This is a genomic window from Geodermatophilus sp. SYSU D00696 (assembly GCF_054050235.1).
The window spans coordinates 57,062-114,027 of record NZ_JBJGYY010000015.1 but is presented as its reverse complement, the minus strand read 5'-3'; the positions used below and the strand labels follow the sequence as shown (position 1 = coordinate 114,027).

General features: G+C 73.2%; 54 protein-coding genes and 1 tRNA gene (2 of these 55 running past the window's edge). 37 read left to right on the top strand and 18 right to left on the bottom strand.

Annotated features, from left to right (window positions below):
• The 4 genes from ACI79O_RS11840 to ACI79O_RS11825 all read left to right on the top strand — a co-directional run.
• Positions 1-436, top strand: partial view of a PGPGW domain-containing protein gene (locus ACI79O_RS11840; RefSeq protein ID WP_456888101.1) — the 3' portion only. 38 nt of this gene lie to the left of the window's left edge; only the last 436 of its 474 coding nucleotides appear in the window; the start codon falls outside the window, past its left edge; the stop codon is at positions 434-436.
• 26 nt (positions 437-462) lie between these two features.
• A tRNA-Val gene (locus ACI79O_RS11835) sits at positions 463-537 on the top strand.
• A gap of 477 nt (positions 538-1,014) precedes the next feature.
• Positions 1,015-1,761 carry a GIY-YIG nuclease family protein gene (locus ACI79O_RS11830; protein ID WP_456888103.1) on the top strand — a complete coding sequence of 249 codons (747 nt, stop codon included), beginning with the start codon at positions 1,015-1,017 and terminating at the stop codon, positions 1,759-1,761.
• Between the two features lie 363 nt (positions 1,762-2,124).
• Positions 2,125-3,879: an AIPR family protein gene (locus tag ACI79O_RS11825; protein ID WP_456914219.1), complete on the top strand. Its 1,755-nt coding sequence runs from the start codon at positions 2,125-2,127 to the stop codon at positions 3,877-3,879.
• A gap of 199 nt (positions 3,880-4,078) precedes the next feature.
• Here ACI79O_RS11825 and ACI79O_RS11820 read toward each other — a convergent pair whose 3' ends face one another.
• Complete coding sequence (locus ACI79O_RS11820; RefSeq protein WP_456888107.1) at positions 4,079-4,741, bottom strand: recombinase family protein; 663 nt, start codon at positions 4,739-4,741, stop codon at positions 4,079-4,081.
• Between the two features lie 162 nt (positions 4,742-4,903).
• Between ACI79O_RS11820 and ACI79O_RS11815 the strand changes: the two genes are divergently transcribed.
• On the top strand, positions 4,904-5,341 hold the full coding sequence (locus ACI79O_RS11815; RefSeq protein WP_456888109.1) for a hypothetical protein: 438 nt from the start codon (positions 4,904-4,906) through the stop codon (positions 5,339-5,341).
• Between the two features lie 930 nt (positions 5,342-6,271).
• On the opposite strand, the gene ACI79O_RS11810 is transcribed toward ACI79O_RS11815, so the two are convergent.
• The 4 genes from ACI79O_RS11810 to ACI79O_RS11795 all read right to left on the bottom strand — a co-directional run bounded on the left by ACI79O_RS11810 (position 6,272) and on the right by ACI79O_RS11795 (position 8,851).
• Entirely contained in the window at positions 6,272-6,751 is a 480-nt protein-coding gene (locus ACI79O_RS11810; RefSeq protein WP_456888111.1) for a site-specific integrase, read from the bottom strand.
• Complete coding sequence (locus ACI79O_RS11805; RefSeq protein WP_456914218.1) at positions 6,709-7,293, bottom strand: hypothetical protein; 585 nt, start codon at positions 7,291-7,293, stop codon at positions 6,709-6,711. Before ACI79O_RS11805 ends, ACI79O_RS11810 begins: the two co-directional genes overlap by 43 nt.
• Positions 7,294-7,656: 363 nt before the next feature.
• The gene (locus tag ACI79O_RS11800; protein WP_456888115.1) at positions 7,657-8,214 is read right to left on the bottom strand and encodes a dihydrofolate reductase family protein; all 558 of its coding nucleotides are present in this window, start codon (positions 8,212-8,214) and stop codon (positions 7,657-7,659) included.
• Positions 8,215-8,308: 94 nt separating this feature from the next.
• On the bottom strand, positions 8,309-8,851 hold the full coding sequence (locus tag ACI79O_RS11795) for a dihydrofolate reductase family protein (RefSeq protein WP_456877116.1): 543 nt from the start codon (positions 8,849-8,851) through the stop codon (positions 8,309-8,311).
• 165 nt (positions 8,852-9,016) lie between these two features.
• Between ACI79O_RS11795 and ACI79O_RS11790 the strand changes: the two genes are divergently transcribed.
• The 18 genes from ACI79O_RS11790 to ACI79O_RS11705 all read left to right on the top strand — a co-directional run bounded on the left by ACI79O_RS11790 (position 9,017) and on the right by ACI79O_RS11705 (position 27,290).
• On the top strand, positions 9,017-9,397 hold the full coding sequence (locus ACI79O_RS11790) for an HNH endonuclease (protein ID WP_456877117.1): 381 nt from the start codon (positions 9,017-9,019) through the stop codon (positions 9,395-9,397).
• A 19-nt stretch (positions 9,398-9,416) separates the two neighbouring features.
• Complete coding sequence (locus ACI79O_RS11785; protein WP_456888117.1) at positions 9,417-9,980, top strand: MOSC N-terminal beta barrel domain-containing protein; 564 nt, start codon at positions 9,417-9,419, stop codon at positions 9,978-9,980.
• A gap of 87 nt (positions 9,981-10,067) precedes the next feature.
• Positions 10,068-12,086, top strand: a complete 2,019-nt coding sequence (thrS, locus tag ACI79O_RS11780) for a threonine--tRNA ligase (RefSeq protein WP_456914217.1) — start codon at positions 10,068-10,070, stop codon at positions 12,084-12,086.
• Positions 12,083-12,661: an HIT family protein gene (locus tag ACI79O_RS11775; RefSeq protein ID WP_456877120.1), complete on the top strand. Its 579-nt coding sequence runs from the start codon at positions 12,083-12,085 to the stop codon at positions 12,659-12,661. Before thrS ends, ACI79O_RS11775 begins: the two co-directional genes overlap by 4 nt.
• 1 nt (position 12,662) lies before the next feature.
• On the top strand, positions 12,663-13,295 hold the full coding sequence (gene pgsA / locus ACI79O_RS11770; protein WP_456914216.1) for a phosphatidylinositol phosphate synthase: 633 nt from the start codon (positions 12,663-12,665) through the stop codon (positions 13,293-13,295).
• Positions 13,292-14,227, top strand: a complete 936-nt coding sequence (locus tag ACI79O_RS11765) for a phosphatidylinositol mannoside acyltransferase (protein ID WP_456914215.1) — start codon at positions 13,292-13,294, stop codon at positions 14,225-14,227. Before pgsA ends, ACI79O_RS11765 begins: the two co-directional genes overlap by 4 nt.
• A complete protein-coding gene (locus ACI79O_RS11760; protein WP_456914214.1) occupies positions 14,227-15,447 on the top strand; it encodes a glycosyltransferase family 4 protein in 1,221 nt (406 codons plus the stop codon). Before ACI79O_RS11765 ends, ACI79O_RS11760 begins: the two co-directional genes overlap by 1 nt.
• A gap of 11 nt (positions 15,448-15,458) precedes the next feature.
• Positions 15,459-16,001, top strand: coding sequence for a hypothetical protein (locus ACI79O_RS11755; RefSeq protein ID WP_456914213.1), 543 nt, complete (start codon positions 15,459-15,461; stop codon positions 15,999-16,001).
• A gap of 22 nt (positions 16,002-16,023) precedes the next feature.
• Positions 16,024-17,139, top strand: coding sequence for a heparan-alpha-glucosaminide N-acetyltransferase domain-containing protein (locus ACI79O_RS11750; RefSeq protein WP_456914212.1), 1,116 nt, complete (start codon positions 16,024-16,026; stop codon positions 17,137-17,139).
• Between the two features lie 118 nt (positions 17,140-17,257).
• A complete protein-coding gene (locus ACI79O_RS11745; RefSeq protein ID WP_456877126.1) occupies positions 17,258-18,010 on the top strand; it encodes a YebC/PmpR family DNA-binding transcriptional regulator in 753 nt (250 codons plus the stop codon).
• 82 nt (positions 18,011-18,092) lie between these two features.
• Complete coding sequence (gene ruvC, locus ACI79O_RS11740) at positions 18,093-18,659, top strand: crossover junction endodeoxyribonuclease RuvC (protein WP_456877127.1); 567 nt, start codon at positions 18,093-18,095, stop codon at positions 18,657-18,659.
• On the top strand, positions 18,656-19,297 hold the full coding sequence (gene ruvA / locus ACI79O_RS11735; protein ID WP_456888138.1) for a Holliday junction branch migration protein RuvA: 642 nt from the start codon (positions 18,656-18,658) through the stop codon (positions 19,295-19,297). The genes ruvC and ruvA overlap by 4 nt, the downstream gene beginning before the upstream one ends.
• Positions 19,294-20,418: a Holliday junction branch migration DNA helicase RuvB gene (ruvB, locus tag ACI79O_RS11730; protein WP_456877129.1), complete on the top strand. Its 1,125-nt coding sequence runs from the start codon at positions 19,294-19,296 to the stop codon at positions 20,416-20,418. The genes ruvA and ruvB overlap by 4 nt, the downstream gene beginning before the upstream one ends.
• Before the next feature lie 172 nt (positions 20,419-20,590).
• Positions 20,591-20,968, top strand: coding sequence for a preprotein translocase subunit YajC (locus ACI79O_RS11725; RefSeq protein WP_456914210.1), 378 nt, complete (start codon positions 20,591-20,593; stop codon positions 20,966-20,968).
• 11 nt (positions 20,969-20,979) lie between these two features.
• Positions 20,980-22,650 (top strand): protein translocase subunit SecD, encoded by a 1,671-nt coding sequence (gene secD / locus ACI79O_RS11720; protein ID WP_456888146.1) that lies wholly within the window; start codon positions 20,980-20,982, stop codon positions 22,648-22,650.
• On the top strand, positions 22,647-24,074 hold the full coding sequence (gene secF / locus ACI79O_RS11715; RefSeq protein ID WP_456914209.1) for a protein translocase subunit SecF: 1,428 nt from the start codon (positions 22,647-22,649) through the stop codon (positions 24,072-24,074). Before secD ends, secF begins: the two co-directional genes overlap by 4 nt.
• Before the next feature lie 19 nt (positions 24,075-24,093).
• On the top strand, positions 24,094-24,681 hold the full coding sequence (locus tag ACI79O_RS11710; RefSeq protein WP_456877133.1) for an adenine phosphoribosyltransferase: 588 nt from the start codon (positions 24,094-24,096) through the stop codon (positions 24,679-24,681).
• An 89-nt stretch (positions 24,682-24,770) separates the two neighbouring features.
• Positions 24,771-27,290, top strand: a complete 2,520-nt coding sequence (locus tag ACI79O_RS11705; RefSeq protein WP_456914208.1) for a RelA/SpoT family protein — start codon at positions 24,771-24,773, stop codon at positions 27,288-27,290.
• A 3-nt stretch (positions 27,291-27,293) separates the two neighbouring features.
• On the opposite strand, the gene ACI79O_RS11700 is transcribed toward ACI79O_RS11705, so the two are convergent.
• From ACI79O_RS11700 to ACI79O_RS11690, 3 genes are read right to left on the bottom strand one after another with little or no spacing between them, the layout of a single operon-like run.
• Positions 27,294-27,944: a class I SAM-dependent methyltransferase gene (locus ACI79O_RS11700; RefSeq protein ID WP_456888153.1), complete on the bottom strand. Its 651-nt coding sequence runs from the start codon at positions 27,942-27,944 to the stop codon at positions 27,294-27,296.
• Positions 27,941-28,669 carry a peptidylprolyl isomerase gene (locus ACI79O_RS11695; RefSeq protein ID WP_456888155.1) on the bottom strand — a complete coding sequence of 243 codons (729 nt, stop codon included), beginning with the start codon at positions 28,667-28,669 and terminating at the stop codon, positions 27,941-27,943. Before ACI79O_RS11695 ends, ACI79O_RS11700 begins: the two co-directional genes overlap by 4 nt.
• Complete coding sequence (locus tag ACI79O_RS11690) at positions 28,666-29,496, bottom strand: peptidylprolyl isomerase (protein WP_456888157.1); 831 nt, start codon at positions 29,494-29,496, stop codon at positions 28,666-28,668. Before ACI79O_RS11690 ends, ACI79O_RS11695 begins: the two co-directional genes overlap by 4 nt.
• Positions 29,497-29,666: 170 nt before the next feature.
• Here ACI79O_RS11690 and ACI79O_RS11685 point away from each other — a divergent pair, with 170 nt between their 5' ends.
• The 4 genes from ACI79O_RS11685 (at position 29,667) to aspS (ending at position 34,484) form a co-directional block, all read left to right on the top strand.
• A complete protein-coding gene (locus tag ACI79O_RS11685) occupies positions 29,667-30,362 on the top strand; it encodes an MBL fold metallo-hydrolase (RefSeq protein ID WP_456888159.1) in 696 nt (231 codons plus the stop codon).
• An 82-nt stretch (positions 30,363-30,444) separates the two neighbouring features.
• Complete coding sequence (gene hisS, locus ACI79O_RS11680; RefSeq protein ID WP_456888280.1) at positions 30,445-31,698, top strand: histidine--tRNA ligase; 1,254 nt, start codon at positions 30,445-30,447, stop codon at positions 31,696-31,698.
• A complete protein-coding gene (locus tag ACI79O_RS11675) occupies positions 31,698-32,678 on the top strand; it encodes an aldo/keto reductase (protein WP_456888161.1) in 981 nt (326 codons plus the stop codon). Before hisS ends, ACI79O_RS11675 begins: the two co-directional genes overlap by 1 nt.
• 30 nt (positions 32,679-32,708) lie before the next feature.
• Positions 32,709-34,484 carry an aspartate--tRNA ligase gene (gene aspS, locus ACI79O_RS11670; RefSeq protein WP_456888162.1) on the top strand — a complete coding sequence of 592 codons (1,776 nt, stop codon included), beginning with the start codon at positions 32,709-32,711 and terminating at the stop codon, positions 34,482-34,484.
• Between the two features lie 24 nt (positions 34,485-34,508).
• On the opposite strand, the gene ACI79O_RS11665 is transcribed toward aspS, so the two are convergent.
• Positions 34,509-35,024, bottom strand: coding sequence for an ASCH domain-containing protein (locus tag ACI79O_RS11665; RefSeq protein WP_456888164.1), 516 nt, complete (start codon positions 35,022-35,024; stop codon positions 34,509-34,511).
• 34 nt (positions 35,025-35,058) lie between these two features.
• On the opposite strand from ACI79O_RS11665, the gene ACI79O_RS11660 reads away from it, so the two are divergent.
• Positions 35,059-36,150 (top strand): pyridoxal-phosphate-dependent aminotransferase family protein, encoded by a 1,092-nt coding sequence (locus tag ACI79O_RS11660; protein ID WP_456888166.1) that lies wholly within the window; start codon positions 35,059-35,061, stop codon positions 36,148-36,150.
• A 107-nt stretch (positions 36,151-36,257) separates the two neighbouring features.
• On the opposite strand, the gene ACI79O_RS11655 is transcribed toward ACI79O_RS11660, so the two are convergent.
• The 5 genes from ACI79O_RS11655 to ACI79O_RS11635 all read right to left on the bottom strand — a co-directional run bounded on the left by ACI79O_RS11655 (position 36,258) and on the right by ACI79O_RS11635 (position 42,205).
• Positions 36,258-37,127: an endonuclease domain-containing protein gene (locus ACI79O_RS11655; RefSeq protein ID WP_456888168.1), complete on the bottom strand. Its 870-nt coding sequence runs from the start codon at positions 37,125-37,127 to the stop codon at positions 36,258-36,260.
• Between the two features lie 211 nt (positions 37,128-37,338).
• A complete protein-coding gene (locus ACI79O_RS11650) occupies positions 37,339-38,784 on the bottom strand; it encodes a gamma-aminobutyraldehyde dehydrogenase (RefSeq protein ID WP_456888170.1) in 1,446 nt (481 codons plus the stop codon).
• 40 nt (positions 38,785-38,824) lie between these two features.
• On the bottom strand, positions 38,825-39,184 hold the full coding sequence (locus tag ACI79O_RS11645; protein WP_456888172.1) for a hypothetical protein: 360 nt from the start codon (positions 39,182-39,184) through the stop codon (positions 38,825-38,827).
• On the bottom strand, positions 39,171-40,718 hold the full coding sequence (locus tag ACI79O_RS11640; RefSeq protein WP_456914206.1) for an FAD-binding oxidoreductase: 1,548 nt from the start codon (positions 40,716-40,718) through the stop codon (positions 39,171-39,173). Before ACI79O_RS11640 ends, ACI79O_RS11645 begins: the two co-directional genes overlap by 14 nt.
• A gap of 8 nt (positions 40,719-40,726) precedes the next feature.
• Positions 40,727-42,205 carry a (Fe-S)-binding protein gene (locus tag ACI79O_RS11635; protein WP_456914204.1) on the bottom strand — a complete coding sequence of 493 codons (1,479 nt, stop codon included), beginning with the start codon at positions 42,203-42,205 and terminating at the stop codon, positions 40,727-40,729.
• A 127-nt stretch (positions 42,206-42,332) separates the two neighbouring features.
• Here ACI79O_RS11635 and ACI79O_RS11630 point away from each other — a divergent pair, with 127 nt between their 5' ends.
• The 4 genes from ACI79O_RS11630 to ACI79O_RS11615 all read left to right on the top strand — a co-directional run bounded on the left by ACI79O_RS11630 (position 42,333) and on the right by ACI79O_RS11615 (position 46,526).
• The gene (locus tag ACI79O_RS11630; protein ID WP_456888177.1) at positions 42,333-43,109 is read left to right on the top strand and encodes a FadR/GntR family transcriptional regulator; all 777 of its coding nucleotides are present in this window, start codon (positions 42,333-42,335) and stop codon (positions 43,107-43,109) included.
• Entirely contained in the window at positions 43,106-43,798 is a 693-nt protein-coding gene (locus ACI79O_RS11625) for a cache domain-containing protein (protein WP_456888178.1), read from the top strand. Before ACI79O_RS11630 ends, ACI79O_RS11625 begins: the two co-directional genes overlap by 4 nt.
• Positions 43,799-43,941: 143 nt before the next feature.
• Positions 43,942-45,483, top strand: a complete 1,542-nt coding sequence (locus ACI79O_RS11620; protein ID WP_456888180.1) for an APC family permease — start codon at positions 43,942-43,944, stop codon at positions 45,481-45,483.
• A complete protein-coding gene (locus tag ACI79O_RS11615; protein WP_456888182.1) occupies positions 45,480-46,526 on the top strand; it encodes an LLM class flavin-dependent oxidoreductase in 1,047 nt (348 codons plus the stop codon). Before ACI79O_RS11620 ends, ACI79O_RS11615 begins: the two co-directional genes overlap by 4 nt.
• 72 nt (positions 46,527-46,598) lie before the next feature.
• On the opposite strand, the gene ACI79O_RS11610 is transcribed toward ACI79O_RS11615, so the two are convergent.
• Positions 46,599-47,807, bottom strand: a complete 1,209-nt coding sequence (locus ACI79O_RS11610) for a saccharopine dehydrogenase family protein (protein ID WP_456888184.1) — start codon at positions 47,805-47,807, stop codon at positions 46,599-46,601.
• A gap of 108 nt (positions 47,808-47,915) precedes the next feature.
• On the opposite strand from ACI79O_RS11610, the gene ACI79O_RS11605 reads away from it, so the two are divergent.
• Positions 47,916-49,424, top strand: coding sequence for an APC family permease (locus ACI79O_RS11605; protein WP_456914203.1), 1,509 nt, complete (start codon positions 47,916-47,918; stop codon positions 49,422-49,424).
• Positions 49,421-49,846, top strand: a complete 426-nt coding sequence (locus ACI79O_RS11600) for a universal stress protein (protein WP_456914202.1) — start codon at positions 49,421-49,423, stop codon at positions 49,844-49,846. The genes ACI79O_RS11605 and ACI79O_RS11600 overlap by 4 nt, the downstream gene beginning before the upstream one ends.
• 59 nt (positions 49,847-49,905) lie before the next feature.
• Here the strand turns inward: ACI79O_RS11600 and ACI79O_RS11595 are convergent, their stop codons facing one another.
• Positions 49,906-51,297, bottom strand: coding sequence for an aspartate aminotransferase family protein (locus ACI79O_RS11595; protein ID WP_456914201.1), 1,392 nt, complete (start codon positions 51,295-51,297; stop codon positions 49,906-49,908).
• A 220-nt stretch (positions 51,298-51,517) separates the two neighbouring features.
• Here ACI79O_RS11595 and ACI79O_RS11590 point away from each other — a divergent pair, with 220 nt between their 5' ends.
• A complete protein-coding gene (locus ACI79O_RS11590; RefSeq protein WP_456914200.1) occupies positions 51,518-52,957 on the top strand; it encodes an aldehyde dehydrogenase family protein in 1,440 nt (479 codons plus the stop codon).
• 60 nt (positions 52,958-53,017) lie between these two features.
• Here the strand turns inward: ACI79O_RS11590 and gabT are convergent, their stop codons facing one another.
• Positions 53,018-54,370, bottom strand: a complete 1,353-nt coding sequence (gabT, locus tag ACI79O_RS11585; protein ID WP_456914199.1) for a 4-aminobutyrate--2-oxoglutarate transaminase — start codon at positions 54,368-54,370, stop codon at positions 53,018-53,020.
• A gap of 158 nt (positions 54,371-54,528) precedes the next feature.
• On the opposite strand from gabT, the gene ACI79O_RS11580 reads away from it, so the two are divergent.
• Together ACI79O_RS11580 and ACI79O_RS11575 are read left to right on the top strand one after the other, a co-directional pair.
• Positions 54,529-56,034 (top strand): PucR family transcriptional regulator ligand-binding domain-containing protein, encoded by a 1,506-nt coding sequence (locus ACI79O_RS11580; protein ID WP_456914198.1) that lies wholly within the window; start codon positions 54,529-54,531, stop codon positions 56,032-56,034.
• Positions 56,035-56,136: 102 nt separating this feature from the next.
• Positions 56,137-56,628 carry an Lrp/AsnC family transcriptional regulator gene (locus ACI79O_RS11575; RefSeq protein ID WP_456888202.1) on the top strand — a complete coding sequence of 164 codons (492 nt, stop codon included), beginning with the start codon at positions 56,137-56,139 and terminating at the stop codon, positions 56,626-56,628.
• Positions 56,629-56,677: 49 nt separating this feature from the next.
• Here the strand turns inward: ACI79O_RS11575 and ACI79O_RS11570 are convergent, their stop codons facing one another.
• Positions 56,678-56,966: the end of a primary-amine oxidase gene (locus ACI79O_RS11570; protein ID WP_456914197.1), read on the bottom strand. Its footprint extends 1,607 nt past the window's final position; the window shows 289 of its 1,896 coding nt (coding positions 1,608-1,896); its start codon lies off the right edge, out of view; its stop codon occupies positions 56,678-56,680.

Below are 56,966 nucleotides of genomic sequence, written 5' to 3'. Positions count from 1 at the left end.
CGCGCGGGAGCGGCGGGAGCACGCGGCGCAGGACGGGCACCGCAGCCTGCGCGAGCGGGTCGCCGAGGCCCGCTGGCGCCGGGGCATCGCCGCGCGGCGCTCGGTCGACCACGCCTACCGGGTCGTGGTCGGGATCGTCGGCGGCCTCGTCGTCGCCCTGGGGCTGGCCACCATCCCGCTGCCGGGTCCGGGCTGGCTCACGGTCATCGCCGGCCTGTTCGTGCTCGCCAGCGAGTTCACCTGGGCCGAGCGGCTGCTGGAGTTCACCAAGCGCCACGTCCGGGCCTGGACCGAGTGGCTGGGCCGGCAGCCGCTGTGGGTGCGGCTGGGCATCGGCGCGCTGACGGCGGCCTTCGTCTACGGCGTCATGGTCGTCGTCCTGCACCTGACCGGCGTGCCGGACTGGGTGCCGGGGTGGGTGCCGCTCTGGCGCTGAGCATCTGGCATCATGGAGCGCGCAGCGGGCGATTGGCTCAGTGGTAGAGCGCTTCGTTCACACCGAAGAGGTCACTGGTTCGAACCCAGTATCGCCCACCAGCACGAAGGGCCAGGTGAACCCAAAGATGGGGGAGCCTGGCCCTTCGTCGTCTCGGGGGCCAGCCAGCTGGCGGGGACACAACTAGGACACACCGCTCGGCTTGCAGCGTCCGCCCCCGCTTGAGAAAGCAGCTGCGGACCCCTGCGCACAGGGCCTCGACGCCCCCTCAGAGCCGCCGACTGCCTCCAGGCCAGCCACGGAGGTTCCGGGAGCCTCGTTCGTTAGGCAGAGCGCCGTTCAGCCGCTCGGTGCTAGTCCTACGGATGGAAGGCAGGGCGCACTGGCTCGGTCGGCGGACCTACCTGACAGCGCGGTGTCCGGGAGGCCTGAAGTCAGGCTGAGACGATGTGGGGGTGACCGGTGCGTGGGAACCTCTTCATCAGCAGGGCCCTCTTGGCGACCCCTCAGCGGGCGCGGGGGAGATGGGTCCGCCTCCAGCGGGAGATGTGATCGGGCCGGCCTGTCCCAGCTCGGAGGTGCGCGAGGAGCTCTCGACGCTGCTCGAACGTGACGAGTCGCGCGTGGGCGAGGTGTACAGGGGACTCGAGAGGAATCTCACCGCAGACCAGATAGCAGCGGAGTTGGGCGTCTCGACGTCCAACTTCGTGTGGAATTACACGCAAACCATCAGGGCGCTCCTTGAGGGTGACTTGCCTACAGGACCGACTGTTGCCTTGGGGGTCGCGCGCAAGTTCCGGGCCTTGCTCAGAGCTGGAGGATTGTCCCCGGACGCGCGCGCGTACCTCGAGGCGAATCTCGTGGAGCTGGAAAGGCGCGCGAACGATCAGACCGCCCGCGTGGTTGAGGTTCGAGAGGCGCAGCGTCATACCGAACAGGCTGAAGCTCGGAACGACGTAGGCATCTATGCCTATGCGCTTCCTCACTACCTGCGGTACCCCTTCGATCCGGCTAGCGGGCGAACTCTCATGAAGGTCGGACGAAGCGACAGTGATGTCATCGAGCGATTCCGCAACCAAACACGCACCACCGCGCTGCCGGAAGAGCCCATCCTCCTGCGCATTTATCCAACGGGGGACCGATCGACGTCGGACGCCGAATCGGACTTTCATCGGTTGCTCGAAGCAGCGGATCACTATCGAAGCGTGGCTCGCTCCGCCGGTAGGGAGTGGTTCGTGACGAGCACTCGGTTCCTGGATCAAGTCGCCCGCGTCATGCGGTTGCCAATCATCTCGGTGAACGAATCTACGGTTGAGGAGGACTAGGCACGCCGCTGCCTACGTACACCAGTCGTTCCGCCATACCCTGTGCAATTCCGTTCCCTCTCAGTCCGTCCGAGGTCCCGGTGCTAAGCATGCGGGTGCTGGTACCGCACGGCGGCCTGAGCCGTCGGCTAATCCACAGGTGCGGCGGCCCGGACTCCCGCCAGCTCGGGAGTCGGCCAACACTCTCTGTCATGCACCACTCAACTGATCGTTAGCGGACCTGTACAGTTCCGTACTGCTACGAAAGGTCAGCGGAGGCGGCGCCAGGAGGCGGTGGACCTCTCAGGGACGGGCGACAGCTGTCAGGCCCTGTGGGGCTCTTGAGGTACCGCGGCAACGCGGGCGACGATGGGGGAGCGACGAGTGTCGGAGGCTCTGGAGGCTGCTCTCGCGGAGCGGGACGACCTGGACCCGTTTGGTGCAGCTAAGCGGACGCTGTTCGCCCTGCAGTTGAGCCGGGACCTCGAGGACGTGGCATCCGTGGCGGCGTCCGCTGTCACCGACGGCCCTGACGACAAGTCCTGCGACGTTGTATACGTCGATCGAGACGCAGGGTCGATCCTGCTTGCTCAAGGTTATGAGGCAACGGTCCCAAGGCCTCAGGCGCCGAACAATAAGGCCGGCAGTCTTCACCAGGCGGTGAACTGGCTCTTCGGCGCTCAGTCCGCGAGCGACGTCCCCGAACGACTGCGTGAGGCATGGCGGGAGGTGCACGAGGCTCTTGCAGACGGCGCCATCAAGGACATTGAGATCTGGCTAGTTCACAACCTCCCGGAGTCGTCCTCCATCGCCAGCGAGTTGAAGGCAGTCGAGCGAGCTGCCTACCTTCTGACGCAGCAGCGGTACAGCATCGAGGACTTGTCGGTGGCCGCTCGGGAGGTGGGAGTTGAGACGCTGACCGACCGCTATGAGGGATCCCGCACTCCCATCTTGGTTACGGACACCTTCAGTATTCCGGTGTCAGGTTCATTCCTAGAGCAGGGTGAGAACTGGTCGGCTGTCTGCACCAGCATTCCAGCTTCCTGGCTGCACGAGCAGTTTGCGACACACGGGCAGAGGCTCTTCTCGGCCAATATCCGTGGATATCTTGGGAGTCAGCGAGCGCAGGGCAACATCAACAACGGGATCCAGCGGTCCGCCAGGGAGTCGCCTCGTCAGTTCTGGGCCTATAACAACGGCATCACGGCACTCGTCCACTCTGTGGAGCCGGCCGACGACGGGTCGAGTCTTGAGGTCCGCGGCCTCGCGATCGTCAACGGTGCGCAGACCACTGGGGCTATCGGCTCGGTCCCTGCAGACGCCGTCGCAGAAGGAAGACTCCTGGCTCGCTTCATCAAGTGCGATGATCCAGCAACCGTTCAGGAGATTATCCGCTATAACAATCGTCAGAATCCTACGCAGGCCTCGGACTTCCGTAGCAACGACCGTGTCCAGGCGCGCCTCGTGCATGAGTTCTCGACGCTGGGGGTCGTAGGTTACAACGGCGGGCGACGCGGTGGAGCTGAGGACGTGATTAGACGTCCTGGGGAGAACCAGATTTCAGCCAGTGTGGCCGCGCAAGCCCTGGCTGCATTTCATGGCCGCCCAGACATCGCCTACCACGCCAAAGGTCAGATTTGGGAAGCCGACGCTATTTATAGCGAAGTATTTCCCGAACGCACGACGGCGAGGCATATCCTCTTTGCCTACAGTCTGCTGCGTGCCATCGAGCAGTTGCGTCTCGACTTGGGGAATCGCGATGAGGGCGACTTGACGCAGCTCGATCAGGACTTGGCCGGCTGGTTCGGTCTTCGCGGTGCGACCATGCTCGCGGTCGGTGCGGTTGGCGCCGTCAGCGAGACGCTGTTGTGCGACACGGCGATCCCCGATCGGTATGCCTTGAAGTTCAAGGGACGACCCACAGTCCCCGCCGCCGTCGCCATGTGGCGACCGGTATTAGATGCGGTGTTGGCTCTTGCTCCTACCCAGTTGGCACAGCCGTTGACGGTCGCTGGCGCGCTGCGCAACCGGTCTGCGGTGGACACGGCAGTCAATACCTTCCGTGGCATCGTCGCAGCCACGAGGGCGAGCAACGCGAGCCTCTACGCCGACTTCGCGCGGAAGGTCACGCAGGATTAGTGCTACTTGAGACTTCTGGTGAGCGCGTAGTTGGCCAGCTCGTGACGACGGACCGTGGCATTGCCATTGAGACGGTCGATCCGGACTGGCATGACGCAACAGCGACCATCCCTTGTGAGCCGAACACGCACATCGTCTGGTTAGGGCGACCCGACTGAGCCGCGCGTCGCAACTGCATTCGACAAGCCCAGCCGATCGATCAGTCGGCTGTGTTGGTCCTAAGGACGGCGCGAACGGTGGAGGGGTACCACTGGCGCCCACCCTGGGCAGTTGGAACGCCGTCTGAGTTCAGCGCGCGTGCAATGGCGGCGAGGGACATTCCGCGAGCGCTGGCCTGGGCGATGCGCTCGACAATATCTGCGGGCAGAGTGCGCGGACGCCCGAGACGCACGCCAGCCGCCTTGCGAGCGGCTAGGGCGTCCTTGGTGCGCTGACCGATAAGCCTGCGCTCGTACTGGCTGGCTGACACGACGACGTTGGCCGTGAACTCGCCGACGGGCGTCGTCGTGTCTACGCCGAGGTCAAGGCACAGGACGGACCAGCTGCGCTTGCTAGCCCGCTCGAGGAGGCCCCCAAAGTCCTTGACGGAGCGGGACAGGCGGTCAAGCTTGCTAACGATCAAGACGTCCGCCTCGCCAGCATCCAAGCGAATGAGAGCTGCTCTGAGGGCCGGCCGATTGAGGTCCTTGGCGCTTGCGCCCTCCTCGATGACCAACTCGAGGTCCCAACCGCGTCGGGCAGCTTCGCCCTCGAGAGCGGCCCGTTGGGCATCCAGGCCGGCGCCGCTGTTCACCTGCTCGCCCGTGGACACCCGGCAGTAGCCCAGCGCACGGGGCGGGCGGTGGAGGAGTGCGGGAGCCATGGTGTGACCATACAGCAACCAACCGTTTGATGTACGCGCGCAGTGGTAGGCGCTAAGCGCATAACCGCCCCAGCGAGTGAGGTCAGGGACCTCAAGCTTGACCTCGCCGTTAGCAGAGAGGGAACGTGGTCGTCCCGTTGCCAATCTCCGGAGGAGCCTCAAGTGAAGAAGGCAGCCCTGTACCCGACCCTTGCTGTCTTGGCGGTTGCGCTGACCGCTTGTGGTGGTGGGGCGGAGGCTGCCGCGCCGGCCACGCCGATTGAGTCGGCCACGCATGACGTCACACTCGAGTTCGCGTGGTACGTGGACGGCACCATCTATGCGGCGTGTCAGCATCGCGGTGGACCGTATGCCGACATCAATCACGGAACTCCTGTGACGCTGAAGACGGGAGCCGGTGAAACGGTTGGCGCCAGCGCCCTCTCGGAGGCCAATTGCGAGTCGGGGGGCGGAGCCTTCACTTGGACCGTTATCTTCCCTGACGTCCCGATGGACGCTGACTTCTACTCGGTGGAGGTCGGTCAGCGCGGTGAGGTGACTAAGAGCCGGCAGGACCTCGAGGCGAACGACTACACGTTTCAGACGTCCTTGGGCGGCTGAACTGCAGGCTATGGGCGCACTATCCCTCGGAGCCAACGAACCGAGATCCCTGCATCGGTCATGTTGACAGACAGTTCAATCTGCGCGTGTCAGAAAAGTGTTGCCGTGGGCGTAAAGACCAGCGACGTGGCTGTTCGGTGCAATCCGACGTCCTGTGACGTGCGCCACCTGGGCGGTCAGAGGGTAGAACTCCTCCTTGAAGTAGAGGGGGCATCGTTGGCAGGGAGGACCCTGCACCCCGTCTCAGGCTAGTCAAAGCTGATTGTCAGACACTGGAAAACAATGCAATAGATGAAAACAATGCAATAGATATAATCCCCCCAGGCGTTCCCCGGAAATCCTAGCCGTTGAAGGACCCCGGCGGCGGGGTCTGGCTCGGACGTCCGGCGAAAACAGACCACGAGAATCCCGGGCTAGGGGTGTGGCCGCATTTCCTCCTCTGAGTGTTTCGTCGATGTCGTGTGACGGGCCTCGAGAAAACACGCAACCGTCACCTCCTGGTCTAGCTTGCGAGGCTGCGCGTCACTGAGCGTCTCTGCGCTACTGGCTGACCGTTCCGCGCCTACTGGCTAGGTTCTAATTTCTTTGCACTGCTGCTGCTCGGACACCGGCGGGAGAACGGGGTAAAAGAAACCGCCTTCAATCGCCAGGACAACGACACTGACGAAGGTTGGTGTCCGCCCCGTTGACCTTTGCATCAGCCGCCAACTTCTGCCTCTCTCACGCGCCGCCTTTTCCCCTGGGGTAGATTCCGTATTGTTTCAACGGCAGGCAGGACGCGGGCGAAAAAAACGCCCGACCTGACAGGACTCGGATGCCGTCAGGCCGGGCGGTCAGGAAACCTCGTGCGTAAACATTCCCGAGTCGTTCAAGCTGTACCTTAAGGGTAGCGCATGTCGCGTTATAAAGCAAATCCGCCGGCGGTCCTGGCTATACGATATCTGCGTCCAGTGCAGCCATGAGAGTGCTGTTCCCTGTGTGCATCAGGTGTCCGTAGCGATCGATGGTGAAGTTTGATGAGGTGTGCCCTGCCCGTGTCTTCAGCTCGAGGAGGTTGGCGCCATGCCCAATCCAATAGCTGATTGCGGTGTGTCGCAGGTCGTGGATGCGGACCTTGAGGCCAGAGGCTTGAGCTGCCGGAAGCCAATAGCGACGTCTGAATGCATTGACGCGCAAGGGTCCGCCAGCCTTCCCTGTGAAAATCACGCTTGCGGAGGTGTTCAGCATGGCCAAGACTTTGGGTGGCACCGGGACGGTCCGGTTGCCAGCTCGGGTCTTTGCGGGCTGAAGCAGCAGGACGCCGCCCACCTCGACGCTCGTCCTGCTGACGCGAACCTGACCGCGCTCCCTGTCTACGTCCGCTTGTGTCAGTGCGGTTGCTTCGCCGATGCGCAGGCCCGAGTACGCCAAAAAAACACAAGGCTACGGAAGTGTGGGTCGATTGATTCCGCGAGCTTCGCGACTTCGGTAGGCGACAAGAACGTCATGGGCTCGCGCTGCTTGGCTGGCAGGTTGACCCCGATGCACGGGTTCGTCCGCAGGCGTCGGGCCTGCACGGCGGCGTCGAGGCACTTCTTGAGCTCGCTGTGCAGCTCGTGCGCTGTGGACGGCTTCACGTCCAGCCGTGCTACCCATGCCTGGATGTCTGCCGTTGTGAGGTCACCGAGGGGGAGCCGGCCGAACTCAGCCAGGTACCTATTAGCAAGGTGACGATTCTTCTCATTGGTGCTTGCGCGCAGGTGGAGGCGAGTTGCCTGCCAGTCCCTCGTCCAGGCGCTCAGGGTGATGCGGGCGTCCCTAGGGTCGATGGCTGCCCCGCTAGCGAGGTCTGCCTCGACCTGGGTCCTGAACTCCCGTGCAGCCTTCCATGTGGAGAAGGTCTTGCTTCGGCTAGCGCCGTGCACTCGGTAGCGCACACGGAAGCCGCCGTTGCGCGGCTCGATCGAGGCCATGCCCATCACTCTCTGTAGCTCTGTGTCCCAACCCCCTGTGAGCGGGAGAGGCTACAACACGAGGAGGACGACCTGCCGTCTGACCTGCTAATTCAGGGACACAGCTAGGACACGCGAGCATTCTTCGGGCCTCTGTGCTGGTCAGACGGGCGCAACGGTCCAAGAATGCAAGTCAGCGCTCTGACCTGCGGAAATCAATTCGACCGCCAGGCTTGCGGGCGTGACCACATAGCGTGATTCGAACCTTCACACCGAAGAGGTCACTGGTTCGAACCCAGTATCGCCCACCGGCACGAGGGGCCGCGCGAACCCGGGAACGGGGGAGCCCGGCCCCTCGTCGTGTCCGGGGCTCGGTGTCCGGGCTCAGCGGGTCCGGTAGCGCGCGTAGATGAGCCCGCTGGCGAAGGTCCGCTGGTCGACCAGGTCGAGGTCGAGGCGGACCCCGTCGGGGAAGAACCGCTTGCCGCCGCCGACCGCGCTCGACGTGATGAACAGGTGGTACTCGTCCACCAGGCCGGCCGCGATCGCCTGCGCGGCGAGGGTGGGGCCGTCGACGGAGAGGTCGTGGTCGGACCCGGCCTTGAGTCGGCGGACCGCGTCGGGGTCGAAGCTCCGCTCGATCCTGGTCCGCTCGCTCGACACCGACTCCAGCGTCGTCGAGTAGACGATCTTCTCGGCGGCCTGCCAGTCGCGCGCGTACTCCACGATGTGCGGCGGCGCGTCGGGCTCCTCGTGCGCCGTCTCCCAGAAGACCATCGTCTCGTACATCCGCCGGCCGTAGAGGAACGTGCGGACGGGCCGGAACAGGTCGCCGATGAAGGTGTGCACCTCCTCGACCTCGGCCCCCGTGCCGAGGTCGCCCTCGGCCGCCTCGGCGTAGCCGTCGAGCGAGGTGATCATCGAGTAGACGAGCTTGGCCATGTGACTCCCTCTCGGACGCGTGGGCCGGTCCTGCGGTGGTCCCGGCGGCCGTGACCGGGAGCCCCGGACCACGCGGTCCGGGGCTCCCGCCGGCTCAGGCCGGGCCGTAGGTCAGGTGCGCCACCCCGTTGCTCAGCGCCTCGACGCCGATGAGCGAGAGCTTCTGCGAGGTGCCCTCGGGGAACAGGTGGACGCCCTGTCCGACGGCGAGCGGGTAGACGTAGAGGTGCAGCTCGTCGACCAGGCCGTCGGCGACCAGCGCCCGCACCAGCGTCACGCTGCCGCTGACGTAGAGGTCGCGGTCGGCCTTCAGCTCGCGGATGCGGTCGGGGTCGTAGCCGCCGACGGCGGTGGAGTTGCGCCACACCGACTCGGCGTCGGTCAGCGTGGAGGAGACGACGTACTTCGTCGTGTCGTTGAAGAACGGCGCGCCCTCGTCCTCCTCGGCGGTCCGCGTGGACCAGGCCGGGGCGAACATCTCGAAGGTGTTCCGGCCGAGCAGGATGCCCGTGGCCGGTGCGGTGATGTTGCCGATCGAGGCGGCCAGGTCGTCGGGGAAGCCGTAGTCCACCGTCCACATCGGCGCGTCGGCGACCCCGTCGACGGTCGTGAACTCGTGCACCCTGATGACGCCCATGTCGTGCTCCTCACTGCTGGTCCGGCGGTCGGCCCGTCCGGGTCGGTCGGTGTCGTCGGGGAGACCCTGGCCCACGACGGAACTCATCGGTACCGGGCACGCCGTGTCGCCGGTCTCACCGGCGCGGGGGTCCGCGGCGCCGCGGCCGGGCGCACCATGGAGGGGATGGCACTGGACAGGGCCGCCCGCCTGGACGCGGCCGTGGAGCGCGACGGACCCACCTGCATCTGGTGCGGCCGCGCGCTGACCGGGCAGGTCACCGCCACGACCGAGCACGTCGTGCCGCGGGTCAAGGGCGGCCCGTCGTGGCTGGAGAACGAGGTCGCCGCGTGCCGCCGCTGCAACGGCGAGCGGGGGCACACCGCGCCGGTCGAGTGGCTGGAGGAGTGCCTGCGCCGCGGCTGGCCCGCCGACGAGGCGCGGCTGGCCCGCGTGCTGGCCGACCTGGCGGCCGCGATCGCCGTCCGCGGCGGCCAGCGCCGGGCCCGGCCCTACCTGGAGTCCCAGCTGCGCCGGCTGCGCCGCCGGGGTCCCGCCGCCGCCTGACCGCACTAGCGTGGCCGCCGTGACGTCGGGCACGGTGGTCGGGATCGCGGTCTACCCGGTGCGCGGGTGCGCCGCGACGCCGCTGCCGCGCGCCGACGTGGGCCCGGGCGGGCTGGCCGGCGACCGCGCGTTCGCCGTCGTCGACGCCACCGGGCGGGTGCTGCGCGGCCGCGACGCGCCGGCGCTGGCCGGCGTCGCCGCCACCGGGGACCCCGCGGCCGACACCGCCGCCGTCGCCGCCGCGGTGGGCGGTCCGGTGCGGCTCGAGCCGCTGACCGGCCGGCCCGAGGGCGCCGCGGCGGTGCACCTGGTCTCCCGCCAGGCGCTGGACCGGGCGGCCGCCGGCGTCGTCCCGGCCGGCTGCGGCGCCGAGGACCCGCGGGCCAACCTGGTGCTCGACCTGCCCGGCGACGACGAGCGCACCTGGGTGGGCCGGCGGCTGCGGCTGGGCACGGCGGTGCTCGAGGTCACCCGGCTGCCGAAGCACTGCCTGGGGGTCTACGCCGAGGTGGACCGGCCGGGGACGGTCGGTGTCGGCGACCCGGTGGTGACCCTCGCGGGAGGGGCCGAGTCGGCCGGGTGAGCGCCGCGGCGGTCGATACGCTGGCCTGCGCGACGCCCGTCCCGTGCCGGCGCCGCCCGAACCGCCCAGCGACCCCCAGGAGATCCCGTGTCCGCCGCGCCAGCCCCCGCCGTCACCACCCCGATCCGGGTGCCGGCCGGGACCACGGCCGAGCAGGCGCTCAAGGACGCCGGGGTCGCGCTCAAGGGTCCCGACGGCGCCGTCGTCGTCCGCGACCTCGCCTCCGGCGACCTGCGCGACCTGTCCTGGGTCCCGGACGCCGACGCCGAGGTCGAGCCGGTCGTGGCCGCCAGCCCCGAGGGCCGCGCGGTCATCCGGCACTCGACCGCGCACGTGCTCGCCCAGGCCGTGCAGGACCTCTTCCCCGGCACCCGCCTGGGCATCGGCCCGCCGGTGGAGAACGGCTTCTACTACGACTTCGACCCCGAGCGGCCCTTCACCCCGGAGGACCTGCAGGCGCTGGAGAAGCGCATGCAGCAGATCGTGAAGGCCGGCCAGCGCTTCTCGCGCCGGGAGGTCACCGAGGACGACGCCCGCGCCGAGCTGGCGCACGAGCCGTACAAGCTCGAGCTCATCGGCCTCAAGGGCGCCGGGGCCGACGGCGCCGACGTCGAGGTCGGTGGCGGGCAGCTGACCGTGTACGACAACCTCGACGCGCGCACCGGCGAGCGGGTGTGGACCGACCTGTGCCGCGGCCCGCACGTGCCGCGCACCAGCAGCATCCCGGCGTTCAGCCTCACCCGGTCGGCGGCGGCCTACTGGCGCGGCGACGAGAAGAACCCGCAGCTGCAGCGGGTGTACGGCACCGCGTGGGAGAGCCGCGAGGCGCACAAGGGGTACCTGGAGCACCTCGCCGAGGCCGAGCGCCGCGACCACCGCCGCCTGGGCGCCGAGCTGGACCTGTTCAGCTTCCCCGACGAGATCGGCTCGGGGCTGGCGGTGTTCCACCCGAAGGGCGGGATCGTCCGGCGCGAGCTGGAGGACTACAGCCGGCAGCGGCACGAGGAGGCCGGCTACTCCTTCGTGAACACCCCGCACATCACCAAGGAGGACCTGTTCCTCACCAGCGGGCACCTGCCGTACTACGCGGAGACGATGTTCCCGCCCATGGAGTTCGAGGGCGCGAACTACTACCTCAAGCCGATGAACTGCCCGATGCACATCCTCGTGTACCGGAGCCGCGGGCGCAGCTACCGCGAGCTGCCGCTGCGGCTGTTCGAGTTCGGCACCGTCTACCGCTACGAGAAGTCCGGGGTGGTGCACGGGCTGACCCGGGTGCGCGGCCTGACCATGGACGACTCGCACATCTTCACCACCCGCGAGGACATGGCCGCCGAGATCCGCGGCGTCCTCGAGTTCGTTCTCGGCCTGCTGCGCGACTACGGCCTCGACGACTTCTACCTGGAGCTGTCCACCCGCGACGACTCGCCGAAGTTCATCGGCGAGGACGCGCAGTGGGAGCGGGCCACCGCGGCGCTGCAGGCGGCCGCCGACGCGTCCGGGCTCGAGCTCGTGCCCGACCCGGGCGGCGCGGCGTTCTACGGGCCGAAGATCTCGGTGCAGGCCCGCGACGCCATCGGCCGGTCGTGGCAGATGTCGACCCTGCAGGTGGACTTCAACTTCCCCGAGCGGTTCGCCCTCGAGTACACCGCCGCCGACGGCTCCCGGCAGCGGCCGGTGATGCTGCACCGCGCGCTGTTCGGCTCCATCGAGCGCTTCTTCGGCATCCTCACCGAGCACTACGCCGGCGCGTTCCCGGCCTGGCTGGCCCCGGTGCAGGTGGTCGGCATCCCGGTCACCGACGACCAGGTCGGTTACCTGCGCGACGTCGCCCTGCGGCTGCGGGAACGGGGCATCCGGGTCGAGGTCGACGACTCCGACGACCGCATGCAGAAGAAGATCCGCAACGCGAGCAAGCAGAAGGTGCCCTTCGTGCTCATCGCGGGCGCCATCGACGCCGAGGCGGGTGCGGTCTCCTTCCGCTACCGCGACGGCAGCCAGCGCAACGGGGTGCCGATCGACGACGCCGTCGACGCCGTGGTCGCCTGGGTGGCCGCCCGGCACAACGCCGACCCGTCGGCCGACGTGCCGCTGGAGCGGCCGTGACCGTCGGCCCGGACGGGTTCTCCGTCCCGGTCTCCAGCGACGACGGCGGCCCGGCGACCGTCTTCGAGCACCTGTGGACGCCCTACCGGATGGCCTACATCCGCGGCTCGGGCAAGCCCACCGGGGAGCACGACTGCCCGTTCTGCCTCATCCCGGCGATGTCGGACGAGGAGGGCCTGGTGGTCGCCCGCGGCGAGACGGTCTTCGCCGTGCTCAACCTCTACCCGTACAACGCCGGACACCTGATGCTGGTCCCGTACCGGCACGTGCCCGACTACACCGACCTCACCGACGCCGAGGTCGCCGAGCTGGGCGCGTTCACGCAGACGGCGATGCGGGTGGTGCGGCAGGTGAGCGGTGCGCACGGGTTCAACATCGGCATGAACCAGGGGTCGGTGGCCGGCGCCGGGATCGCCGACCACCTGCACCAGCACGCGGTGCCGCGCTGGGGCGGCGACACCAACTTCATGCCGGTGATCGGCCTGACCAGGGTGCTGCCGCAGGTGCTGGCCGACACCCGCGCGCTGCTCGCCCGGAACTGGCCGGGTGCCGCGGCGCCGGTCCCGGGGAGCTGACGTGCTCGGGCAGGGGGCGCGCGCGGCCGTCGGCCGGTTCTGGGCGCCGGTGGTGACCCGGCTGGCCGGCGCCGGCGTGACCCCGGACGCGGTGACCGTGACCGGGACGCTGGGCGCCATCGCCGCCGCGGTGCTGCTCATCGCCCGCGGCGAGCTGTTCTGGGGCGCGTTCACCGTCACGCTGTTCGTGCTGCTCGACATGCTCGACGGCGCCCTGGCCCGCGCCCGGGGCGGCGGGTCGGCGTTCGGCGCGGTGCTCGACTCCACCTGCGACCGCGCCGTCGACGCCGCCGTCTTCGGGGCGCTGGTCTGGTGGTTCACCGGCGCCGGGGACAACCGGCTGCTCGCGCTGCTGGCCCTCGTCGGCCTCACCCTGGGCGTGCTGACCAGCTACATCAAGGCGCGCGCCGAGGGTGTGGGCATCCCGTGCGACGTCGGGCTGGTCGAGCGCACCGAGCGGCTGATCCTGGTGCTCACCGGCACCGGCCTGACCGGGCTGGGCATCCCCTACGCCGTCGACGTCGGGCTGTGGCTGCTGGTCGCCGGCGGCGCCGTCACGGTGGGGCAGCGGGTGGCCGCCGTCCACCGCGGTGCGCGCGGCCGGACCCTGTCGCCGTCGGCACCGGCTCCGTGAGCCGGCGCCGTGCCCGTCTGGCGTCCCGCGCCACCGACCTCGGCTTCGCCGCGGGCTGGCGGGCCGTGCAGTGGCTGCCCGAGCCGGTCGCCCGTGGCGGCTTCGACGCGGTCGCCCGGGTCGCCGCCCGCCGCCAGGGCCGGGGCACCCGCCAGCTGCGGGCCAACCTGCGGGTCGCCACCGGCGGGGAGCTCGACGAGGAGGCGCTCGACGAGCTCACCACCCGGGCGCTGCGCTCCTACGCGCGCTACTGGCAGGAGGCCTTCCGCCTGCCGCGGCTGGACACGCAGCGGGTGCTGCGGGACACCGTCCTCGTCGGGCGGGACCACCTGGCGCGGGCGCGGGAGCAGGGCCGGCCGGTGGTGCTCGCCCTCCCGCACAGCGGCAACTGGGACGCGGCCGGGGTGTGGTTCGTCGACTGGCTCGGCGGGCCGTTCATGACCGTCGCCGAGCGGCTGCGCCCCGAGTCGCTCTACGAGCGCTTCCTCGCCTACCGGGAGACCCTCGGCTTCCGGGTGGTGCCCCTGACCGGCGGCGCCCGGTCCAGCTCCGAGGTGCTCCGCGAGTGGCTCGACGGCGGCCGCTCGGTGTGCCTGCTGGTCGACCGCGACCTGGGCCCCGCCGGGGTGCCGGTCGACTTCTTCGGCCGGCCCACCACCATGCCCGGCGGTCCGGCGCTGCTCGCTGCCCGCACCGGGGCCGCGCTGCACCCGGTCGTGTCCCGGTTCAGCGAGCGCGGCTGGGTGCACGAGGTGTGCCCGGAGGTGCGGCTCGACGGCGCCCCGCGGCTGCGCGACCGGGTGGCGGGGGCGATGCAGGGCGTGGCCGACGCCTTCACCGCGGGCATCGCCCGGCAGCCCGAGGACTGGCACGTCCTCGGCCGGATCTGGGCCGACGTGCCGCCCGACCCGCCGGCGGGGGAGCGCGGCTGATGCGGATCGGCCTGGTCTGCCCCTACCAGTGGGACGTGCCCGGCGGGGTGCAGTACCACGTGCGCGACCTCGCCGAGACGCTGCGCGGGCTCGGCCACCACGTCGAGGTGCTCACCCCCGCCGAGCGCGAGGAGTCGCTGACCGACCCCTGGCTGACCTTCGCCGGGCGCACCGTGCCGATCCCGTACAACGGCTCGATGGCCAGCGTGCAGTTCGGGCCGGTGTCGGCGTCCCGCGTGCGGCGCTGGCTGCGCGAGGGGCGCTTCGACGTCGTCCACGTGCACGACCCCGCCCCGCCCTCGATCGGCCTGCTCGTCTGCATGATCGCCAAGGGGCCCATCGTGGCCACCTTCCACGCCGCGACGGTCCGGTCCAAGTGGCTGGTCGCGTGGGGCCCGGTCGTGCGCCCGTGGCTGGAGCGGATCAGCGGCCGGATCGCCGTCTCCGACTTCGCCCGCCGGGTCCAGGTCGAGCACCTCGGCGGCGACGCCGTGATCATCCCCAACGGCGTGCACGTGCCCGCCTTCGCCGACGGCCCGACGCTGCCCGGTGCCGCGCGCGGCGTCGACGGCCCCACGATCGGCTTCCTCGGCCGCTACGACGAGCCGCGCAAGGGCCTGCCGGTGCTGCTCGAGGCGATGCGGACCGTCGTCCGCGACCACCCCGGCGCGCGCCTCCTCGTCGCCGGCCGCGGCGACCCCGACGCGCTGTACGAGGCGGTGGGGGAGGACCTGCGCCCGTCGGTGGCGCTGCTGGGCGAGCTGTCGGAGCCCGACAAGGGCGCGTTCCTGCGCTCGGTCGACGTGTACTGCGCGCCCAACCTGCTCGGCGAGAGCTTCGGCGTGGTGCTCATCGAGGCCATGGCGGCCGGTGCGCCGATCGTCGCCAGCGACCTCGACGCCTTCGCGCGGGTGCTGGAGGACGGCGCGGCCGGGGTGCTGGTCCGCCGCGGGGACGGCGCGGCCCTGGCCCGGGCGCTGTCGGGGCTGCTCGACGACCCCGCGCGCCGGGCGGCGCTGTCGGCGGCCGGGCGGGAGGCCGCGGCGGGGTACGACTGGCAGGTGGTGGCGCGCAAGGTGCTCGCTGTCTACGAGACCGTCGCCGTGCCCGGCGCCGGCGGGGTCACCGCCGCCGACGACGACGAGCTGGCCGCCGCCACCGGTACCCCGGGCGCAGAGGACGGGGTGTTGCCGTCCCTGCGCAGGCGCGTCCGCCGCTAGCGTGGTCAGGCGTGACGCCCGATGCCTGGATGCTGCTCGCCGCGGGCGTCGTCGTGCTCCTGCTCGCCTGCTGGACGGCCTGGACGCTCACCCGGCTGCGGCGGCTGGAGGTCCGGGTGGCCCGCGCGTGGACGGTGCTCGACGACCGGCTGCAGCAGCGCGCCGCGCTCGCCGCCGACCTGGCCTCCGACTGCTCGGCCGCGCTCGGCGAGGACCGCACCGTCCGGCTCAAGGCCGCCGCGCACGACGCCCACCACCCGCGGAGCGGGGACCGCGAGCTGGCCGAGAACGCCCTCGGCCGCGAGCTGCGCGCACTGCCCCGCGAGGTGCCCGGCATCCCGACGGCGCGGCTGACCGCGCTGGCCGAGGCCGACGCCCGCATGGCGCTGGCGCGGCGGTTCTACAACGACGCCGTCCGCGACACGCACCTGCTGCGGCTGCGCCGGCTGCCCCGGCTGCTGCGGCTGCACGCCGACCGGCCGCTGCCGCGGTTCTTCGACGTCGAGGACGGCCTGGACGCCGTCCTGACCGGGGCCGGGACGGCCCGCGGCTGAGCGCTCCCGAGGTGTCGACCCCGTGACCGCGCAGCAGGACGAGGTCGGGAGTGCCCGCCGGTCTCCCGGGCCCGAGCGGGCAGCCCCCCGGCGGCTCGGCGGCGTCGACCTCGCCCGCGGGCTCGCCGTACTGGGCATGTTCGGCGCCCACCTCGGCGCCACCGGGGAGCTCGGCTGGGACCCGGCCACCTGGCGGGCGGTCGTCGACGGCCGCTCGTCGATCCTGTTCGCCACGCTGGCCGGGGTGTCCATCGCCCTGCTGTCCGGCGGGCGCACCCCGCCGGCCGGCCACGAGCTGGCCCGGGCGCGGACCCGGATCCTGGTCCGCGCCGCCTGGGTGTTCGCCATCGGCGGCGTGCTGGAGCTGCTCGACACCTTCGTCGCGATCATCCTCGGCGTCTACGCGGCGCTGTTCGTCCTGGCGCTGCCGTTCCTGCGCTGGTCCCCGGCCCGGCTGCTGCTGGCCGCCGGCGTCGTCGCCCTGGCCGGCCCGCCGCTGGCGCTCGCGGTCGGCCGGTACGCGACCGAGCACGGCGAGGAGGGCAACGCCTTCGCCTTCCTGCTGTTCACCGGCTACTACCCGGCGGCGGTGTGGCTGGCCTTCGTGCTGGCCGGGCTGGCGGTCGGCCGGATGGACCTCGCCGCCGCCCGGGTGCGCGCGGGCCTGGTGGCCGGCGGCGCGGCCGCCGCGGTGCTCGGCTACGTCGGGGGCCGGCTGAGCACCCTGGAGTTCGCGCCCGGGGAGCGGCTGGCCGGCATCGAGGCCGGGTTCGGCGCCGAGGGGGAGTGGGACCCGGCCTGGTTCGCCGGCGCCGAGCCGCACAGCAGCACGCCGTTCGAGGTGCTCGGGTCCGGCGGGGTGGCGGTCGCCGTCATCGGCCTGTGCCTGGTCCTCGCCGACCTGCTGCCGCGGCTGACCTGGCCGCTGGCGTCGGTGGGCGCGCTGGCGCTGTCGGTCTACACCGCCCAGATCGTGGCCATCGAGGTGTTCGACGTCGACTACGGCGAGTCCTGGGGGCAGTGGGTGCGCTTCAGCCTCACCGCCGTGCTGCTGGCGTCGGTGTGGCGGTGGCAGCTGGGCCGCGGACCGCTGGAGCGGCTGCTGACCTGGAGCTCGCGGCGCGCGGCCGGGCCCTGACCGTGCCCGCCTGCCCGGCCGGGCCCGTCCGGCCGGGTCGGGGGCCGGCGGGCCGCCGGTAGGATCGACCGGTGCGCCCGGGTGCCGGTGCCGGGCGCCCGGGACGAGGAGGACAGCCGTGAGCGGCCATTCCAAGTGGGCGACCACCAAGCACAAGAAGGCCGCGATCGACGCCAAGCGCGGCAAGCTGTTCGCCAAGCTGATCAAGAACGTCGAGGTCGCGGCACGCACCGGCGGCGGTGACCCGGCGGGCAACCCGACGCTCTACGACGCCATCCAGAAGGCGAAGAAGTCCTCGGTCCCCAACGACAACATCGACCGCGCGGTCAAGCGCGGGTCGGGCGCCGAGGCCGGGGGCACCGACTACCAGAACATCACCTACGAGGGCTATGCCGCCGGCGGTGTCGCGGTGCTCGTCGAGTGCCTCACCGACAACCGCAACCGCGCCGCCTCCGAGGTGCGCACCGCGATGACCCGCAACGGCGGCTCCATGGCCGACCCGGGCTCGGTGTCCTACCTGTTCACCCGCAAGGGCGTCGTCGTCGTGCCCAAGTCCGACGGCGTCGACGAGGACAGCGTGCTCCTGGCCGTCCTCGACGCCGGCGCCGAGGAGGTCCGCGACCTCGGCGACACCCTCGAGGTCGTCTGCGAGCCCACCGACCTGGTCGCGGTGCGCACCGCCCTGCAGGACGCCGGCATCGACTACGACTCGGCCGAGGCCGGCTTCGTCCCCAGCGTCACCGTCGAGCTCGACGAGGAGGGCGCCGGCAAGGTGTTCCGCCTCATCGACGCCCTCGAGGACTGCGACGACGTGCAGAACGTCTACGCCAACTACGACGTCTCCGACGAGGTGCTCGAGAAGGTGGGCTGACGACGGCCCGCGTGTCGCGCCCTCTCGTCGCACGGGCCGGTTAGCCTCGGTCGAACACCAGTTCGGTCATCGGGAGGCGTCCATGCGGGTCCTCGGCATCGACCCGGGGCTCACCCGGTGCGGGTGGGGCGTCGTCGACGGCCGTCCCGGCGCCCGGCCGGAGGCCGTCGGGGTGGGCGTCATCCGCAGCTCCGCCGACCTCGACCTGGAGCTGCGGCTGCTGGAGCTGCACACCCAGGTGACGGCGCTGCTGCGCGAGCACCGGCCCGACGTCGTGGCCATCGAGCGGGTCTTCACCCAGAACAACAAGGGCACCGCCACCGGCACCGCCCAGGCGGCGGGCGTGGCGGCGCTGGCCGCCGCGCAGGCCGACCGGCCGGTCGCCTGGCACACGCCCAGCGAGGTCAAGGCGGCCATCTCCGGCAGCGGCCGCGCGGACAAGGAGCAGGTCACCCTCATGGTCACCCGGGTGCTGGGCCTCGCGGCCGCCCCCAAGCCGGCCGACGCCGCCGACGCGCTCGCCCTGGCGGTCTGCCACGTGTGGCGCGGCCCGGCGCAGCAGCGGCTGCGCAGCGCGGCGATCGCCGGCGGCATCGGCGCACCGGTGGTGCAGCGGACGCTGCCGCGCTGGCAGGGGGTGTCCCGGTGATCGCGAGCGTCAACGGCCGGGTGGCGGCGGTCGGGCCCGACGGCGCGGTGGTCGAGGTCGGCGGGGTCGGCCTGTCGGTGCAGTGCACGCCGGGCACCATCGCCCGGCTCGTGGTGGGGGAGCAGGCCCGGCTGGCCACCAGCCTCGTCGTCCGCGAGGACTCCCTGACCCTCTACGGCTTCGCCGACGACGACGAGCGCCAGCTCTTCGAGCTGCTGCAGACGGCCAACGGGGTCGGCCCGCGGCTGGCCCAGGCGGTGCTGGCCATCCACCCGCCGCGCGAGGTGCGCCGCGCGGTGTCGATGGCCGACGTCAAGGCGCTCACCCAGGTGCCCGGCATCGGCAAGAAGGGCGCGGAGCGGCTGATCCTCGAGCTGCGCGACCGGCTGGGCTCCACCACCACCGACACCCAGCTCGACGGCGGCGCGCTGCCGGCGGGCGCCGCGCCGGTCACCCCGGTGGCGCCCTGGCGCGACCAGCTCACCGCCGCGCTGGTGGGCCTGGGCTGGTCCAGCCGCGAGGCCGACACCGCGCTCACCGCGCTCGCGCCGGTCGCCGACGAGCAGCTCACCGGCACCGGCCGGGTCGACGTCGCGCTGCTCCTGCGCCAGGCGCTGCAGCTGCTGGGCCGGTCGTGAGCGGGCCGTTCGACCGGTCGCTGACCGGGGAGGTGGCCTCGGGCATCGGCCGCGACCTCGGCGTCTCGCCGCAGGCCGGTGACGAGGAGCGGGTCGTCGAGTCGGCGCTGCGCCCGCACTCGCTGACCGACTTCATCGGCCAGCCCAAGGTGGCCCGCCAGCTCGCGCTGGTGCTCGAGGGCGCCAAGCGCCGGGGCCGGCCGCCGGACCACGTGCTGCTGTCGGGCCCGCCCGGCCTGGGCAAGACCAGCCTCGCGCTCATCATCGGCTCGGAGCTGGGCACCTCGGTGAAGATCACCAGCGGTCCGGCGATCGAGCGCTCCGGCGACCTCGCGGCGATGCTGTCCAACCTCGGCCCCGGCGACGTGCTGTTCATCGACGAGATCCACCGCATCGCGCGGCCGGCCGAGGAACTGCTGTACATGGCGATGGAGGACTTCCGGGTCGACGTCGTCGTCGGCAAGGGGCCCGGCGCCACCGCCATCCCGCTGGAGATCAACCCGTTCACCCTCGTGGGTGCGACCACCCGGGCCGGCCTGCTCACCGGCCCGCTGCGCGACCGGTTCGGCTTCGTCGGCCAGATGGAGTTCTACGAGCCCGCCGAGCTGCAGCAGGTGCTCGCCCGCAGCGCCGACCTGCTCGGCGTCGAGCTCACCGACGACGGCTCGGCCGAGATCGCGGGCCGCTCCCGGGGCACCCCGCGCATCGCCAACCGGCTGCTGCGCCGGGTGCGCGACTACGCCGAGGTGGAGGCCGACGGCCGGGTGACCCGGGCCGTCGCGCGGGCCGCGCTGGCGCTCTACGACGTCGACGAGCTCGGGCTCGACCGGCTCGACCGGGCGGTGCTCGAGGCGCTGGTCGCCCGCTTCAACGGCGGCCCGGTGGGCGTGAGCACCCTCGCCGTCGCGGTGGGGGAGGAGCCGCACACCGTGGAGGAGGTGTGCGAGCCGTTCCTCGTGCGCGCCGGCCTGCTGGCCCGCACGCCCCGCGGGCGGGTGGCCACCGAGGCGGCCTGGCGGCACCTCGGCCGGCCGCTGCCGCGCGGCGGGATCCCCCTCGGAGGTGTCACAGCCGCCCCGCGTGACCCGGGTTCGTCGTCGGAACCGCTCTTCGACGCCTAGACTGATCGGCGCTGGCGCGCAAGTCGGCCCCTCGCCGGGCCGTTCGGGTCCCGGCTCCGCGACCCGGTGTCGGCGGGGGCCGGCCCGCGCGCCTCGACCGACGTACCCGAGCGGTCCCGACCCGGGCCGCACCGACCGCGTGCACCCGGCGCGGTAGAGAGGCACCACCGTCGTGGAACTGTTCCCCCTGCTCCTGCTCGTGCTGGCCTTCGTGGCCCTGGTCGTCCTGCCGGCGCGGGCCCGCAAGCGCCAGCAGAACCAGACGCAGTCGGCGCTGACGATCGGCGTCCCGGTCATCATGGCCGGGGGCGTGCACGCCACGGTGGCGGGCCTCGACGACCCGGCCACCGTCCAGGTCGAGATCGCCCCGGGTGTCGTCGTCACCTACGCCCGGCAGGCGGTCCTGCAGGTGCGCCCGCCGGCCGGGGAGGTCCCCGGCCCGGTCGTCACCGGCGAGACGGTGGTGGACCCGGCGGTCGACCCCTCGGTGGACGAGACGTCCGCCCGGGACGACCGGCGCGGTGACGGTTCCTCCGGCAAGACCCTCTGACGGGGCGTCCGGTGGCCAACCGCGCCCTGCCCGCGAGCCGTTACTTCGGCGCCTTCTTCCTGATCGTGGCCGTCATGTACGGCCTCATCTTCCTCACCGGCAGCGACCGCACCCCCCAGCTCGGCCTGGACCTGCGCGGCGGCACCACGGTGACGCTGACCGCCCGCACCCCCGACGGGCAGGCGCCGGCTCCCGAGGACCTCGAGCTCGCCCGGCAGATCATCGAGCAGCGGGTCAACGGTCTCGGCGTGGCCGAGGCCGAGGTGGTCACCGAGGGCGAGTCCAACATCGTCATCTCGGTGCCCGGTGACAGCGGCGAGCAGGCGCGCGAGCTCGGCCAGACCGCCCAGCTGCGCTTCCGGCCGGTGATCACCGGCCCGGAGACGGCGGCCCCGGCCGAGACCACCGACGAGGCCACGCCGACCGACCCGGCGGCCCCCACCGACTCGGCGGCCCCGACGGACTCGGCGGCGCCCACGGACTCGGCGGCCCCGACGGACTCCGCGGCGGCCACGGACTCGGCGGCGCCCGGTGACGAGGCGATCAGCGACCCCGCGCTCGACACCGACCGTCCCGCGGTGACCCAGGAGGAGGCCGCGGCCGAGTACGCCACGCTGACCTGCGCGCCCGAGGACACCGCCGGCGAGGTCGCCCGCCCCGACGACCACGTCGCGGCGTGCAGCGAGGACGGCACCCAGAAGTACCTCCTCGGCCCGACGATCATCGAGGGCACCGAGATCGCCGACGCCTCCGCCGGCACCCAGCCCACCACCGGCGAGTGGGTCGTGCTGCTCGACTTCAACAGCGAGGGCCGGGCCACCTGGGCCGAGTACACGGCCGCCAACGTCGGCAGCAACGTCGCCTTCACCCTCGACGGCCGGGTGGTCTCCGCGCCCACCATCCAGGGCGCCATCAACGGCCAGACGACGATCACCGGCCAGTTCGACCAGGAGAGCGCCGAGGAACTGGCCAACCAGCTCCGCTACGGCGCGTTGCCGCTGACCTTCACCCAGGCCACCGCGGAGTCGATCTCCACCGAGCTCGGCTCCGAGCAGCTGCGGGCCGGCCTGATCGCCGGGGCCATCGGCATCGCGCTGGTCTTCGTCTACGCGCTGGTCTACTACCGGCTGCTGGGCCTGGTGATGATCGCCAGCCTGGTGCTCTCGGCGGTCGTGGTCTACGCCAGCCTGGTGCTGCTGGGTCGCGAGATCGGGTTCACCCTGAGCCTGGCCGGCATCGCCGGGTTCATCGTCGCGATCGGCATCACCGCCGACTCGTTCGTCGTGTACTTCGAGCGGCTCAAGGACGAGATCCGCGAGGGCCGCAGCCTGCGCTCGGCCGTGCCGCGGGCCTGGGTCCGCGCCCGCCGGACCATCCTCTCGGCCGACGCGGTCAGCTTCCTGGCCGCGGCCATCCTGTACTGGCTGGCCATCGGCGACGTGAAGGGCTTCGCGTTCACCCTGGGTCTGTCCACGGTGCTCGACCTGGTCGTCGTCTTCCTCTTCACCCACCCGCTGATGGCGGTGCTGGCCCGCTTCCCGGCCTTCAGCCGGAGCCGGTTCTCCGGTCTCGGCCGGGTCGACCGCTCGCGCCGGTCCGCCGCCCCGCAGGCCCGCGCCGACCGCGAGCTGGTCGGCGCCGGCAGCGGCGCCCGCGCGTCCCAGGACAGGAGCCAGGCATGAGCCGCGAGCAGGACCGCGACACCGCCGACGACCGGGAGCGCGAGGTCCCGGTCGGCACCGAGGCCGACGAGGCGCGCGCCGCCGGGGTCGACGCCGCGGAGGACGCCGCCGCGGCCGGCCAGGCCGCCGGAGACCTCGCGCTGGCCGACGCCGGCCTGCCCGCCGAGGGGCAGGACGGCACCACCCGGCGCCCGCCGCACCGGGCGTCGCTGGCGCACCGCCTCTACAACGGCGAGGCCGGGCTCGACGTCGTCGGCCGCAGCCGGCTGATCTACAAGATCACCGCCGTCGTCGTGCTCGTCTGCGTCGCCTCGATGCTGTTCCGCGGCTTCAACTTCGGTATCGACTTCGCCGGGGGCAACAGCTTCCGGGTGGCCGGCGGGATCGAGCAGCTCGAGGAGGTCCGCCAGGCCGCCACCGACGCGGGCGCCGACGTCGCCTCGGCCCAGGTGGTCGGCGGCGACGAGATCCTGCTGCGCACCGGCGCCCTGGACAACGAGGGAGAGCGGGCGGTCGTCGACGCCGTCGCCGACGCCGCCGGGGTGGCGCCCGACCAGGTCAGCCCCGAGTCGGTGAGCGCCGAGTGGGGGCAGGACATCACCGACCAGGCGCTGCTGGCGCTGGCGGTCTTCCTCGTCGCGGTCATCGCGTTCCTGGCCATCCGGTTCCAGCCCAAGATGGCGGTCGGCGCGATCGTCGCCCTGCTGCACGACCTGGTGGTCACCGCCGGGGTGTACTCGCTGGTCGGGTTCGAGGTCACGCCGTCGACGGTCATCGGCCTGCTCACCATCCTCGGGTTCTCGCTGTACGACACCGTCGTCGTCTTCGACAAGGTCGACGAGAACACCCGCGACCTGGAGAAGACGGCCCGCATGACCTGGGGCGAGGCGGCGAACCTGGCGGTCAACCAGACCCTCATGCGCTCGATCAACACCTCGGTCATCGCGCTGCTGCCGGTCGCCGGCCTGCTGTTCGTCGGGGCGGGCCTGCTCGGCGTCGGCACGCTCAAGGACCTCGCGCTGGTGCTGTTCGTCGGCCTGGCCGCAGGCGCGTACTCGTCGATCTTCCTGGCCACCCCGATCGTCGCCGACCTCAAGGAGCGCGAGCCGGAGGTGCAGGCGCTGCGCCGCCGGGTGCTCGCCCGCCGGTCGGCCGCCGCCCGCACCGGTGCCCGCGTGACCGCCGGCCCGGTGGCCAGCGCCCGCCGCAACCGCGGCGCCGGCCGCGCCGGGGGCGTGGCCCTCGCCGAGCGGGACGTCGACGCGTTCGGTCCCGCCGAGGCCGACGTGGTCGTGGAGTCGCCGGCGTCGGTGGGCCCGGAGCCCGCGCGCCGTCCCGGCCCGCGCGGGGCGACGGCCGCCCCGCGCCCCGGCCAGCGGCCGCAGCGGCCGGGCCCGCGGTCGGGCACGAAGAAACGACGGTGACACGGGGCGAGGAGCGACGGTGACGGGCACCGTCCCGCTCGATGAGCTCATCGCCGGGCTGGCCGTCGAGGTCCCGGACTTCCCGACCCCCGGGGTGGTCTTCCGCGACCTGACGCCGGTCTTCGCCGACGGCCCGGTCTTCCGCCGCGTGGTCGAGGGGCTGGCCGCGCCCGCGCTGGAGGACCCGCGGGCGGCCGCGGTGGCGCACGCCGACGACGGCGTGCCCGGCGACCCGGGCTTCGACGTCGTCGTGGGCGTGGAGGCGCGCGGGTTCCTGCTCGCCGCGGCGGTGGCGCTGCAGGCCGGCGTCGGCGTGGTGCCGGTCCGCAAGGCCGGCAAGCTGCCGCGGGACCGCGTCACCGCCGACTACGCGCTGGAGTACGGCACCGCGACCATCGAGATGCACACCGACTCGCTGCACCGCGGCCAGCGGGTGCTGCTGGTCGACGACGTGCTGGCCACCGGGGGCACGCTCGCCGCCTCCGTCGCGCTGGTGGAGGAGCTCGGCGCCGTCGTCACCGCGGTCTCCGTGGTCATCGAGCTGACCGCCCTCGGCGGACGGGAGCGGCTGGTCCCGCACCCGGTGCACGCCCTCTGGACCACCTGAGGGGGAGCACCGGCCCTGCGGAGGCCGTTCCGTGACCCGGCCCGGCTAGCATGGGAGAGGTCCTCCCTCGTCTGCCGGCAGGAGTCCCCGTGGCCCCCGACGCGCCCGCCACCCGCGTGGCTGGCGCGCGGCCCGAGCAGGCGACCGGCCCGGCCGGGCCCGGTCCCGCGGCGCCGACCCCGGAGCCGGACCCCGCCCGCCAGGACACCGCGCTCCAGCACACCGCGCCCCAGGACCCGGCGGCGGAGCAGCGCTCCGCACCGGCCGGGCGTCCGCTGGTGCGCCGCCCCGACGACGTCGGCAGCGAGCCGCCGGAGGAGGGCGGGACCGGGTCGCCGCGCCCGCGGCGGGTCCGCGACCGGCTGGCCCGCCGCATCGTCACCGGCCAGCGCAGCGCCGTGGTCCGCCCGGTCCTCGAGCCGCTGGCCGCGCTGCACCGGCAGAGCCACCCCAAGGCCGACCTCGCGCTGCTGCAGCGCGCCTACGACGTCGCCGAGGCCGCGCACGCCTCCCAGAAGCGCAAGAGCGGCGACCCCTACATCACCCACCCGCTGGCCGTGGCCACCGTCCTGGCCGGGCTGGGGATGGACACCACGACGCTGGTGGCCGCGCTGCTGCACGACACCGTCGAGGACACCGGCAAGACGCTCGAGGCGATCAGCGCCGACTTCGGCCCCGAGGTCGCCCACCTCGTCGACGGGGTCACCAAGATCGACAAGGTGAAGCTCGGCGACGCCGCCCAGGCCGAGACGATCCGCAAGATGATCGTGGCGATGGCCCGCGACCCCCGGGTGCTGGTCATCAAGCTCGCCGACCGCCTGCACAACATGCGCACGCTGCGCTTCCTCCCGCCGGAGAAGCAGGAGAAGAAGGCGCGCGAGACGCTGGAGATCCTCGCCCCGCTGGCCCACCGCCTGGGCATGAACACGATCAAGTGGGAACTCGAGGACCTCGCGTTCGCCACGCTCTACCCCAAGCGCTACGACGAGATCGTCCGGCTGGTCGCCGAGCGGGCGCCGTCCCGGGACACCTACCTCGCCGAGGTCACCGCCGCGGTGACCGAGCAGCTCAAGGCCGCGGGCATCCCGGCGGTCGTCACCGGCCGGCCCAAGCACTACTACTCGATCTACCAGAAGATGATCGTCCGCGGCCGGGACTTCACCGACATCTGGGACCTGGTGGGCATCCGGATCCTGGTCGACACCGTCCGCGACTGCTACGCCGCGCTGGGCATCATGCACGCGCACTGGCAGCCGGTGCCCGGGCGGTTCAAGGACTTCGTCGCGATGCCGAAGTTCAACATGTACCAGTCGCTGCACACGACGGTGATCGGCCCGCACGGCAAGCCGGTCGAGCTGCAGATCCGCACGCACGACATGCACCGCACCGCCGAGTACGGCATCGCCGCGCACTGGAAGTACAAGGAGAAGGCGCGCAGCGGCGGCCGCCCCGGGCCCGGCGAGTTCGGCGCCAGCAAGGTCGGCACCCCCGACGACATGCTCTGGCTGCGCCAGCTCCTCGACTGGCAGCGGGAGGCCCAGGAGCCCGGCGAGTTCCTCGAGACCCTGCGCTACGACCTCGGGCCGCAGGAGGTCTTCGTCTTCACGCCCAAGGGCGACGTCGTCAGCCTGCCCGGCGGGGCGACGCCGGTCGACTTCGCCTACGCGGTCCACACCGAGGTCGGCCACCGCTGCATCGGCGCCCGGGTCAACGGCGCGCTGGTCAGCCTGGACAGCAACCTCGCCAACGGCGACGTCGTCGAGATCTTCACCTCCCGCTCGCCCACGGCCGGGCCGTCGAAGGACTGGCTGGGCTTCGTCGGGTCCTCCCGGGCGCGCACCAAGATCCGGCAGTGGTTCACCAAGGAGCGGCGCGACGACGCCGTCGAGGCCGGCAAGGAGGCGCTGACCCGCGCCATGCGCAAGGCCGGGCTGCCGCTGCAGCGGCTGCTCGGCGGCGACGCCCTGGCCACGCTGGCCAAGGACCTGCGCTACGCCGACGTCACGGCGCTCTACGCCGCGGTGGGGGAGAACCAGATCTCGGCGGCGTCGGTCGTCGAGAAGCTGATGACCGCGCTGGGCGGCGCCGAGGGCGCGGTCGAGGACATCGCCGAGACCGCGATCCCCACCCGCCGGACGGTCTCCCGGCGCACCGGCAGCGGCGACCCGGGCGTCGTCGTGCACGGCATGAACGACGTGTGGGCCAAGCTCGCCAAGTGCTGCACCCCGGTCCCCGGCGACGACATCCTGGGCTTCGTCACCCGCGGCGGCGGGGTGAGCGTGCACCGCACCGACTGCACCAACGCCGCCGACCTGCGCCGCAAGAGCGAGCGGCTGGTCGAGGTCGACTGGGCCAGCCACCCCGGGTCGGTGTTCCTCGTCTCGATCCAGGTGGAGGCGCTCGACCGGCACCGGCTGCTCTCCGACGTCACCAAGGTCCTGGCCGACGAGCGGGTCAACATCCTGTCGGCGTCGGTGCAGACCAGCCGCGACCGGGTGGCGATCAGCCGGTTCACCTTCGAGCTGGCCGACCCGGCGCACCTCGGCGCGGTGCTGCAGGCGGTCCGCAACGTCGACGGCGTCTTCGACGTCGAGCGCGTCACCGCATAACGGTCAGGCCGGCCGGCGGGCGACGACGGCCCACAGCGGGTCGCCGGTGCCGGGCGCGGTGCGCAGCGACACCTGCGGCTCGGTGAAGCGCCTGGTGCGCCGGACGAGCTCGGCGACCAGCTCCCCGTGCTGCTCGTCGGAGGTGAGCAGCCAGCCGCGCACCGCCTTGGTCGGGAAGCACCGGTTGGAGAAGGTCACCGCCAGCGGCCCGCCCGGGCGCAGCACCCGGGCCACCTCGGCGAGCACCTCGACCGGCCGCGTCAGGTAGTCGATCGACACGCAGCAGACGGCGGCGTCGACGTCCGCGTCGGGCAGCGGCAGCCGCGGGTCCGCGTTGAGGTCGTGCACCACCCGCTCGGTGGCGGCGCGGTTGGCCGCCAGCTCGGCGGCGTTCATGCCGAGCACCACCAGCTCGGCCGGCGGCGTGCGGAAGTGCGAGACCCACGACGACATGAGGTCGAGCACCCGCACCGGGGCGGGCGCCGACCCGTCGATGCCCAGTTCGGCGTAGAGGTCGCCGACGGCGGCGATCGCGGCGTCGTCGATGTGGGTGACCAGCCGCGGCGGGCCGTAGAACTCGGCGTCGGGCCGCTCGTCGGCCCGGGAGAAGAAGCCTGCGGGGAACCCGGCGTAGGGATCGGGTCGGGTCGTCACGTGGCCGGGGTCATGGACACGATGGTGACCGGCACGGTCGGGGCGCCGCCGCCGGGGGAGGGGTCGAGCGAGCCGTCGTTGCCGTTGGCCGCGACGACGTCGAGCACGGCCAGCCCGGCGTCGTCGATCGTGCCGACGACGGTGTAGTCCGGCGGCAGCGTGCTGTCGCCCCACACCAGGAAGAACTGGCTGCCGTCGAGGCCCTGCCCGCTGTTGGCCATCGCCACGGTGCCGCGCGGGTAGGTCTCGTCGCCGTCGACGTCGGTGGGGAAGGCGTAGGTGGGCCCGCCCGCGCCGGTGCCGGTGGGGTCGCCGCACTGCAGCACCTGCAGGCCCTGGGTGTCGACCTCCCGGTGGCACGCCGAGCCGTCGAAGAAGCCCAGGCCGGCCAGGTGCAGCATGCTCGCCGCCGCGCACGGCGCGCCGGCCCGGTCGAGCGTGAGGACCAGCTCGCCCAGCGACGTCGTCATGCGCAGGTCCGCGGTGCCCTCGGCGGGGACCTCGGTGGCCGGCGGGTCGACGTCGACGGCGTAGGGGTTGCCCGACCGGGCGGCGATCCAGTCGCAGGTCGCCGTCGTCCCGGCCGGGTCCGCCGCGCTCCCGCCGCCGCTGCCGGCGGCCGGCGAGGCCGTCCCCGCGACGGTGCCGGTGCAGGCGGCCAGCGACAGCACGGCCAGCGGGACCGCCGCGCCGGTGCGTGCCCCGGCGCGCAGCCGGGAGGTCACGCGGCGACGGTGAGGGACTCGATGCGGACCTCCTGCGTCGGCGCGCCGTCGCCGGGGCCGTTGCTGCCGTCGTTGCCGGCGGCGGCGACGGTGTCGAGCGTGGCCAGGCCCGCCTCGTCGATGGTGCCCAGCACGGTGTAGTTCGGCGGCAGCTGGCTGTCGCCCCACACCAGGAAGAACTGGCTGCCGTCGAAGCCCTGCCCGCTGTTGGCCATCGCGACCGTGCCGCGCGGGTAGGTCTCGTCGCCGCTCACCTGGGTCGGGAACTGGTAGGCCGGCCCGCCGCGGCCGGTGCCGCTCGGGTCGCCGCACTGCAGCACCCTGAGGCCCTCGGAGTCGGTCTCCCGGTGGCAGACCGTGCCGTCGAAGTAGCCCTGCTGCGCCAGGTAGACCATGCTCGCCACCCCGCACGGGGCGTTGGCGTTGTCGAGGGTGAGCCCGATCGGGCCGACGTTGGTGGTGATGCTCACCGCCGTGGTCCCGGTCGGGACGACCTCGGCGGGCGGGGTGCCGGTGTCGCCACGCAGGTCGGGGTTGCTCGCGGTGTCGGCCGGGGTCCAGTCGCAGGTGCCGTCGCTGCCGTCGACGACCCCGGGCGTCGTCGGCGCCGCGCTGGTGCTGGTCGCGGCCTCCGCGGTGCTCGGGTCCTCGTCGCCGCCACCGAAGCCGGCGACGAGCGAGACCGCGCCGCCCACCAGGACGACGGCGAGCACGGTCACCACGACGAGCAGGTTGCGGCGGCGCTTGCGGGCCAGCTCGGCACGGCGCTCGAGCTGCCGCTGCAGGCGGCGCTGCGCGGCAACCCGCCGCTGCTTGTTGGTCGGCACGGGTCGGACACTCCTCGGACGGACGGCTGCTCCGCGGGGCGCGGTCACGGCCCCCCGGCCGCACCACCCGGTCACCCCGCTGGTCGATCCGCGAGTGTAGGTGGCCGACCTGGGGACGCCGGTCCGCCGGACCGCAGGGGCGCTGCGAACGGCGCGCGTAACCTGCACGGGTGCTCATCCGCTCGTTCCCGGCCGGCGCCTTCGCGACCAACTGCTACGCCGTCGCTCCCGGGCCGCGGTCGGAGTGCGTCGTGGTCGACCCCGGCATGGACGCCGTCGAGCCGCTGGCGCGGATGCTCGCCGAGGACGGGCTCAAGCCGGTCGCGGTGGTCCTCACCCACGGCCACCTCGACCACACCTTCTCGGTCCTGCCGGTGTGCGACGGCTACGACATCCCCGCCTACCTGCACCCGGAGGACTCCGGGATGCTGGCCGACCCCGCCCGCTGGCACGGCCCGGCGCTGGCGCCGCTGGTCGCGGGCGTCCGGCTGCCCGACCCGGCGGGGGTCCGGCCCCTCGACGACGGCGCCGTGCTGTCGTTGGCCGGGGTGGAGCTCACCGTCCGGCACGCGCCCGGGCACACCCGCGGCTCGGTCGTGTTCACCCTGGACCTGGGGGAGGCCCCCGGGCTGCTCGCCGGCGACGTGCTGTTCGCCGGGTCGGTGGGCCGGGTCGACCTGCCCGGCGGGTCGTGGCCGGACATGCTCCGCTCGCTGCGCGACGTCGTGCTGCCCCTCGACGACGACACCGTCGTGCTGCCCGGCCACGGCCCGGCGACGACGGTCGGCCGCGAGCGGGCCACCAACCCCTACCTGGCCGAGGCCGCCGCCGGGGAAGGCGCCGCGCCGAAGGGCCGGGGCCTGTGAGTGAGCATCGCAGCGAGCGCCGGCGAGCGAGGAGCGGAGCGAACAGCCGAGCGGAGCGAGGAGGGATGACGTCGTGAGCGGGATGACCGCGCCCAAGGGCGCCTTCGACGTCCTGCCGCCGGAGTCGGCGCGCTTCCTCGCCGTCCGCGACACGCTCACCGCACCGCTGCGGCGCGCCGGGTACGGCTACGTCGAGACGCCGGTGTTCGAGCACACCGAGGTCTTCTCCCGCGGCGTGGGGGAGTCCACCGACGTCGTGACCAAGGAGATGTACACCTTCGACGACCGCGGCGGCCGCTCGCTGACGCTGCGCCCCGAGCTCACCGCCGGGCTGATGCGGGCGTTCATCGAGCACCGGCTGCACACCGGACCGCTGCCGGTGAAGCTGTGGACGGTCGGCTCGGCGTTCCGCTACGAGCGCCCGCAGGCCGGCCGCTACCGGCACTTCACCCAGGTCGACATGGAGGCCCTCGGCGTCGACGACCCTGCGCTGGACGCCGAGGTCGTGGCGCTGGGCGTGCAGGGCTTCCGCGACCTCGGGCTCACCGACTTCGAGCTGCTGCTCACCTCGCTCGGCGACGCGACCGACCGGCCGCCGTACCGGGATCGGCTGGTCGAGTACCTGGCGAAGCTCGACCTCGACGAGGAGACCCGCCGCCGGGCGGAGATCAACCCGCTGCGGGTGCTCGACGACAAGCGGCCCGAGGTGCAGGCCCAGCTCGACGACGCCCCGCTCATGGTCGACCACCTGTCGGACGCCACGCGGGCGCACTACGACGCCGTCCGCCAGCACCTCACCGACCTCGGCGTGACCTGGACCGAGGCGCCCCGGCTGGTGCGCGGGCTGGACTACTACACGAAGACGACGTTCGAGTTCGTCCACCACGGGCTGGGCGCGCAGTCGGCGATCGGCGGCGGCGGGCGCTACGACGGGCTGTCCGCGGCGCTCGGCGGGCCGGACGTGAGCGGCATCGGGTACGCCGTCGGCGTCGACCGGACGCTGCTGGCGGTGCAGGCGGAGGGGCTCGACGTCGCCGCGGCCCCCGGGGTGCAGGCGTTCGTCGTGCCGCTGGGTGCCGACGCCAAGCGGCTGGCGGTCCGCCTGGTCGGCCGGCTGCGCGAGGCCGGCGTGTCCGCGGACACCGTCTACGGCGACCGCGGGCTCAAGGGCGCGATGAAGGCCGCCGACCGGTCGGGTGCCTCGCACGCGGTCGTCATCGGCGAGCGGGACCTGGCCGAGGGCGTCGGCCAGCTGAAGGACCTGCGCACGGGGGAGCAGCGCGCCGTCCCCGTGGGTGACCTGTTCGAGGCGCTGCGGACGGCGGTGAGTGCGTGATGGAGACCCGACCCCTGGGACGGACCGGCGCGGAGGTCTCCGTCGTCGGCCTGGGCACCTGGCAGCTGGGCGGTGACTGGGGCGACGTCGACGAGGACGCCGCCGCGGGTGTGCTCGACGCCGCCCTCGACGCCGGCGTGACGCTGCTCGACACCGCCGACGTCTACGGCGACGGCCGCAGCGAGGAGCGCATCCGCAAGGCGCTGGCCGCCCGCTCGGAGCGGCCGTTCGTGGCCACCAAGGCCGGCCGCCGCGCCGACCCCTTCGAGGCCGCGCAGTACACCCCGGAGAACCTGCGGGCCTGGGTCGACCGGTCGCGGCGCAACCTCGGCGTCGACACCCTCGACCTGGTGCAGCTGCACTGCCCGCCGACGGCCGTGTACTCCGACCAGCGGGTGTACGACGCGCTCGACGCCATGGTCGCCGACGGCGCGATCGCCGCCTACGGCGTGTCGGTGGAGACCGTCGCCGAGGGGCTGACCGCGCTCGAGCACCCCGGCGTGCAGTCGATCCAGGTGATCCTCAACGTCTTCCGCCGCAAGCCGCTCGAGGAGCTGCTGCCCGCGGCCGCCGCGGCCGGCGTCGGCGTGCTGGCCCGGGTGCCCCTGGCCAGCGGCCTGCTGTCGGGGAGGTACAGCGAGTCGACGACGTTCGGCGCCGACGACCACCGGAACTACAACCGCCACGGCGAGGCCTTCGACGTCGGCGAGACCTTCTCCGGCGTGCCCTACGAGGTCGGCGTCGCCGCCGCGCGGGAGTTCACCGCGATCTGCGGCGACCGGGTGCCGGCCCAGGTGGCGCTGCGCTGGGTGGTCCAGCAGCCCGGCGTCACCTGCGTCATCCCCGGTGCCCGCTCGGTGGAGCAGGTGCGGTCGAACGTCGCCGCCGCCGACCTCCCGCCGCTCACCGACGCCGAGCTGGCCGACCTCGAGCGGCTCTACGACGAGCGCATCCGGCAGCACGTCCACGACCGCTGGTGACACCTCCCATCCCCTGAGAGAGAGACCCCTGTGCTCCGCACCCACGACGCCGGCACGCTGCGCGCGTCCGACGCCGGTTCCACCGTCACCCTCGCCGGCTGGGTGGCCCGCCGGCGCGACCACGGCGGCGTCGTCTTCGTCGACCTCCGCGACGCCTCGGGCTACGTGCAGGTCGTCGTCCGCGAGGAGGAGGCGCACGCCCTCCGCAACGAGTTCTGCGTGCTGGTGACCGGGGAGGTCCGGCAGCGGCCGGCCGGCAACGAGAACCCCGAGCTGCCCACCGGTGAGATCGAGGTGGCCGCCGCCGAGCTGCGGGTGCTCTCGCCGGCGGCGCCGCTGCCGTTCCCGATCGAGACCGACCAGGCCGCCTCCGACGACGTCCGCTACAAGTACCGCTACCTCGACCTGCGCCGGCAGGGCCCGGCCCGGATCATCCGGCTGCGCAGCGAGGTCAACCGGATCGCCCGCGGCGTGATGGCGCAGCACGGCTTCGTCGAGGTGGAGACGCCCGACCTGACCCGGTCCACGCCCGAGGGCGCCCGCGACTTCCTCGTGCCGGTGCGGCTGCAGCCGGGCAAGTGGTACGCGCTGCCGCAGTCGCCGCAGCTGTTCAAGCAGCTGCTGATGATCGGCGGGCTGGAGCGCTACTACCAGATCGCCCGCTGCTTCCGGGACGAGGACTTCCGCGCCGACCGGCAGCCGGAGTTCACCCAGCTGGACTTCGAGATGAGCTTCGTCGAGCGCGACGACGTGCTCGCCGTCGTCGCGGACGTCGTCCGCGCGCTGTGGCGGGAGCTGGCCTCGCACGAGGTCCCCGAGATCCCGCGGATGACCTACCGCGAGGCGATGGACCGGTTCGGGTCGGACAAGCCCGACCTGCGGTTCGGCATCGAGCTCACCGAGCTGACCGGGTTCTTCGCCGACACGCCGTTCCGCGTGTTCCAGGCGCCCTACGTGGGCGCGGTGGTCATGCCCGGCGGCGGCTCGCAGCCGCGCCGCGCCTTCGACGCCTGGCAGGACTGGGCCCGCTCGCGGGGCTACCGCGGCCTGGCCTACGTGACCGTCGCCGAGGACGGCACGCTCGGCGGCCCGGTGGCGAAGAACATCTCCGACGCCGAGCGCTCCGGGCTGGTCGAGGCCGTGGGGGCGCAGCCGGGGGACTGCGTGTTCTTCGCCGCCGGCCCGCGCCGGTCCTCCCAGGAGCTGCTCGGGGCGGCCCGCAACGAGATCGCCCGGCGGCTGGAGCTGGTCGAGCCGGGCACCTGGTCGTTCCTGTTCGTCGTCGACTTCCCGATGTTCGAGCAGACCGAGGACGGCGACTGGACGTTCATGCACCACCCGTTCACCTCGCCCACGCCGGAGTGGCGCGACCGGTTCGCCGAGGACAAGGGCGCGGCGCTCTCCGACGCCTACGACCTGGTCGTCAACGGCAACGAGCTGGCCAGCGGCTCGGTCCGGATCGCCGACCCCGAGCTGCAGGAGCGGGTGTTCGAGACCCTCGGCATGTCCCGCGAGGAGGCCCGCGAGCGGTTCGGCTTCTTCCTCGAGGCCTTCGCCTACGGCCCGCCGCCGCACGCCGGTGCCGCGCTCGGGTGGGACCGGCTCACCGCGCTGCTGGCCGGGGTCGACTCGATCCGCGAGGTCATCGCCTTCCCCAAGACCGGCGCCGGGTACGACCCGCTGACCGGCGCGCCCACGCCGATCACCGACGCGCAGCGCAAGGAGGCCGGCATCGACGCCGTCGCCGACGAGCCGGCCCTGCCCGGCGAGCCCGGCGCCCCCGGGCCCACGAACCCGGCGCACTGAGCCGACCGGGCCGGCAGGGCCGGCTCAGCCGGCCCGGTCGGCCACCTCCTGCGGCCACACGACGCGGAACCGCTCGAACACCACCTCGAGCTCCTCGTCCCAGTCCTGGCCGAGAGCGGCCAGGGTGCGGGTGAAGTAGCGCAGGTGGCCGTGGAGCCAGTCCTCGCGGGTGCGGTCCCCCTCGCCCTCGTCCCAGGCGAAGGCGTCGTCGACGCTGTCGAGCCGGCCGACCCGCAGCTCGGTCGAGCGCAGCACCGCCCGGGGCCGCCCGTCGCCGTCGCAGGCGATCCAGTACCCGCCGATGCGGGGGAGCGGCTCGCCCTCGCGCGCGAAGTCGCCGACCAGGCCGGCGGTGGCCCGCTTCGTGCCGGCGAGCACGAGTGCGATGAGCTCGTCGGCCAGGGACCGGCTGTCGCCGAAGCGCTCGACGGGCGGCTCGTCCTCGGGCGGGCCGCCCGCCGGCCGGGTCGCGGCGTACTCCCGCCACATCGCGGCGGCCTCCTCGCGGCGCAGCGCGCCCGGTGCGTCGTCGGTGACCATGTGCGGTCCTCCTCGTCTCGGTAGCGTCCCGGGCATGCCGCTGCGCGCCCGCACCCTGCTCGGTCCCGGTCCGTCCAACCCCTACCCCGAGGCGACGGTCGCCCTCGGGCAGCCGCTGCTCGGGCACCTCGACCCGGTGTTCCTCGGCATCCTCGACGAGACCTCCGAGCGGCTGCGCACGCTGTTCGGCACCACCAACCGGCGCACGCTGCCGCTGTCGGCCACCGGGTCGGCGGGCATGGAGGCGTCGTTCGTGAACACGGTGGGCCCCGGCGACGTCGTCGTCGTGGCGGTCAACGGCCTGTTCGGCGAGCGGATGGTCGACGTCGCCTCGCGCTGCGGCGCCGAGGTGGTGCGGGTCGACCACGAGTGGGGGCAGCCGGTCGACCCCGAGCGGGTGCTCGCCGCGCACCCCGCGCCCAAGCTGATCGCCGCCGTGCACGCCGAGACCTCGACCGGGGTGCGCTCGGACCTGGAGCCGCTGGCCGCCGGCAAGGGCGACGCGCTGCTGCTGGCCGACTGCGTCACCTCCCTCGGCGGCATCCCCGTGCGGCTCGACGAGTGGGGCGTGGACCTGGCCTACTCCGGCTCGCAGAAGTGCCTGGGCGTCGCGCCCGGCCTCGCACCGTTCACCATCTCTGACCGCGCGTGGGAGCGGCGGATCGAGAAGCCGCAGAGCTGGTACCTCGACCTCGGCATGCTCGGGGGCTACGCCGGCGAGGCCGCCGGGTCCGGCGGCCGCACGTACCACCACACCGCACCGACCGGGATGGTCGTCTCGCTGCACGCCGGCCTCGGCCGGATCCTCGACGAGGGCCTCGACGCCGTCCACGCGCGGCACACCGAGGCCGGCCGGCTGCTGGCCGAGGGCCTGCAGGCGATGGGCCTGGAGCTCTTCGCCCCCGAGGGGCACCGGCTGCCGGAGCTGACCACCGTCCGCGTGCCCGACGGCGTCGACTCCGCGGCCGTGCGCAAGGAGCTGCTCGAGCGCTACGACCTCGAGATCGGCGGCGGGGTGGGCGCCTACGCGACGTCGGTCTGGCGGATCGGGCTCATGGGGCCCAACGCCGCTCCGGAGAAGGTCGCGCTGGTGCTGGCCGCGCTGCGCGAGGTGCTGGGCCGCTGAGCGCGTGCTCGTGACCCGTCCCTCCGCCGGCTGAGTGTGCAGTCGTGGTCGCGGCGCCCGGCGCGTCGGCCCGTGTCGTCGACCAGGACTGCGCACTCGGCCCGCGGTCACCACCGGGCGCCCCGGCTCCGGAGGGCTCCGGCCACCCGGGACAGCACCTGGTCCCGGCGACCCAGGTCGTCCTCCCCGAAGCGCAGGACCAGCCATCCGTGCGCGGCCATCAGCGTGTACCGGTCGAGGTCGCGCCGGAACTGGCGCCGTCCGGCGTGGTGGCGCCCCTCGTACTCCAGCGCGACCTGCCACTGCTCGTAGCCGAGGTCCGCGTGCGCCACGGTGCGTCCTCCGCGGTCGACGACGGGGAGCTGTGGGACGGGGTCGGGCAGCTCGCTGCTGACCAGCCAGTAGCGGATCAGGCTCTCCGGCCGGGACGCCGCCAGCGGCGTCAGCAGGGGAGCGCACTCCCGCGCCCGGACCACCCCGCGGACTCCGTCCGCCCGCTCGAGCCGCTCGGCGAGCGCCGCGGCATCGAGGTGCCCGGCCCGGTACAGGGCGTCCCCGACGGCGACCAGCTCCTGACCCGACATCCGGGCGGCCAGGTCCAGCCAGGTCTGCGGACCGCTGGTGACCGGGATCCCCGTACACCGGACCTCGTCCTGGGCGGTCAGGTCCCGGACGTGGACGCGGACGCGCTGCCGGCGCGCCCGGTACACCCCCGGCCGCACCGCGAACTCGAGCGGCCACGACGCCCGGAGCGGTGCGCCCAGCAGGACGGCCGCGGTTCGGTGGGAGGCGACCGCGCCCTCGGGCAGGACGGCGAGCGCGGCACGGGCGGCGTTCGCCGTCGTCAGCGGGACCGACCGGGAGACGAAGGCGCCGCGGGTGACCCGCACGCCGTCCCCCGCGAGCTGCGCGCGGGTCAGCTCGGCGACGTCGGCCGCGGCGCGGGTGTAGATCGGCGGGAGCAGGTGTCTGGTCACGCACCGACGCTGACCGCGACGGCGGGCGGTGGCCGGGGGCGCCGGTCACCGGTGGACGGACGCTGCGGCTGTGGATCCACGCGACTGCGCAGTCGTGGTCGCCGCCCGCGGCGCGCCGGCGCGTGTCGTCGACCGCAGGTGCTCACTCGGCCCGGACACGAGGACGACGAGGGGCCCCGGTCCGGGTGGACCGGGGCCCCTCGTCGGGTGGTCAGGACTCGATGTTGGCCATGACGTGCTTGACGCGGGTGTAGTCCTCCAGGCCGTACAGCGAGAGGTCCTTGCCGTAGCCGGAGTGCTTGAACCCGCCGTGCGGCATCTCGGCGACCAGCGGGATGTGGGTGTTGATCCACACGCAGCCGAAGTCCAGCCGCTTGCTCATGCGCATCGCGCGGCCGAAGTCCCTCGTCCACACGCTGGAGGCCAGACCCAGCTCGACGCCGTTGGCCCAGCGCACCGCCTCGTCCTCGTCGGTGAACCGCTGCACGGTGATGACCGGGCCGAAGACCTCCCGCTGCACCATCTCGTCGTCCTGCCGCAGGCCCGCCACCACGGTCGGCTCGACGAAGAAGCCCCGGTCGCCCAGCCGGTGCCCACCGGTGGTGACCTCGGCGTGGTCGGGCGCGCGGTCGAGGAACCCGGTGACGTGCGCCAGCTGGTTGGCGTTGTTCACCGGCGGCACCAGGGCGTCCTCGTCGCCGGCGCCCTTCTCGTAGGTGGTGGCGGTGTTGCGGGCCTGCTCGGTCAGCGCCGCGACGAAGTCGTCGTGGATCCCGGGGCCGGCCAGCACCCGGGAGGCGGCGGTGCAGTCCTGCCCGGCGTTGAAGTAGCCGGCGACGGCGATCGCCTCGGCCGCGGCCTCGAGGTCGGCGTCGTCGAAGACCACGACCGGCGCCTTGCCGCCGAGCTCGAGGTGCACCCGCTTCACGTCCTTCGCCGCGGCGCCGGCGACCTCCATGCCGGCGCGGACCGACCCGGTGATCGCCACCAGCTGCGGCGTCCGGTGCTCCACGAGCGCCCGGCCGGTGTCGCGGTCGCCGCAGACGACGTTGAGCACGCCCGGCGGCAGGATCTCGGCGGCCAGCTCGGCCAGCCGCAGCGTGGTGACCGGCGTGGTGTCCGAGGGCTTGAGGACGACGGTGTTGCCCGCCGCCAGCGCCGGGGCGATCTTCCAGACCGCCATCATCATCGGGTAGTTCCACGGGGTCACCTGGCCGACGACGCCGATGGGCTCGCGCCGGATGAAGCTGGTGTGCCCCTTCATGTACTCCGCGGCCGCCTTGCCCTCCAGCGTGCGGGCGGCACCGGCGAAGAACCGGATCTGGTCGACCATCGGGGGGATCTCCTCCGAGGCGGTCAGCCCGAGCGGCTTGCCGGTGTTGCGGCTCTCCAGCGCCACGAGCTCCTCGGCGTGCTCCTCCACCGCGTCGGCCAGCTTGAGCAGCGCCTGCTGCCGCTCCGAGGGGGTGGTGTCCCGCCAGGTCTCGAACGCGTCGGCGGCCACCCGGTAGGCGCGGTCGACGTCCTCGGGGCCCGACACCGGCGCGGAGGCGAACACCTCCCCGGTGGACGGGTCGACGAGGTCCATCCGGCGGCCGTCGGCGGTGTCGACGTGCTCCCCGCCGACGACGTTGCGCAGTTCGAGCTTCTCGCTCACTCGGGGTCCCTCTCGTCGGTCATCGGTGCTGATCCGGTGGTCATGGTGCTACCGGGCCGCTGATCGGTCCAGCACCGGGGGTCTCCGGCTGCGGATTCCCTGCTCCCTCTGCCTCCACCTCGGCGAGCAGTTCGGAGCCGGTGACGACCTTCTCGGCGAAGTGCCGGTGCATCCACGCCAGGTGGTCGTGCCGGCTGCGCATGATCCGCAGCGTGTCCCAGTTGGGGAACACCTGCTGCAGCACGTGCTCCTGCATCAGCCGGGGGTCAACCTCGTAGACGTGCTCGAACGTCGTCTGCGCCACCTCGCTGACCCGCACCGGCGGTGGCGGGGTGTGCTGCTCGGCGAAGCGGTACGGAGCGGTCGCGGCCGGGCCGGCGGGCTGGTCATCGGTTCTCATCGGTCGTGTCCCTCCCGTAGGCCCGGTCGAGCAGGTACTTGCCCGGGTTCATGACGTTGTTCGGGTCCAGCGCCCGCTTGACCTCGAGCATCACGTCGAACCCCTTGCCCAGCTCCTGCGGGAGCAGGTCGACCTCGCCCTCGCGGCAGGAGCCGTGGCAGGCGCTCATCGACCCGCCGTGCGCGATCGCCACCGCGGCGATGTCGCGCTTGGCCTGCACCCAGGCGGCCCAGGCGGCGTCGTCGAGGCGCTGCTCCCAGATGCCGACGTCGATCTCGGTGAGGTAGTCGACCCCGGTGCTGCCGGAGGTGTAGGCGAACATGCCCCAGTCGTCGAAGACGTCGGTCTTCCGGCGCAGGTCGGCCATGATCTCGTGCCAGGCCCGGCTGACCGCGGGGACGGCGGAGAAGTTGACCGCGGCGTCCTCGCAGTGCCAGGACATCGGGATGACCTGGCCGTCCTTGGTCCGGCCGTGCAGGGGAGTGGCGTACCGGTCGTGCCGGGCGGCCCAGTCGCCCTCGGAGATCTCGTCGCCGAGGTAGCGGGCCCCGTGCTCCTTCGCGATCCGGAACAGCCGCTTCCCGCCGGCGCGCACCTCGTCCTCGTAGCCGTACATGACCGCGCAGACCAGGGCGCGGACGTCGGCCGGCTGCGGGATGTAGGCCTCGTCGTCGCGGCGCAGGTAGGCGACCTTGTGCTCGTCGAAGAGCACGGCGCCGGCGAAGGTGGCCACCCCGGCGCGGGCCAGCGCACCGGTGCACGCGTGGGCGTCCTCGTAGCTGTCGAACGCCCAGAACGGGGAGAGCTCGGCCTCGGGCTTGGGGAACAGCTTGAGCGTCGCCCGCGTGGCGATGCCGAGGGTGCCCTGGTGCCCCATGAACAGGTGCTTGAGCTGGTAGCCGCTGGAGCTCTTGCTGATCTTCTGGCCGATGCCGTCGCCGACGTGCAGCACCTCGCCGGTCGGCAGCACGTGGTCGAAGCTGAGCACCAGGTCGCGGGTGTGCCCGTACCGGGAGCCGATCAGCGACCAACCGCTGGTGCCGATCCGGCCGCCGACCAGCGAGCACGGGTAGGACGCCGGGTCGTCCGGGTAGAACAGCCCGTGCGGTGCCAGCCGCTCGTTGAGCTTGAGCATGTTGATGCCGGTGCCGACGGTGACGGTCCGGTTGACCAGGTCCAGCTCGTGGATCTGGTTCATCTTCTTGACGTCGACGACGATGCCGCGCCGGTGCGGGACGGCGCCGTCGGTGAGCCCGGTGCCGCCGTCGCGGGGGACGACGGGGACCTTCAGCTCGTTGGCGATCCGGACCACCGCGGCCACCTGCTCGGTGGAGGTGGGCATGACCACCACGTCGGGCACCCGCTCGGACCAGCGGTGCACCGGGAAGGGCGCCGGCACGCGGGCCCGGTTCCAGCGGTCGGTCTTGGCCAGCAGGAGCTGGTCGTCGGCCAGCACCGGCCGCAGCGCGGCGACGAGCTGGTTGAGCCGGTCCTCGCCGAGCGGCTCGGTGGTGAACGGGGCCGGTTCGGTCATCGTCATGGTCAGTGCCCTCCGCACCCGCAGCCGCCGGAACCGTTGCCGCACCCGCCCCCGCCGCAGCCGCCGCGCGAGCTGCCGTGCGCCCGCCGGGCCCGGCCGGGGACGCCGGTGCGCTCCTGGGCCAGCCGGCGGTCGCCGACGTCGCCGCGGGAGCCGCCCACGCTGATGCCGAGGGACTGGGCGAACAGCTCGTGCAGGTCGACGACGTCGATGTCCTGCGCGTCGCCGGCCTCCGACAGCGGGCGCTCCGACCACGGGCAGGCGCTGACCAGCGTGTCGACGTCGAGCTCGGCGGCCCGCTCGAGGCGCAGTGCGCTGATCTTGGCGGTCAGCTCGGGCTTCTCGATCGGCAGGCCGCCGCCGCCTCCGGAGCAGTAGGACCACTGGGTCACCCGGTCGACGTCCTCGAAGCGCAGCCCGGGGATGGCGCGCAGCAGCTCGCGAGGCTCCTGCCAGATCCCCTTGCGCTTGTTGAGCCGGCACGGGTCGTGGTACGTGATCGCCCGGTCCACCGGCACCGAGGGGGTCAGCCGCCCCTCGCGCAGCAGCTGGGCCAGCACCTCGATGACCAGCACGACCTCGATGTCGAACTCCTCGCCGAAGTACCTGGGGTAGTCCTCGGTGAAGCTGATGTAGTCGTGCGGGTCGAGCACGAGCACCCGCCTGGTGCCGGTGGCCCGCCAGTCGTCGAGGTTGTGCCGGGCGAACCGCTGCGCCTGCTCGGTGTACCCCATCTCGGCGGCCGGCCCGCCGCAGCACCACTGGTCGCGCATCAGGCCGAACTCGTAGCCGGCCATCTGCAGCACCTGCGCCACGGCTCGCGGCACCGACGTCCGGTAGAAGGCGGCCTCGCAGTCGACGAACAGCACCGTCTCCCCGCCGACCGGGATGTCGAGCCCCTCGGCCCAGTCGCGCACCCTCTCCTGGCTGACCGGCGTCTCGCCCAGGACCGGCTCGTGGGTGCGCAGGTCGGTGCGCTCGTTCCACACCTGCCAGCTCGGCTGGTGCACGCCGCTCTCCACGGCCAGCGAGCGCACCGCCTTGACGACGTCGACCGTGCGGGTGCGGAACCGGTAGAAGTCGCCGGTGAACAGCGTGTTGGGACAGCGCAGCTCGCACGCACCGCACTGGGTGCAGTTGACGTAGTCGGCGGCGACGTCGGCGACGTCGAGCTCGCCGCGCTCCATGGCGACGACGTTGGCGTGGAAGGCCGTCGGGGTCCACGACTCGTTGCGCTCGACCTGGGTGACCGGGCAGACCTCGCGGCAGAACTTGTGGCCGGAGGAGAAGCAGTTGTAGGAGGCGTTGCGCCACTGCTCGACGAACGCCGCCGTCCTCGGGTCGGCGACCGGCGAGGGGACCGGGCCGGCCAGCAGCTCCGGGTACCCGGCCAGCTCCGGCGGGTTGGACGGGGCGCCCGGCGTGAAGGGCTCGGAGAGCGCGTCTGCGCCGGGCGCCCGGTCGGGCTCGACCTGTGTCACTGCGTGCTCCTCGTCACAGGATGGCTGGGGTGGGCGTCACGCTAGCCATCAAAACCTATGGATTCAACGGTTAAGGGTGCCGATCGCGGTGACACACTGAGGTGTCCACCCGTCACAGGAGGCGAGCGTGCAACTGCTCAGCGGTGACGCCCGGCGGGCCGTCTTCGCCCCCCTCGACGACGGCGCCCTCCGCAGCGAGGCGGTCGTGCGGCGCGTGGGCAGCGCCATCGCCCTGGGCCTGCTCGGCGACGGCGAGCAGCTCCCGGCCGAGACCGACCTGGCCACCATGCTCAACGTCTCGACGATGACGCTGCGCGAGGCGCTGGCCGAGCTGCGTGGGCTCGGGCTGGTCGAGACCCGCCGGGGCCGCGGTGGAGGCAGCTTCGTGCAGGCCCGCGACGACGTCCTCGCCGAGCTGGCCGACGCCCGGCTCGCCGAGCTGGCCACCACCGACCTGCGCGAGCTCGGCGACGTGCACGGCGCGGTCGCCTCCGCGGCGGCCCGGCTCGCGGCGACCCGGGCGTCGCGGGTCGAGATCGCCCGGCTGCGCGACATCGTCGACCGGCTGGCCCGGGCCGGCACGGTCACCGGGCAGCGCCGGGCCGAGGGCCGCTACTACGTCGAGCTCGCCGCCTGCGCCCAGTCGGTGCGGCTGACCATGCAGGAGATGGACCTGCACCTGGAACTCGGGCAGCTGCCCTGGCCGCCGGCCCACGCCCCCGCCCTGCTCGACCGCATCGTCGCCGCCCACCGGGCCGTGGTGGACGCCGTCGAGGCCCGCGACCCCGCCGCGGCCCGGGCGCTCACCGAGGAGCACATCGAGACCCGTACGCTGTGGTCGATCGAGCTGCGGCTGCGCGCGGACGGCGGCGACGGGACCCTCGCCCGCCGGGAGGTCTCGTGACCCCGGTGGTCGAGGCGGTGTCCGAGGTGGTCGAGCAGGTCTTCGCCACCGTCGCCGAGGTGCACGACGCAGCGCTGCGGCCGGCCGCGCGCGAGGGCCTGCGGGCCGGGCGGCCGGTCCTCGGCGACGACGTCCGCGACCTCCTGCACGAGCCCGGCCAGCTCGCCGTCGGCCTCGGGCTCGTCGTCGCGCCGCGTCCCGCGCGCGGCCTGCCGCTGCGCCTGGAGTGGTGGCAGGCCGACCCCGACGGCGGCCGGCTGCGCAGCCTCGAGCCCGACCTGCGGCCGACCAGCCTCGGCTACTACGACTACACCGCGGCCGCGTGGTTCGACGTGCCCCGGCGGACCGGGCGGCGGCACGTCGTCGGGCCCTACGTCGACGTCCACGGCACCGGCCGGTACCTGCTGACGCTGACCGAGCCGGTGGTGGTCGACGGCGAGTTCGCCGGCGTGGCCGGGGCCGACGTCCCGGTCGGCCGATTCGAGTCCCACCTCCTGCACCAGCTCGGCCCCGGGGCGCCGTTCCTGCTGCTCAACGACGAGGACCGGGTCGTCCTCTCCACCGCGCCGCGATGGCTGGTCGGCGCCCTGGTGTCCCCGGCCGCGGTCGCCGCCGGCCCGGTCACCGCGGTCCCCGGCGTCCCGTGGCGGTCCGTGCCGGTCGAGGACCACCGGCTGCTCACCGCCTGAGCGCACCGGGCCGGACGGTCCCACGGCCGGGCGCCGCGGCCCTTGTCCTGTGACCTCTGGCTCTATAGGTTTCCGGCGTCCGTGTGGCCTGGCGCACACCGGCGTCCGCCGGCGCGCCCCCACCCTCGCGAGGAGACCGCCCGGTGACCGCACCAGGAGCCCCCGTCGGCCGGACCGACGACGACGCCCAGCTCGCCGCCCTCGGCTACCACGGGGAGTTCGACCGGAGCATGGGCCTGTGGGCGAACATGGCCCTCGGCTTCACCTACCTGTCCCCGCTGGTCGGCGTCTACTCGCTGTTCGCCTACAGCCTCTCCATCGGGGGACCGCCGGCGATCTGGTGGATCGTGATCGTCGGGGTCGGCCAGCTGCTGGTCGCGCTGGTCTTCGGCGAGGTCGTCTCGCAGTACCCGCTGGCCGGCGGCATCTACCCGTGGACCCGGCGGCTGTGGAACCGGCGCTACGCCTGGATCGTCTCGTGGATCTACATCTGGGCGATCATCGTCACCGTCACGGCCGTCGCCCAGTTCGGCGGCGGCTTCGTCGCCGCGCTGTTCAGCATCGACGCCACCCCGGGCGTCGTCCTCGCCACCGCGGTGGGGCTGCTCGTCATCGCGTTCCTGGTCAACTACAGCGGCACCCGCACGCTCGCCCGGATCGCCCGCATCGGCCTGGCAGCCGAGCTCGTCGGCGTCGTCGCCCTCGGGCTGTTCCTGCTGCTGTTCCGCCGCGAGCAGCCGTTCTCGGTCTTCTTCGACACCCTCGGCGCCGGCGGCGGCGACGCGTACATCGGCACCTTCCTCGCCGCGGCGCTGTCCGGCCTGTTCCTCTTCTACGGGTTCGAGGCCTGCGGCGACGTCGCCGAGGAGGTCGCCGACCCGGCCCGCCGGATCCCGCGCGCGATGATCCTGACCATCCTCGTCGGCGGGGTCTCGGGCTTCCTGTCCTACGCCGGCTACGTGCTGGCCGCCCCCGACGCCCAGCTGCAGGCGATCATGGCCGGTGAGGACGTCGACCCGATCCCCACCATCCTGGAGAGCTCGCTCGGGACCGTGGGCTCGAAGGTCTTCCTCGTCGTCACGGTCGTCGCCTTCATCTCCTGCGTGCTGTCACTGCAGGCCGCCGGCAGCCGGCTGCTCTACGCCTTCGCCCGCGACCGGATGCTCCCGGCCAGCGGCTGGCTGGGCCACGTGTCCAGCCGGCACGCGGTCCCGACCAACGCGCTGCTGGTCGTCTGCGTCGTCCCGGTGCTCATCTGCCTGTTCGTCTTCTGGCAGCCGGACTCCCTCGCCCGCGTCACCGCCTTCGCGGTGCTGGGCATCTACATCGCCTTCCAGGCCGTGGTGCTGGCGGCGCTCCGGCAGCGGCTCAAGGGGTGGCGCCCGGCGGGGGTGTGGAACCTCGGCTCGGCCGGCCTGGTGGTCAACGTGCTGGCCCTGGCCTACGGGGTCTTCGCCATCGTCCTGCTGCTCAAGCCCGCCCCCGGCACCGAGACCTTCCTCGACCGCTGGATCGTCGCGATCGGCCTGGCCATCGTCGCCGGCACCGGGCTCCTGTACCTGTTCGCCGCCCGGCCGGACCGGCACTCTGCCCACGTCCCCGAGGGCGACGCCCGCGAGGTGGCCGCACAGCTCCAGCAGATCCGGCGGGACGCCGGTGTCCCGGTGAGTGAGGAGATCCGATGAAGTTCAGCTACGCGATGCTGCCCGACTACTCCCTGGAGGAGTCGCTGCGGGCGATCGAGCTCGCCGACGAACTCGGCTTCTACGCCGTGTACGCCGCCGACGAGACCTGGCACAAGGACCTCTGGCTGCTCTTCGCCGCGGCCGCGGCGCGGACGTCGCGGGTGCGGATGGGGCCGAGCGTGTCGTCGGTGACGCTGCGGGAGCCCTCGCTCATCGCCCAGGCGGCCGCGACGCTCGACGAGCTCAGCGGCGGCCGGGCCGAGGTCGTGCTCTCGAGCGGCAACTTCGGGCTGCTGGCGCAGTACAAGCTGGACTGGAAGGGGATGAAGCCGCTCTCGCGCACCATCGAGGGGGTCCACGTCGTCCGGACCCTGCTCGACGAGGGTGCCATCACCTTCGACGGCGAGTTCTTCCGCTACGACGGGCTGTTCACCTTCGCCCGGCCGGTGCAGGAGCGGGTGCCGGTGAAGATGGGGGCCATGCGCGGGCCGCGCTCCTTCGAGGCGGCGGCGCAGTACTCCGACGGGTGCCACCAGGCGCTCAGCTACAGCCGGCAGGCCTACGACTACGCGGCCGAGCACTTCCGGATCGGGGCCGAGAAGGCCGGCAAGGACTGGACGACGCTGGACTTCGGCGCGTGGGTGGTCCTCGCGGTCGGCCGCGACTCCGCCGCCGCCAAGGAGGCCGCCCGCAGCATGGTCGGCATCTACGCCTCCTCCATGCCGGCCGAGCAGCTCGAGCGGCACGGTGTCGACCCCGACCAGCTCACGCCGATCGTCGACGCGATCGCCGGTGGCGACCTCGCCAAGGGCATCGAGCTGACGACGCCCGAGCTGACCGACAAGCTGTCCTTCGCCGGTACGCCCGAGGAGGTCACGGCCATGATCAAGGAGATCGAGCCGGCGGGGGTCAACCACGTCATCGCCGCGATCAACGACGCCTCGATCGTCAAGGCCTTCACCGGCCGCGAGCTGCCCGGGGTGGCCACCGTGGAGGAGCAGCTACGGCTGATCCACGACGAGATCATGCCCGCCTTCACCTAGGGAGCAGAGGTCGGCCCCCTTGCAGGGTCCCGCCGCGAGCGTGCGAGCGGTGGGGGGCAAGGGGGTCCTTCCTCAGCCGCCCTCGCGCATCCCCCAGGGAGAGCCGTAGGCGGTCAGCAGGTCGAGGAAGGGCCCCGCGTCGAGGGCCTCCGGCCCCAGCACCCCGGTGCCCCGCCACCGGCCGGTCGCCAGGAGCTCGAGCGCGACGACGGGGTTCACCGCGGTCTGCCAGACCACCGCCTGGGACCCGTACTCGGCCATCGACCAGGCGTTGTCGACCACGTGGTACAGGTACACCTGCCGCGGCCGGCCGTCGGTGCCGGTGCCGCTCACCCACAGGCCCGCGCAGGTCCGCCCGGTCATCAGCTCGCCGAGCGAGGCCGGGTCGGGCAGCGCCGCGGCGACCAGGTCGCGCGGCGCGACCTCGACGTCGCCCACGCGCACCGGCGTCGTGGAGTCCAGGCCGGTGGTGTGCAGGGCCTTGAGGACGGTGATGAACTCGCTCCCGAGGCCGTACTTGAAGGTGACCCGCCCGGCGTCGACCCACCGCGGCATGAGGAGCACCTCCTCGTGCTCCACGTTGACGCACTCGACCGGCCCGATGCCCTCGGGGAAGTCGAAGACCTCCGGCTCGCTGAAGGGCTCGGTCGTGTACCAGCCGCGGTCGCGCTCCCACACGACCGGCGGGTTGAGGCACTCCTCGATCGTGGTCCAGATGTTGAACGACGGCGCGAACGCGTGCCCGCGCACGGTCAGGTCCGACCCGTCGCGGACGCCGAGCTCGTCGATCTCGGCGAACAGGTGGTCGGCGGCGTACCGGGCGAACACGTCGGACAGGCCCGGCTCCACCCCCATGCCGACCAGGGCCAGCCGCCCGGCCGCCTCCCACTCGCCCGCGAGCGCGAACTGCTCGTCGCCGAGCTTCACCCCGGTCAGCTCGTAGGGGCGCTCGGGGTGCGGGCGCGACAGCGACATCGCCATGTCCAGGTAGTCGACGCCGGCGGCGAGCGCGGCCCGGAACAGCGGCATGACGAACCGCGGGTCGGTCGCGTTGAGCAGCACGTCGCAGTCGTGCTCGGCGAGCAGGGACCGGACGCCGGCCTCGTGGGAGGCGTCGACCCGGGCGGCCACGAACCGCGGGTCGCCCGCCGCGGCGACGGCCTTCTCCGCACGGGCGGGGTCGTAGTCGGCGACGACGAGCCGCGTCACGAACTCGCGCCGGGCCGCGATCGCCGTGATCGCGCTGCCGACCCCACCGGCACCCACCAGCAGGATGCGCATGTCCACCTCCACGGGAGGCGGGCAGTCTAGCGACGAGTTCGGTGGTCGATGCAGGTCCGCGGCCGCCGAACCCTTGTCGGATGGCCGGATCGCTGCGATAACCGTCGCATGCAGCCGGACTCCGCCGACCCCGTCGTCCGCCCGGGGGAGGAGGCCACCCTCCGCCCGGGCGCGATCGGGTTCGTCGACGCCCTCGTGATCGGCCTGGCCTCCACCTCCCCGGCCTACACCCTCGCGGCGATCATCGGTGCCCTCGTGGCCATCAGCGGGGTGCACGCCCCGGGCATCCTGCTGGCCTCGTTCGTGCCGATGGTGCTCATCGCGTCGGCCTTCGCCGCGCTCAACCGGGTCGATCCCGACTGCGGGACGACGTTCTCCTGGGTCACCCGGGCGATGGGGCCGTGGGCCGGCTGGATCGGCGGCTGGGCGATCACGATGACCGGCGTCCTCATCATCGGGTCGCTGGCCAACGTGGGCGTCGTCTTCACGCTGCGCCTGCTCAACCTGGACTCGCTGGCCGAGAACACCGCCGTCGTCCTGGTGCTCACCGTCGGGCTGATCCTGCTCATGACGTGGATCTGCGTACTCGGCACGGAGCTGTCGGCGCGGCTGCAGAACGTGCTGATCCTCGCCCAGACCGGAGCCCTGCTGGTGTTCGCGGCGGTCGCGATCTACCGGGGGGTGAGCGGCGACAGCACGCTGGGCGGGCTCGACCCCAGCTGGGACTGGCTCAACCCGTTCGGCGCCGGGGGCGCGGCACTCAGCGGCGGGCTGCTGCTCGGCGTGTTCGCGTACTGGGGCTGGGAGTCGGCGGTCAACCTGACCGAGGAGACCCGCGACTCCACGTCGACGCCCGGCCGCGCGGCGATCGTGTCCACCGTCGTCCTGCTGGTCACCTACGTCTCCGTCGCGATCGCCGTCCTCGCCTTCGCCGGCACCGACTACCTGGCCGACAACGCCGACGAGGAGGAGGCGATCTTCGCGCTGCTGTCCACCGAGGTGATGGGCGGCTGGGACTGGGTGGTCCTGCTGGCGGTCGCCACGGCCGCGATCGCGTCCACCCAGACGACGATCCTCCCGGCGTCGCGCACCGGCCTGTCGATGGCCCGGCGGCACGCGCTGCCGCGCCGGTTCGGGCACATCTCACCGCGCCACCGCACGCCCGACGTCTCCACCTGGTGGGTCGGCGTCATCGCCAGCATCTGGTTCGTCGGGGTGAGCCTGCTCAGCGAGAACGCGCTGTTCGACTCGATCACCGCGCTGTCGCTGCTCATCGCCTTCTACTACGCGCTCACCGGCATCGCCTGCGCCGTCTACCACCGCCGGCAGCTGACCCGAAGCGTGTCGGCGTTCCTGCTCATCGGGGTGGGCCCGCTGGTCGGGGCCGGGCTGCTGATCTGGCTGCTGGCGCTCTCGATCCGCGACCTCGCCGACCCGGAGAACTCCTACACCGGCCAGGCGTGGCTGGGCGTGGGCCCGCCGCTGGTCATCGGCGTCGGGATCTTCGTGCTCGGCCTGGTGCTCATGGTCGTCTGGCGCAGCCGCGACCGCCGGTACTGGCAGGAGCGGCCGGGGATCGCCGGTGACCGCATCCACGTCGACGAGGAGCTGCGGTGAGCATCGTCCTGGGCTACGACGAGTCGCCGGGGTCCCGGCCGGCCCTGGCCATGGCGATCTCGCTGGCCGCCCGGTTCGACGAGCCGCTCGTCCTCGTGTACGGCGTCGAGCCGCCCGGCAGGCTGGGCGAGGAGTTCCAGGCCCACCAGCGGGCGCTCACCGAGATGGGCCGCACGGCGGTGGCGCACGCGGTCGAGGAGGCGCAGGCCGCCGGCGTCGAGACCGTCGTCGAGGTGCTGTCGCAGAAGCCGGCCCAGGCGCTGGTCGACGCCGCGCGCCGGCACGACGGCCGGGTCGTCGTCGTCGGCACCCGCGGGGAGAGCCCGCTGCGCGGTGCCTTCCTCGGGTCGGTGTCGCACAAGCTGCTGCACCTGTCCGACCGCCCGGTGCTGTGCGTCCCCGCGCGGGAGGGCGTGGCATAGGAAGCGCTCCGCACGTCCTGGGCCGCAGGACGTGCGGATTGCTTCCCATGCCTCGCCGATCACAGCCGGGCCCAGGCCTCGGTCAGCACGCTGCGGAGGATCTGCTCCATCTCCTCGAACTCGGCCTGCCCGCAGACCAGCGGCGGGGCGAGCTGGATGACCGGGTCACCGCGGTCGTCGGCGCGGCAGTACAGGCCGGCGTCGAACAGCGCGCCGGAGAGGAACCCGCGCAGCAGCCGCTCGGACTCCGCGGCGTCGAAGGTCTCCTTCGTCGCCTTGTCCTTCACCAGCTCGATCCCGTAGAAGTACCCGTCGCCGCGGACGTCGCCGACGATCGGCAGGTCCAGCAGCTCCTCCAGCGTCGCCCGGAAGGCGCCCTCGTCGTCGAGGACCCGCCGCTCGAGCCCCTCCTCGGCCATGAGGTCGAGGTTGGCCAGGGCCACCGCGCAGCTGACCGGGTGCCCGCCGAAGGTGTACCCGTGCGGGAACGACGCGGTGTCGCGCAGGAAGGGCTCGACGACGCGGCTCGAGGCGATCATCGCGCCGATGGGGGAGTAGCCCGAGGTCATGCCCTTGGCGCAGGTGATCATGTCCGGCACGAAGCCGAACTTCGTGCACGCGAAGGTCGTGCCCAGCCGGCCGAAGGCGCAGATCACCTCGTCGCTGACCAGCAGCACGTCGTGCCGGTCGCAGATCTCGCGCACCCGCGCGAAGTAGCCGGGGGGCGGCGGGAAGCAGCCGCCGGCGTTCTGCACCGGCTCCAGGAAGACGGCGGCCACCGTGTCCGGGCCCTCGAAGAGGATCGCCTGCTCGATCTGGTCGGCCGCCCACCGGCCGAACGCCTCGGGGTCGTCGCCGAACACCGGAGCCCGGTAGAGGTTGGTGTTGGGCACCCGGACGCTGCCGGGCACCAGCGGCTCGAAGGGCTGCTTGAGCGCGGGGATGCCGGTGATCGACAGCGCCCCGTGCGTGGTCCCGTGGTAGGCCACCGCCCGGCTGATCACCTTGGTCTTCTGCGGCCGGCCGGTCAGCTTGAAGTACTGCTTGGCCACCTTCCACGCCGTCTCCACGGCCTCGCTGCCGCCGGTCGTGAAGAAGACCCGGTCCAGGTCGCCGGGAGCGGCGGCGGCCAGCCGCTGCGAGAGCTCGATCGCCGTCGGGTGGGCGTAGGACCACAGCGGGAAGAACGCCAGCTGCTCGGCCTGGCGGGCGGCGGCCTCGGCCAGCACGCGCCGGCCGTGGCCGGCCTGGACGACGAACAGGCCGGCCAGGCCGTCGAGGTACCGGCGTCCGCGGTCGTCGTAGATCGACGCGCCCTCGCCGCGGACGATCACCGGCGGCGGGGTGTCGCGGTAGGCGCCCATGCGGGAGAAGTGCAGCCACAGGTTGGCGGTCGCGTCCGCACCGATGCCCTGGTCCGGCGTCGCGACGTCCTGCTCCGTGGTGGTCATGGGTACGGATCCCGTCGTCAGGAGGAGCGTGCGGTGCGTGGATCGTAGTCCCGGGGCCTCCGGACGGGCCAGACCGTCGGTCGCCGGCCGGTCCCCGCCGACGTCCGCGGAGTGCCACGACGGCGTCCCCGGACCGCGGCGGTGGACGGATCGGCCGTCCCGGGACCCGACTCTCCTCCGGCACGCTCGCTGCGCAGCCCCGCGTCCCCGAGGAGGAACCGTGACCACCACCCCGTACTGGATCGCCGGGCGTCCCGCGCACGGCGGCGAGGTGCTCGAGGTCCGCTCGCCGCACGACGGGTCGCTCGCCGGCCGGACCACCACCGCCACCGCCGACGACGTCGAGACCGCGGTCGCCGAGGCCGCCCGGGTGCGCCGCGAGTTCGCCGCCACCCCCGCGCACGTGCGGGCCGCCGCCCTCGACCACGTCTCGCGCCGGCTCGCCGAGCGCGCCGAGGAGGTCGCCGCGCTGATCACCGCCGAGTCGGGCAAGCCGCTGAAGTGGTCCCGGCTCGAGGTCGCCCGCGCGGTGTCGACCTTCCGCTGGGGCGCCGAGGAGGCCCGCCGCTGGTCGGGCACGCTGCAGCGGCTGGACACCGACCCGGCGGCCACCGGCCGGATGGCGCTGGTGCGGCGCGTCCCCCGGGGCCCGGTGCTCGGCATCGCCCCGTTCAACTTCCCGATCAACCTGGTGGCCCACAAGGTGGCGCCGGCGATCGCCGTCGGTGCGCCGATCGTGCTCAAGCCCGCCCCGGCCACCCCGCTGACGGCGCTGCTGCTCGGTGAGCTCCTCGCCGAGACCGCGCTGCCCTCGGGCGCCTGGTCGGTGCTGCCGGTCCCGAACGAGGTCGCCGCCGACCTGGTCCGCGACCCCCGGCTGCCGGTCGTCTCGTTCACCGGCTCGGTGCCGGTGGGCTGGTCGATCAGGGAGTCCGCGCCGCGCAAGCACGTCACCCTCGAGCTCGGTGGGAACGCCGCCGCCGTCGTCGGGCCGGACCAGGACGACGAGAAGTCCCTGTCGTGGGCGGCGTCGCGGATCGCGACCTTCGCCATGTACCAGGCCGGGCAGTCCTGCATCTCGGTGCAGCGGGTGTTCGCCCACCGCGCGGTCGCCGAGGCGCTGACCACGCGGGTGGTCGAGGCGGTGCAGCGGCTGGCCACCGGCGACCCCACCGACGAGAGCACCGACGTCGGCCCGCTCATCGACGAGGCCGCCGCCCGCCGGGTGGAGAGCTGGGTCGCCGACGCCGCCGCCGCCGGCGCGCGGGTGCTCACCGGCGGGCAGCGCACCGGCGCGACGTACGCGCCCACCGTGGTCACCGACGTCCCCGCGACGGAGAAGCTGGCGTGCGAGGAGGTCTTCGGCCCGGTGGTGGTCATCGACGTCGTCGACTCGCTCGACGAGGCCTTCGACCGGGTCAACGACAGCCGCTTCGGCCTGCAGGCCGGGGTGTTCACCCGCGACCTGCAGGTGGCCTTCCGCGCCGCCGCGGTGCTCGACGTCGGCGGCGTGGTGATCGGCGACGTGCCCAGCTTCCGCGCCGACCAGATGCCCTACGGCGGGGTCAAGGACTCCGGCACCGGCCGGGAGGGCGTGCACGCGGCGATGGAGGACCTCACCGAGGAGCGCGTCCTGGTGCTCACCGGCATCGAGGTGTAGCCCCCCGCGGCACGAGGCCCCGGTCCCTGCGGGGACCGGGGCCACGTGCCGCCGGGCGGGTCAGCCGACCTGCGCGGCGAACGCGGCCACGAGGACCTCGAGCCCCTCGCCGAGCAGGTCCTGGCCGATGACCAGGGGCGGCAGGAAGCGCAGCACGTTGCCGAACGTGCCGGCGGTCAGGACGACGACGCCCTCGGCGTGGCAGGCGCGCGCGATGCGGCCGGTGAGGGCGGCGTCGGGCTCGGTGGTGCCCGGCCGGACCAGCTCGACGGCGATCATCGCGCCCCGCCCGCGGACGTCGCCGATGGCCGGCGTGCGCGCCTGCAGCGCGCGCAGGCGGGGGAGCATGGTGTCGCCGATGGCGCGTGCGGCGCCGGCGAGGTCGCGCTCGCGCATGGTCTCGATCGAGGCCAGGGCGGCGGCGCAGGCCACTGGGTTGCCGCCGTAGGTGCCGCCGAGCCCGCCGGTGTGCACGGCGTCCATGATCTCGGCGCGGCCGGTCACGGCGGCCAGCGGCAGGCCGCCGGCCATGCCCTTGGCCAGGGTGACCAGGTCGGGGACGACGCCCTCGTGGTCGGAGGCGAACCAGTCGCCGGTGCGGCAGAAGCCGGTCTGCACCTCGTCGGCGACGAAGACCGCGCCCGACGCGCGGCACCACTCGGCCAGCGCCGGCAGGAAGCCCGGGGCCGGGACGACGAAGCCGCCCTCGCCCTGGATCGGCTCGATGAGCACCGCGGCGACGTTGGCCGCGCCGACCTGGGCCTCGATCTGCGCGATGGCGCGGGCGGCGGCCTCGGCCCCGGTGAGGCCGGGCTCGTCGCGGAACGGGTAGGACATCGGGACCCGGTAGACCTCGGGCGCGAACGGGCCGAAGCGGTGCTTGTACGGCATGTTCTTCGCCGTCAGCGCCATCGTGAGGTTGGTCCGGCCGTGATAGGCGTGGTCGAACACGACGACGGCCTGCCGGCCGGTCGCGTGCCGGGCGATCTTGACGGCGTTCTCGACGGCCTCCGAGCCGGTGTTGAACAGCGCCGACCGCTTCTCGTGGTCGCCGGGGGTGACCCGGGCGAGCTCCTCGCAGACGGCGACGTAGCCCTCGTAGGGCGTGACCATGAAGCAGGTGTGGGTGAAGGCCGCCACCTGCTCCTGCACCGCGGCGACGACCCGCGGGGCGGCGTTGCCGACGTTGACCACCGCGATGCCCGAGCCCAGGTCGATCAGCGAGTTGCCGTCGACGTCGACGACCACCCCGCCGCCGGCGCGGTCGACGAACACCGGCAGGGTGGTGCCGACCCCGGCCGACACGACGGCGGCCCGGCGGGCCATGAGCTCCTGCGAGCGGGGACCGGGGACCGGGGTGACCAGCCGGCGCTCCTGGGGCAGCGTGGCGGTGGGCTCGAGCAGGTCGGTCACGGCAGCTCCTCGGTCTGGCGGATGGGCCGGCGGGACGGGCCGGCTGCCTCCGGCGGGGGAGGCTCCCCCTGCGAGTGTGGGACGCCCGCCACACCGGCGGTACCGTCCACACCGGCGCGTCGTGGGGGCGCGGATGTCCACTCTGTCAGGAGTCCTCCGTGCCGGTCACCGTCGCCGACCTGGTCGCCGACCCGGCGCTCGACCTCGTGCTGCACACGCCAGGGGGTGGGGTGGACCGGCCGGTGTCCTGGGTGCACGTCAGCGAGCTGGCCGACCCGACGCCGTTCCTCGAGGGCGGGGAGCTGCTGCTGACCACCGGCCTGGCGCTGCGCGAGGAGCCCGTCGGCCCGTACGTCTCGCGGCTGGCCGCGGCCGGCGTCGTCGGGCTGGGCCTGGGCACCGGGCTGGGGGTGGACGCCGTCCCCGCCGAGCTGGTGGCCGCCGCCGAGGGCGCCGGGCTGGCGCTGCTCGAGGTGCCCCGGCGGACGCCGTTCATCGCGCTGTCCCGCACCGTCTCGGCCGCGCTGGCCGCCGACGAGTACGCGGCCGTGGCCCGGGCGGCGGCCGCGCAGCAGGAGCTGACCCGGGCCGCGCTGGCGCCCGGCTCGCCGGCCCCGCTGCTGCAGCGGCTGGCCCGGCAGGTCGCCGGCTGGGTGCTGCTCCTCGACACCGCCGGCACCGTGCTGGAGGCGGTCCCGCCGTCGGCGGCCGAGCGGGCCGCGGCCCTCGCGCCGGAGCTGGACCGGCTGCGGTCGGTGCGCGCGCCGGCGAGCGCGGCGCTGTCCGGGCCGGGGGAGACGGTGCTGCTGCAGTCGCTGGGCACCGAGCGGCGCACGCGGGGCTTCCTGGCGGTGGGCCGGCCCGGGCCCGTGGGCGCGGCCGACCGGCACGTGGTCAACACCGCGGTCGGCCTGCTGACCCTCCGCCTGGAGCAGTCGCGCGGGCTCGACAGCGCCATGGCCGCGTTGCGGGCGGCCCTGCTGCGGATGCTGCTGGCCGGCGAGGAGGCCGCTGTCGCCGACACGGTCGCCGCGCTGGGGGAGCGGCTGCCCGCCGAGCCGCTGCGGGTGCTGGTGGTCCTCGGCGCCGCCGGTCGGCGCGCGGCCGCCGTCGACGTGGCCGCCGACGCCGCGGCCGCCGCCGGCTCGGCGTCCTTCTCCGCCGAGCTCGACGGCGCGCTGGTCCTGCTCGTCGCCTCCGACGGGCCGCTACCCGAGCGGTTGGAGGCGCTGCCCGAGCGGGTGCCCGACACCGCCGTCGGGATCTCCGGCCCGGTGCCCTGGGGGCGGCTGGCCGACGGCGTGCGCCAGGCCCGGCAGGCCGCGGAGCACAGCCGGGCGCGCGGCGGCGGGGTCACCTCGTTCGCCGGCCTCGCCGGGCAGGGACTGCCGGCGCTGCTCGACCCCGCGGCCACCCGCGCGTTCGCCGACGCGCTGCTGGCGCCGCTGGCGGCCGCCGACCGCGCCGGTGCCGGCGATCTGGTCGACTCGCTGCGGGCCTGGCTGGCCCACCACGGGCAGTGGGAGCCGGCGGCGGCGGCCCTCGGCGTGCACCGGCACACGCTGCGCAAGCGCATGCGGCGGGCGGGGGACCTGCTCGGCCGCGACCTCGACGAACCCGGCACCCGGGTCGAGCTGTGGCTGGCCCTGCACCCGCCCGCGTAGCGGCACCGGCGGCCGCGGGACTGACCCGGACGGGTGCCGCCCGGGTGGGCCGGGGCGCCGGCCTCGCTAGGCTGCGGGGACAGCGGCGGCCGGGAGGGGGCGGTGGCGATCCGGGAGCGTGAGTTCGTCCTGGACGACGTCTCCAGGGCGATCATCGAGCAGCTCCAGCAGGACGGCCGGCGTCCCTACGCCCGGGTGGCCCACGCCGTCGGGCTGTCCGAGGCCGCCGTCCGCCAGCGGGTGCAGCGGCTGCTCGACGCCGGGGTCATGCAGGTCGTGGCGGTGACCGACCCGATGCAGGTCGGGTTCTCCCGCCAGGCGATGGTCACCGTGCGGACCGCCGGCGACCCGCGCGTCGTCGGCGACGCGATCGCCGCGCTGCCCGAGGTCGTCTACGTGGTGGTCACCGCCGGCCCGGCCGACCTGCTCGTCGAGGTGGTCGCCGAGGACGACGACCAGCTGCTCGGGACCGTGGCCCGCATCCGGGCCGTCGAGGGCGTGACCTCCACCGAGACGCACATCTACCTGGGGCTGCGCAAGCAGACCTACGCCTGGGGCACCCGCCGCCCCGACCTGCCGGCCGCGGGCCTCTAGGACCCGCGGACCGGCACGCCGGTGGCCGGCGTCGTCGGGGAGGCGCCCGTCAGTGGCAGTGCCGCGCGGCGGTCGGCGGCACGTCGAGGGCGGGGTTGCGGTCGAAGAAGCCCACCGGCCGGAGCTGGAAGGACACCGTGTCGACGGGCATGACCGGCCAGTCCTCGGGCCGGGTGACGTGGTGGATGCCGAACACGTGCCAGAGCACGATGTCGGTGTCGGCGATGGGCCGGCCGGCCTCGATCCACCGCGGCAGCCCGGCGTCGCGGCGGCTCTGGTTGCAGAACTCGCCGGCCGGCCAGCGCTCCTCCTCGTCGTAGCGGGTGACCCAGAGCGGG

Bases quoted from the DNA above. Each gene is read 5' to 3' on its own strand.
- ACI79O_RS11820 (WP_456888107.1), bottom strand. From the start codon at position 4,741: ATGGCTCCCGCACTCCTCCACCGCCCGCCCCGTGCGCTGGGCTACTGC.
- ACI79O_RS11805 (WP_456914218.1), bottom strand. From the start codon at position 7,293: ATGGCCTCGATCGAGCCGCGCAACGGCGGCTTCCGTGTGCGCTACCGA.
- ACI79O_RS11800 (WP_456888115.1), bottom strand. From the start codon at position 8,214: ATGGCCAAGCTCGTCTACTCGATGATCACCTCGCTCGACGGCTACGCC.
- ACI79O_RS11795 (WP_456877116.1), bottom strand. From the start codon at position 8,851: ATGGGCGTCATCAGGGTGCACGAGTTCACGACCGTCGACGGGGTCGCC.
- ACI79O_RS11790 (WP_456877117.1), top strand. From the start codon at position 9,017: ATGGCACTGGACAGGGCCGCCCGCCTGGACGCGGCCGTGGAGCGCGAC.
- ACI79O_RS11760 (WP_456914214.1), top strand. From the start codon at position 14,227: ATGCGGATCGGCCTGGTCTGCCCCTACCAGTGGGACGTGCCCGGCGGG.
- ruvC (WP_456877127.1), top strand. From the start codon at position 18,093: ATGCGGGTCCTCGGCATCGACCCGGGGCTCACCCGGTGCGGGTGGGGC.
- secF (WP_456914209.1), top strand. From the start codon at position 22,647: ATGAGCCGCGAGCAGGACCGCGACACCGCCGACGACCGGGAGCGCGAG.
- hisS (WP_456888280.1), top strand. From the start codon at position 30,445: ATGACCGCGCCCAAGGGCGCCTTCGACGTCCTGCCGCCGGAGTCGGCG.
- ACI79O_RS11675 (WP_456888161.1), top strand. From the start codon at position 31,698: ATGGAGACCCGACCCCTGGGACGGACCGGCGCGGAGGTCTCCGTCGTC.
- ACI79O_RS11665 (WP_456888164.1), bottom strand. From the start codon at position 35,024: ATGGTCACCGACGACGCACCGGGCGCGCTGCGCCGCGAGGAGGCCGCC.
- ACI79O_RS11660 (WP_456888166.1), top strand. From the start codon at position 35,059: ATGCCGCTGCGCGCCCGCACCCTGCTCGGTCCCGGTCCGTCCAACCCC.
- ACI79O_RS11645 (WP_456888172.1), bottom strand. From the start codon at position 39,184: ATGAGAACCGATGACCAGCCCGCCGGCCCGGCCGCGACCGCTCCGTAC.
- ACI79O_RS11640 (WP_456914206.1), bottom strand. From the start codon at position 40,718: ATGACCGAACCGGCCCCGTTCACCACCGAGCCGCTCGGCGAGGACCGG.
- ACI79O_RS11615 (WP_456888182.1), top strand. From the start codon at position 45,480: ATGAAGTTCAGCTACGCGATGCTGCCCGACTACTCCCTGGAGGAGTCG.
- ACI79O_RS11610 (WP_456888184.1), bottom strand. From the start codon at position 47,807: ATGCGCATCCTGCTGGTGGGTGCCGGTGGGGTCGGCAGCGCGATCACG.
- ACI79O_RS11605 (WP_456914203.1), top strand. From the start codon at position 47,916: ATGCAGCCGGACTCCGCCGACCCCGTCGTCCGCCCGGGGGAGGAGGCC.
- ACI79O_RS11595 (WP_456914201.1), bottom strand. From the start codon at position 51,297: ATGACCACCACGGAGCAGGACGTCGCGACGCCGGACCAGGGCATCGGT.